General features: G+C 41.4%; 52 protein-coding genes and 11 pseudogenes. 36 read left to right on the plus strand and 27 right to left on the minus strand.

Annotation, left to right across the window (positions count from 1 at the left end):
- From AAC853_RS00085 to AAC853_RS00140, 12 genes and pseudogenes are all read left to right on the plus strand, one after another.
- The coding region (locus AAC853_RS00085; RefSeq protein WP_340613231.1) for a SagB/ThcOx family dehydrogenase at positions 1-814 on the plus strand (814 nt) is incomplete at its 5' end.
- Between the two features lie 10 nt (positions 815-824).
- Positions 825-1919 carry a SagB/ThcOx family dehydrogenase gene (locus AAC853_RS00090; RefSeq protein ID WP_340613232.1) on the plus strand — a complete coding sequence of 365 codons (1095 nt, stop codon included), beginning with the start codon at positions 825-827 and terminating at the stop codon, positions 1917-1919.
- Positions 1900-2673 (plus strand): SagB/ThcOx family dehydrogenase, encoded by a 774-nt coding sequence (locus AAC853_RS00095; RefSeq protein WP_340613233.1) that lies wholly within the window; start codon positions 1900-1902, stop codon positions 2671-2673. The genes AAC853_RS00090 and AAC853_RS00095 overlap by 20 nt, the downstream gene beginning before the upstream one ends.
- Positions 2674-2676: 3 nt before the next feature.
- On the plus strand, positions 2677-3867 hold the full coding sequence (locus AAC853_RS00100; RefSeq protein ID WP_340613234.1) for a YcaO-like family protein: 1191 nt from the start codon (positions 2677-2679) through the stop codon (positions 3865-3867).
- Complete coding sequence (locus AAC853_RS00105) at positions 3846-4859, plus strand: nitroreductase family protein (protein WP_340613235.1); 1014 nt, start codon at positions 3846-3848, stop codon at positions 4857-4859. The genes AAC853_RS00100 and AAC853_RS00105 overlap by 22 nt, the downstream gene beginning before the upstream one ends.
- Positions 4843-6126 (plus strand): hypothetical protein, encoded by a 1284-nt coding sequence (locus AAC853_RS00110; protein ID WP_340613236.1) that lies wholly within the window; start codon positions 4843-4845, stop codon positions 6124-6126. The genes AAC853_RS00105 and AAC853_RS00110 overlap by 17 nt, the downstream gene beginning before the upstream one ends.
- Positions 6127-6215: 89 nt before the next feature.
- Positions 6216-6572: a GNAT family N-acetyltransferase gene (locus AAC853_RS00115; RefSeq protein ID WP_340613237.1), complete on the plus strand. Its 357-nt coding sequence runs from the start codon at positions 6216-6218 to the stop codon at positions 6570-6572.
- Between the two features lie 460 nt (positions 6573-7032).
- Positions 7033-7990, plus strand: a pseudogene (locus AAC853_RS00120) (IS110 family RNA-guided transposase).
- A 450-nt stretch (positions 7991-8440) separates the two neighbouring features.
- Positions 8441-8776 (plus strand): TrfB-related DNA-binding protein, encoded by a 336-nt coding sequence (locus AAC853_RS00125; protein WP_340613239.1) that lies wholly within the window; start codon positions 8441-8443, stop codon positions 8774-8776.
- Positions 8777-9030: 254 nt separating this feature from the next.
- Positions 9031-9342: an antirestriction protein gene (locus tag AAC853_RS00130; RefSeq protein WP_340613240.1), complete on the plus strand. Its 312-nt coding sequence runs from the start codon at positions 9031-9033 to the stop codon at positions 9340-9342.
- A gap of 595 nt (positions 9343-9937) precedes the next feature.
- Entirely contained in the window at positions 9938-10273 is a 336-nt protein-coding gene (locus tag AAC853_RS00135; RefSeq protein WP_340613242.1) for a Tn3 family transposase, read from the plus strand.
- A 57-nt stretch (positions 10274-10330) separates the two neighbouring features.
- Positions 10331-10507: pseudogene (locus tag AAC853_RS00140) on the plus strand (ISKra4 family transposase); the annotation flags it as partial.
- A 667-nt stretch (positions 10508-11174) separates the two neighbouring features.
- Here the strand turns inward: AAC853_RS00140 and AAC853_RS00145 are convergent.
- The gene (locus AAC853_RS00145) at positions 11175-11456 is read right to left on the minus strand and encodes a hypothetical protein (protein WP_340613244.1); all 282 of its coding nucleotides are present in this window, start codon (positions 11454-11456) and stop codon (positions 11175-11177) included.
- Between the two features lie 1167 nt (positions 11457-12623).
- On the opposite strand from AAC853_RS00145, the gene AAC853_RS00150 reads away from it, so the two are divergent.
- Positions 12624-13487 (plus strand): GNAT family N-acetyltransferase, encoded by an 864-nt coding sequence (locus tag AAC853_RS00150; RefSeq protein ID WP_340613245.1) that lies wholly within the window; start codon positions 12624-12626, stop codon positions 13485-13487.
- A 4-nt stretch (positions 13488-13491) separates the two neighbouring features.
- Here the strand turns inward: AAC853_RS00150 and AAC853_RS00155 are convergent, their stop codons facing one another.
- Positions 13492-14532 carry an IS630 family transposase gene (locus AAC853_RS00155; RefSeq protein ID WP_340613247.1) on the minus strand — a complete coding sequence of 347 codons (1041 nt, stop codon included), beginning with the start codon at positions 14530-14532 and terminating at the stop codon, positions 13492-13494.
- A 29-nt stretch (positions 14533-14561) separates the two neighbouring features.
- Between AAC853_RS00155 and AAC853_RS00160 the strand changes: the two genes are divergently transcribed.
- A complete protein-coding gene (locus AAC853_RS00160) occupies positions 14562-14789 on the plus strand; it encodes a hypothetical protein (protein ID WP_340613249.1) in 228 nt (75 codons plus the stop codon).
- Between the two features lie 2 nt (positions 14790-14791).
- Complete coding sequence (locus AAC853_RS00165) at positions 14792-16216, plus strand: FAD-binding oxidoreductase (protein WP_340613250.1); 1425 nt, start codon at positions 14792-14794, stop codon at positions 16214-16216.
- Positions 16217-16382: 166 nt separating this feature from the next.
- On the opposite strand, the gene AAC853_RS00170 is transcribed toward AAC853_RS00165, so the two are convergent.
- Both AAC853_RS00170 and AAC853_RS00175 read right to left on the minus strand, forming a co-directional pair.
- On the minus strand, positions 16383-17282 hold the full coding sequence (locus AAC853_RS00170) for an IS982 family transposase (RefSeq protein WP_340613252.1): 900 nt from the start codon (positions 17280-17282) through the stop codon (positions 16383-16385).
- A gap of 61 nt (positions 17283-17343) precedes the next feature.
- Positions 17344-17982 (minus strand): recombinase family protein, encoded by a 639-nt coding sequence (locus tag AAC853_RS00175; protein WP_340613253.1) that lies wholly within the window; start codon positions 17980-17982, stop codon positions 17344-17346.
- Between the two features lie 220 nt (positions 17983-18202).
- On the opposite strand from AAC853_RS00175, the gene AAC853_RS00180 reads away from it, so the two are divergent.
- The 3 genes from AAC853_RS00180 to AAC853_RS00190 all read left to right on the plus strand — a co-directional run bounded on the left by AAC853_RS00180 (position 18203) and on the right by AAC853_RS00190 (position 20382).
- The gene (locus AAC853_RS00180; protein ID WP_340613254.1) at positions 18203-18622 is read left to right on the plus strand and encodes an MGMT family protein; all 420 of its coding nucleotides are present in this window, start codon (positions 18203-18205) and stop codon (positions 18620-18622) included.
- Positions 18623-18799: 177 nt separating this feature from the next.
- Positions 18800-19804: an IS110 family RNA-guided transposase gene (locus tag AAC853_RS00185; protein WP_340613256.1), complete on the plus strand. Its 1005-nt coding sequence runs from the start codon at positions 18800-18802 to the stop codon at positions 19802-19804.
- Positions 19805-20133: 329 nt separating this feature from the next.
- Positions 20134-20382, plus strand: a complete 249-nt coding sequence (locus AAC853_RS00190) for an integrase core domain-containing protein (RefSeq protein WP_422824158.1) — start codon at positions 20134-20136, stop codon at positions 20380-20382.
- 216 nt (positions 20383-20598) lie between these two features.
- On the opposite strand, the gene AAC853_RS00195 is transcribed toward AAC853_RS00190, so the two are convergent.
- The 3 genes from AAC853_RS00195 to AAC853_RS00205 form a co-directional block, all read right to left on the minus strand.
- Entirely contained in the window at positions 20599-20931 is a 333-nt protein-coding gene (locus tag AAC853_RS00195) for a helix-turn-helix domain-containing protein (protein ID WP_340613258.1), read from the minus strand.
- Entirely contained in the window at positions 20924-21310 is a 387-nt protein-coding gene (locus tag AAC853_RS00200) for a type II toxin-antitoxin system RelE/ParE family toxin (RefSeq protein ID WP_340613259.1), read from the minus strand. The genes AAC853_RS00195 and AAC853_RS00200 overlap by 8 nt, the downstream gene beginning before the upstream one ends.
- 171 nt (positions 21311-21481) lie before the next feature.
- Positions 21482-22111, minus strand: coding sequence for a recombinase family protein (locus AAC853_RS00205; protein ID WP_340613260.1), 630 nt, complete (start codon positions 22109-22111; stop codon positions 21482-21484).
- Positions 22112-22271: 160 nt separating this feature from the next.
- Here AAC853_RS00205 and AAC853_RS00210 point away from each other — a divergent pair, with 160 nt between their 5' ends.
- Both AAC853_RS00210 and AAC853_RS00215 read left to right on the plus strand, forming a co-directional pair.
- Positions 22272-23396 (plus strand): DUF4158 domain-containing protein, encoded by a 1125-nt coding sequence (locus tag AAC853_RS00210; RefSeq protein ID WP_340613261.1) that lies wholly within the window; start codon positions 22272-22274, stop codon positions 23394-23396.
- Positions 23397-23531: 135 nt separating this feature from the next.
- Entirely contained in the window at positions 23532-25328 is a 1797-nt protein-coding gene (locus AAC853_RS00215) for a Tn3 family transposase (RefSeq protein ID WP_340613263.1), read from the plus strand.
- A 274-nt stretch (positions 25329-25602) separates the two neighbouring features.
- On the opposite strand, the gene nadS is transcribed toward AAC853_RS00215, so the two are convergent.
- On the minus strand, positions 25603-25887 hold the full coding sequence (nadS, locus tag AAC853_RS00220) for a NadS family protein (protein WP_338885666.1): 285 nt from the start codon (positions 25885-25887) through the stop codon (positions 25603-25605).
- A gap of 1 nt (position 25888) precedes the next feature.
- Positions 25889-26221 carry a type II toxin-antitoxin system RelE/ParE family toxin gene (locus AAC853_RS00225; RefSeq protein WP_338885667.1) on the minus strand — a complete coding sequence of 111 codons (333 nt, stop codon included), beginning with the start codon at positions 26219-26221 and terminating at the stop codon, positions 25889-25891.
- A 151-nt stretch (positions 26222-26372) separates the two neighbouring features.
- On the opposite strand from AAC853_RS00225, the gene AAC853_RS00230 reads away from it, so the two are divergent.
- Positions 26373-26603, plus strand: coding sequence for a HigA family addiction module antitoxin (locus AAC853_RS00230; protein ID WP_340613265.1), 231 nt, complete (start codon positions 26373-26375; stop codon positions 26601-26603).
- Positions 26604-26790: 187 nt separating this feature from the next.
- On the opposite strand, the gene AAC853_RS00235 is transcribed toward AAC853_RS00230, so the two are convergent.
- The gene (locus AAC853_RS00235) at positions 26791-27111 is read right to left on the minus strand and encodes a DNA-dependent RNA polymerase auxiliary subunit epsilon family protein (protein WP_340613266.1); all 321 of its coding nucleotides are present in this window, start codon (positions 27109-27111) and stop codon (positions 26791-26793) included.
- A 271-nt stretch (positions 27112-27382) separates the two neighbouring features.
- On the opposite strand from AAC853_RS00235, the gene AAC853_RS00240 reads away from it, so the two are divergent.
- Together AAC853_RS00240 and AAC853_RS00245 are read left to right on the plus strand one after the other, a co-directional pair.
- Positions 27383-27589, plus strand: coding sequence for an MbtH family protein (locus tag AAC853_RS00240; protein WP_340613268.1), 207 nt, complete (start codon positions 27383-27385; stop codon positions 27587-27589).
- A gap of 144 nt (positions 27590-27733) precedes the next feature.
- Entirely contained in the window at positions 27734-28111 is a 378-nt protein-coding gene (locus tag AAC853_RS00245; RefSeq protein ID WP_340613269.1) for a penicillin acylase family protein, read from the plus strand.
- Between the two features lie 3 nt (positions 28112-28114).
- Here the strand turns inward: AAC853_RS00245 and AAC853_RS00250 are convergent, their stop codons facing one another.
- On the minus strand, positions 28115-28579 hold the full coding sequence (locus AAC853_RS00250; protein WP_340613271.1) for an IS3 family transposase: 465 nt from the start codon (positions 28577-28579) through the stop codon (positions 28115-28117).
- Positions 28580-28593: 14 nt separating this feature from the next.
- A pseudogene (locus AAC853_RS00255) lies at positions 28594-29271 on the minus strand (IS982 family transposase); the annotation flags it as partial.
- Positions 29272-29328: 57 nt separating this feature from the next.
- Between AAC853_RS00255 and AAC853_RS17945 the strand changes: the two are divergent.
- The 3 genes from AAC853_RS17945 to AAC853_RS00270 all read left to right on the plus strand — a co-directional run bounded on the left by AAC853_RS17945 (position 29329) and on the right by AAC853_RS00270 (position 30762).
- Positions 29329-29655 carry a hypothetical protein gene (locus AAC853_RS17945; RefSeq protein ID WP_340613275.1) on the plus strand — a complete coding sequence of 109 codons (327 nt, stop codon included), beginning with the start codon at positions 29329-29331 and terminating at the stop codon, positions 29653-29655.
- Between the two features lie 27 nt (positions 29656-29682).
- Positions 29683-30297, plus strand: coding sequence for a recombinase family protein (locus tag AAC853_RS00265; protein ID WP_340613409.1), 615 nt, complete (start codon positions 29683-29685; stop codon positions 30295-30297).
- Between the two features lie 120 nt (positions 30298-30417).
- Positions 30418-30762 (plus strand): ArsR/SmtB family transcription factor, encoded by a 345-nt coding sequence (locus AAC853_RS00270; RefSeq protein ID WP_338885734.1) that lies wholly within the window; start codon positions 30418-30420, stop codon positions 30760-30762.
- Positions 30763-30934: 172 nt separating this feature from the next.
- Here the strand turns inward: AAC853_RS00270 and AAC853_RS00275 are convergent, their stop codons facing one another.
- From AAC853_RS00275 to AAC853_RS00295, 5 genes are all read right to left on the minus strand, one after another.
- Positions 30935-32359, minus strand: coding sequence for an MFS transporter (locus AAC853_RS00275; protein ID WP_340613277.1), 1425 nt, complete (start codon positions 32357-32359; stop codon positions 30935-30937).
- A 205-nt stretch (positions 32360-32564) separates the two neighbouring features.
- Positions 32565-35615, minus strand: coding sequence for a Tn3 family transposase (locus tag AAC853_RS00280; RefSeq protein ID WP_340613278.1), 3051 nt, complete (start codon positions 35613-35615; stop codon positions 32565-32567).
- Positions 35616-35646: 31 nt separating this feature from the next.
- Positions 35647-35961 (minus strand): type II toxin-antitoxin system RelE/ParE family toxin, encoded by a 315-nt coding sequence (locus AAC853_RS00285; protein WP_340613280.1) that lies wholly within the window; start codon positions 35959-35961, stop codon positions 35647-35649.
- A gap of 5 nt (positions 35962-35966) precedes the next feature.
- Positions 35967-36245, minus strand: a complete 279-nt coding sequence (locus tag AAC853_RS00290; protein WP_338885858.1) for an arylsulfatase regulator — start codon at positions 36243-36245, stop codon at positions 35967-35969.
- A gap of 25 nt (positions 36246-36270) precedes the next feature.
- Complete coding sequence (locus AAC853_RS00295; protein ID WP_338885859.1) at positions 36271-36531, minus strand: type II toxin-antitoxin system Phd/YefM family antitoxin; 261 nt, start codon at positions 36529-36531, stop codon at positions 36271-36273.
- 170 nt (positions 36532-36701) lie between these two features.
- On the opposite strand from AAC853_RS00295, the gene AAC853_RS00300 reads away from it, so the two are divergent.
- The 3 genes and pseudogenes from AAC853_RS00300 to AAC853_RS00310 form a co-directional block, all read left to right on the plus strand.
- Positions 36702-37271 carry a recombinase family protein gene (locus tag AAC853_RS00300; RefSeq protein ID WP_340613282.1) on the plus strand — a complete coding sequence of 190 codons (570 nt, stop codon included), beginning with the start codon at positions 36702-36704 and terminating at the stop codon, positions 37269-37271.
- Positions 37261-37836: pseudogene (locus AAC853_RS00305) on the plus strand (recombinase family protein). Before AAC853_RS00300 ends, AAC853_RS00305 begins: the two are co-directional and overlap by 11 nt.
- Positions 37820-38367 (plus strand): annotated as a pseudogene (locus AAC853_RS00310) (transposase family protein); the annotation flags it as partial. The pseudogenes AAC853_RS00305 and AAC853_RS00310, both read left to right, overlap by 17 nt.
- Positions 38368-38629: 262 nt before the next feature.
- Here AAC853_RS00310 and AAC853_RS00315 read toward each other — a convergent pair.
- The 4 genes and pseudogenes from AAC853_RS00315 to AAC853_RS17675 all read right to left on the minus strand — a co-directional run bounded on the left by AAC853_RS00315 (position 38630) and on the right by AAC853_RS17675 (position 43609).
- Positions 38630-39127 (minus strand): GNAT family N-acetyltransferase, encoded by a 498-nt coding sequence (locus AAC853_RS00315; protein ID WP_340613283.1) that lies wholly within the window; start codon positions 39125-39127, stop codon positions 38630-38632.
- The gene (locus AAC853_RS00320) at positions 39118-39390 is read right to left on the minus strand and encodes a type II toxin-antitoxin system TacA family antitoxin (RefSeq protein ID WP_338885787.1); all 273 of its coding nucleotides are present in this window, start codon (positions 39388-39390) and stop codon (positions 39118-39120) included. The genes AAC853_RS00315 and AAC853_RS00320 overlap by 10 nt, the downstream gene beginning before the upstream one ends.
- Before the next feature lie 162 nt (positions 39391-39552).
- Positions 39553-42454: pseudogene (locus AAC853_RS00330) on the minus strand (Tn3 family transposase); the annotation flags it as partial.
- 126 nt (positions 42455-42580) lie between these two features.
- Positions 42581-43609: pseudogene (locus AAC853_RS17675) on the minus strand (ISAs1 family transposase).
- A 63-nt stretch (positions 43610-43672) separates the two neighbouring features.
- Here AAC853_RS17675 and AAC853_RS00345 point away from each other — a divergent pair.
- The 5 genes and pseudogenes from AAC853_RS00345 to AAC853_RS00365 all read left to right on the plus strand — a co-directional run.
- A pseudogene (locus AAC853_RS00345) lies at positions 43673-43828 on the plus strand (IS982 family transposase); the annotation flags it as partial.
- A gap of 35 nt (positions 43829-43863) precedes the next feature.
- Positions 43864-44127, plus strand: a pseudogene (locus AAC853_RS00350) (group II intron reverse transcriptase/maturase); the annotation flags it as partial.
- 282 nt (positions 44128-44409) lie between these two features.
- A complete protein-coding gene (locus AAC853_RS00355) occupies positions 44410-44706 on the plus strand; it encodes a type II toxin-antitoxin system RelE/ParE family toxin (protein ID WP_340613285.1) in 297 nt (98 codons plus the stop codon).
- A 60-nt stretch (positions 44707-44766) separates the two neighbouring features.
- Positions 44767-45072 carry a HigA family addiction module antitoxin gene (locus AAC853_RS00360; RefSeq protein ID WP_340613286.1) on the plus strand — a complete coding sequence of 102 codons (306 nt, stop codon included), beginning with the start codon at positions 44767-44769 and terminating at the stop codon, positions 45070-45072.
- Between the two features lie 140 nt (positions 45073-45212).
- Positions 45213-45819, plus strand: a pseudogene (locus tag AAC853_RS00365) (IS1 family transposase).
- 5 nt (positions 45820-45824) lie between these two features.
- Here the strand turns inward: AAC853_RS00365 and AAC853_RS00370 are convergent.
- Positions 45825-46498, minus strand: a pseudogene (locus AAC853_RS00370) (IS5 family transposase); the annotation flags it as partial.
- Between the two features lie 209 nt (positions 46499-46707).
- Here AAC853_RS00370 and AAC853_RS00375 point away from each other — a divergent pair.
- Positions 46708-47694 (plus strand): methyltransferase, encoded by a 987-nt coding sequence (locus tag AAC853_RS00375; RefSeq protein WP_338885728.1) that lies wholly within the window; start codon positions 46708-46710, stop codon positions 47692-47694.
- 82 nt (positions 47695-47776) lie between these two features.
- Here the strand turns inward: AAC853_RS00375 and AAC853_RS00380 are convergent, their stop codons facing one another.
- A complete protein-coding gene (locus tag AAC853_RS00380) occupies positions 47777-50869 on the minus strand; it encodes a MexW/MexI family multidrug efflux RND transporter permease subunit (RefSeq protein ID WP_340613287.1) in 3093 nt (1030 codons plus the stop codon).
- A 13-nt stretch (positions 50870-50882) separates the two neighbouring features.
- Positions 50883-52007, minus strand: a complete 1125-nt coding sequence (locus tag AAC853_RS00385) for an efflux RND transporter periplasmic adaptor subunit (RefSeq protein WP_340613288.1) — start codon at positions 52005-52007, stop codon at positions 50883-50885.
- A 408-nt stretch (positions 52008-52415) separates the two neighbouring features.
- Between AAC853_RS00385 and AAC853_RS00390 the strand changes: the two genes are divergently transcribed.
- Complete coding sequence (locus tag AAC853_RS00390; RefSeq protein WP_340613290.1) at positions 52416-53546, plus strand: thioester reductase domain-containing protein; 1131 nt, start codon at positions 52416-52418, stop codon at positions 53544-53546.
- A gap of 98 nt (positions 53547-53644) precedes the next feature.
- Here AAC853_RS00390 and AAC853_RS00395 read toward each other — a convergent pair whose 3' ends face one another.
- From AAC853_RS00395 to AAC853_RS00405, 3 genes are all read right to left on the minus strand, one after another.
- On the minus strand, positions 53645-54535 hold the full coding sequence (locus AAC853_RS00395; RefSeq protein WP_340613292.1) for a GNAT family N-acetyltransferase: 891 nt from the start codon (positions 54533-54535) through the stop codon (positions 53645-53647).
- A 38-nt stretch (positions 54536-54573) separates the two neighbouring features.
- Positions 54574-56058, minus strand: a complete 1485-nt coding sequence (locus tag AAC853_RS00400; RefSeq protein ID WP_340613294.1) for a class I adenylate-forming enzyme family protein — start codon at positions 56056-56058, stop codon at positions 54574-54576.
- A 535-nt stretch (positions 56059-56593) separates the two neighbouring features.
- Entirely contained in the window at positions 56594-57598 is a 1005-nt protein-coding gene (locus AAC853_RS00405; protein WP_340613296.1) for an IS110 family RNA-guided transposase, read from the minus strand.
- Between the last annotated feature and the right edge of the window lie 73 nt (positions 57599-57671).

Here is a 57671-nt window from a genome sequence, read left to right on the forward strand (position 1 = left end):
AAAGATTAGGGAAATTTGGAGAGAACACGGGTGGGATGAAGCGATGCAATATCATTTCTATACAACTAGATTGATTAGGATGAATTACCTTGCAGATCCAAAAGGACTCGAAGATAAAGCCGAAATGCGCGAATATTTGGAAAAAGAATCGCCACCATCTAATTATAAGCTCTATGAAAATTTACCATTCATCAAATTGCCTGAACTTAATGAGATAAATGTAAAAAAAACAATCGGATTAAATGAAATTTTTTTAGCAAAAGTTTCAAAAGGTAATAGAACAGGACAATTCTGTATTGATGAGTTAGCTTATCTGCTGAAATTAAGCGTCGGTCAAACTGCAACAAGACGTCTACCTCTCACCGGAGCACATGTGGCAAAAACCTCACCTTCTGGAGGTAGTCGGCATCCAACCGAGGCTTATATTGTAATCTTAGACTGCCAAAATATAGCCAAAGGTCTTTACCATTATAGCGTCAAGCACCATGGATTATCTTTGCTCATTCCGGGGGATCACAGCGAACTACTATTCGAAAAAGTACTAGGCCACCGATCTCGGCTTAGCTTCGAACCTATCCTGGCTTTTCTCTTTAGTACAATGTTTGAACGAAGCATGTTCCGTTATCGAGAAGGTCGCTCGTATCGTGTTATGCAACATGACCTTGGCCATGTCATGCAAACATTAGCATACCTGGCTTCATCACTTGAACGTCGTTCTTTTCGTGGGTACTCACTTTCAGAAAAGGAAGTTGAAGCTTTCTTGGGAATTGATGGACTAAATGAAGCTGCCTCCTCATTTGCATTCATTGGTTAGGGTGAAATATATGACAAATGTAATAGAAATGCCGAATGAACTTAAGCTAAATCCATTTTTCCGTATTCGATTTGGTAAAAAAATTCACATAGATCTCCTTTTGCAGGGAGAAACATATGTCATGCCAGATGTAAGAATATTAAGTGCTTTAGCCAGTATTTCTAATACTCAATCAATTTCTGCTATCAGAGAAACATTCGCGAATATTCTTGAAGTTGATGTAGATACTGCATTGGATGTCATTTCAAATCTCTATGAATCTAATATTCTTCAAGATGCATCAATAGCCAACCCTCAAGAAAAAGCAGTTGCGCACTGGATCGATCGTGGTTGGCTGGAAGCACTTGTGATGCACTTATGCACACGAAACTTGCCTTATTTAGATAGAGAATCGGAAGATCCAATAAAACAACAACGTGAAATGCTGTTTGATTTAATCAAAAAAGAACCTATACCGGATTTTTGGAAAATTTACAGTGATAAGAAATATATTGTACTTCCTTCTCCCAATGTTCTTCCTGAAGAACCCATGGAGCAATTACTTCTACGACGGCGATCTAACCAACCCTGGAAAAAAAAACAAATTGATCAAAATGAGTTAAGCACAATCCTGCATTTCGCCAATATTGAAACGCGTAGATTAAGGAAAGAAGCAGAACAGTATCTCGAAAATCAGCCTGAAAGGCTGTTTAATTCATCATTCTCAGCATTAGAAAGCTATTTCTTCGCATTCAATGTATCTGGTTTAGAGCCAGGTATCTATCACTATGACCCATTAGATCATCGCGTAGTACTCATACGTCATGGCGATCTATGTGACGAATTAATCCAAATGTGTATTGGACAAGAACGTATACGGGGTTGTGCTTGTGCTTTTGTGATATCTGCAATTTGGTTGCGCTATATGTATAGGTATCGTCACCCTAGAGCATATCGAACTCTAATGATAAATACAGCTGAATTAGCTCAAAAATATATACTCCTTGGAACGGCTTTTCATTTCAGTACTTTTTTGACTCCAGCTTTTGAGGATGACTATGCTAACCGTATCATGGGTATGAATGGCTATGAGGAGGCACCTCTATATGTCGTCGCAATCGGTTGATAGGAATGATATTTCTGATGATCGCTTTCCAAAACATTCGAAGGCAAGCTTGGCTTTTCACTTTATATCAAGTTTCGGTCATTTGTATGAACCATCTTCTCCATTCGAGGACTTAATTTTTGAATCGGAAAGAAACAATGTAAAAACAGATTATTCACCATATGATGCTCGATTATCTGATTTTTCAAAGATTTTGCGTTCTCGACAGTCCGCACGCAAATTTGGTCAAATACCACTCACACTTCATGACTTGTTAGATATTTTATGGTGTGCTAATGGTATTATACACGATAGCCCTGTAGGGCTATGTCGTACTGCTCCCTCTGCTGGGGGGTTATTTCCTGTTTCATCTTTAGTACTTTGTCGGGAAGTAGAGGATTTGCCGATGGCAGCTTTTACTTACGATCCACTCACCACTCAGCTAATTGAAAATAAAGAAATAAGCTTGCCATCCGATTTTTCTCTACTTTTTCGTACACGCCATATTGATTATTCATCTGCATCAGCAATTATCATGTGGGTAGGAAAATTGTTGAAAATTTGTCCCAAATATGGTGATCGTGGCTACCGCTACATGCTGTTAGAAACAGGACATATAGCCCAAAATGCTTGCTTAGCCGCGACTAAGATAAATGTCCCACACATTGTTATTGGTGGCTTTGACGATGAATTCTGTGCTTCAACATTACGTCTTGATTTTCCATGGGAGTGTGTGATCTATGCCATGGTTTTAGGCAAGAAAATAGAAGGATAATCGATGTCTAATGATAATAAAACCTGTGCCTTTTTATCAGAATGGTTTGATAATCCATTATGTCAACTTCCCACAGTTTACCGTGAATATGGATATTCTTGGCCTGATGGAACCTTGCCCAGTGATTATGCTAGGATGTGGTTAAAATCAAATATCTCAAATACAGTGTTACTACATATAGCTATAGCTATATTGAATGTCTCCTGTTTTGATGGCACTACGCGTTTATTGGTTGGCAGAGGTATAGATCTCAACCCTGATTATGCTCTTTTAAAAGCTCGTGCAGAGGCGATAGAACGGGTAAGCGCTTTTTGTCGACCTGCTGAAGAAATTCATTTTGCATCATCAAGAGAATTAAAAGGACATATACATTCTTCAGTAACTAATCTTTTAGAGCTTCGCCATGAAACTGATAATCCACGTTGGTGGATAACATGCAAAAATAAAATAGATGATAGCCAAAGTTTTTTACCCCTCGAATATGTACAGATCGAATCTTTGGCTACTGTCAAAGAACCTTTGGTTTTCCCCGACTCTACTGGAATGGCCGTACATTCTTTATATGAAAATGCAGTACAGAACGGATTCCATGAAGCTTTGGAACGAGCTATTTTGAAGGATATTTGGCGAAGCGGTTTACCTTCTGTACATATGGCAAATGTTGATATTATAGGAAATGAACTGGCTTCATACATTGAGCAGATAGGCGGTTCTATCTGGCTTTCTCACATCAATCTAGAAAACGCTTTCAATTTTTATCTGGTATTATTTTTGGGAGATGGTATCAACAGCCCTGCTTTAATCACAGGTTGTGGTGTTGATACTTCTGACCAGCAAGCAAGATTGCATGCTATTAACGAATTGTATGGACAACTTGTACATTCCTTTGAAATATGGCCAAAATTAGTCTACGAAGATAAATACAAGATATCTTCAGGCTTTGAAGCTAATATGATGAAGGAAGTTGCTCAAGAAACACTTAAGCAGCTAAAATTTCATGATGCGGACAAGAATGATGTTGGTTCATTTATTTCTCCTAATGCAATTAAGCAAAATATAAGTGATTGTTTGATTATAGATCGCTCAACGCCATTGTCTGAGTTATTCGGGTTTCAGTCAGTACAATGCTTCCTGCCTGCCAATCTTCCTTTTTGTTGGAATGGGAGAATAAAATGCCTTCACCCTTTCTCATAAATAACCATATTAAAATTAGTAAGTTTTTCACTATGATTATTGCATCTGGTGAATGGTATACTTGTAATCCAGCCCAATTAAGGAAAGCTAAGATATCGGAGCCAAATGATGAAATCTTTCGGCTTATAAATAAACTATGCCAGACTGATAATTTAATAAACTTAGAATCAATTAGGGTTGATCTCAATTGGAATGAAGAGTTATGGTGGCCTATTATTGACCAATTAGAACAACTTGGGTTATTTGACCTTTCTGATAGAGAATCAGTTTGGACAGATACGTTTTCCTTTCCATTATCTGAAACTGATGTTGCTGGTTATATTTGTGGTAAATCTATTCTTTACCATGCAAACTACTCAGAACCAGATGTATATAATCAAGACCGATATCAAATGGAAAGATATTTAAATATATCGCCTCCACCATCCACTTATTTAATGAACTCTCATATTAAAACAGGACGCCTTCCTCATCCTGCATTTTATCCATCAGGTTATAAACCGATAACAAAATTTGAGAAGCTTGGTTTTTTGCTTTTTTGGACATTTGGGAAACTTCGATTAGCACGTTTTCTCGATGTTTTAGATGTAGTTCTTAAAGCTGTACCGTCAAAGGGATGCCGTCATCCTTTCAGGATAAACGTAACTATTAGCAATAATAATTACGTTGAGATTTATGAATATAATATGCGCTATCATTCATTAATTTTAGTTTCTTCGGAACCATGTGATGGTCAAAATTTCTTTGCCTTCATTCGGGTCAAATGGAATTTTGAACAATATCAATGGCGTTATCGTCACTCCTGGGCCTGGAAAGACCTTTTTTTAGACTTAGGTCATCTTAATGAGCAAGCTCGCTTTGTTGCACAAACATTGGAATTAAACTTATCTATTGATTACTTAATCGATGCTCAAGATCCTCACCTTCTTATTGACGAGACGGCTATTACTTGGTGTTTATCGTTGGAGACACAAAATGAAAAATTTAACTAATGCAATTATTGAATTACCTGTAGGATTAGATTTAAATTTTTCTCTTCCTTGGCATGAACTTTGTCTTGCAGTCCGTGAAGGCGATTATGTTAACATAGCAAATTTGTTTCAGGCTGTTCTGTCTTCCCCAATATTACAGGCTCAAACTGCACTTAATCGATGTATCCTCAATGGACTGAACAGTGGTTTTTGGGATGACGCCGTTGCCGAATTCGGGCAACTTCGAGATACTCAATGTTTTGTATTTTTGGGATTAATGAGAGCAATGGAAGGTAAACCTGCTGAACAGGGTTTGTTAGCAGCATGTCGTACATCTAAAATTGGATATTTAGTTGATATTATTGAAAATAATCTTGATATACTTGGTAATCGTATTTTTGGAACCTCGCTCGATTTTCATGGGCGTCATATTGAGTTTTATGATATTGGATTAATCGAAGGAGCGTTTAGGCGTGGTCTTGGGCAATATATAGCTCTATTTAGCCCGTTTTATTTTTCCGGTTGGAGAGATTCTACACGACAAATTAACTATCGTCGCTCAATTCTTTTTCATAATATTATCAAAATTCGATTTAATCATCTAACTGCTCCATTACTTAACGAGCATTTCATGGTTAATGGTGCCTCGAGTATTTTAGTCAATATTTCCGAAGAAAAATTAGACCAAGCCTTTGTTTTGTGGTTGACTCTTCATGAATTATTACATGGTTCTGGACCGATCCCCTTATTTGGTGCAGCAGTAAAAAAAATACCCTTGGGTTTGGTCTATGCAGGTATTGAGGAATTTCGTGTTGATATGTCTGTCTGGCTCTTACTGGAATCATGTAAGGATTTATTTGGTGAATTAGTACCTATCACTCAAGAATTAATTTTAGCTGAACGCCTACTTCGTTCTTTTCGAAGTGGATATTGGAAAAATTCATCATCTGGCGGAATTTTAGCCAGTTCTGATGCTGAGAATGGTCTTTTTTGGTTCAGTTGTCTTATCCAGAGTAACGTCGCTGAGATTGATAACATTTCTATCAACGTTGATACTAATAAAATTAGCAGTGTTTTATTCAAAATTCTTGATGAAATTTATAACTCAGAAAATAATGCTGCACAAACAGATGGTGGGCAAGAAATTTTATTAAAATTTGCAAAATGTCTTCGCACGCGTTATTTCCATTTCATGGAAAATAAGTTCGGCTATACTAAACATCAGTCTTATTTTAATAGTATCCTATCCCCGTACCCAACTCATTTAAACTTTAACACTATGTTTTAATTTTTATAACAATTTTATTCTCACAGATAATACCAGAGTGTTTTATTATTATGATATTTAAAATCAGAAAAGCATGTGTATATGATGCAATGAAAATTGCATTATTACATGTTAAATCATGGCAAGCCGCTTATAAACATATTATTCCAGAAAAGAAACTTGGGAATCTGTCTGTCCATAAGAAAGTAAAATCTTGGTATAAAAGATTAAATCGTTCTGACACTGGTTTTCCTAAAACTCTTATTGCTGAATATGGTGATGAAATATTTGGATTTTGTTCATTTGGTGTTTCAAGAGATGCCCCTAATACTGGATCAATTTTTGCCATTTATTTTTGTCAGAAGTATTGGGGAATGGGTTATTCCCAAAAATTAATATATACTGTTCTTCAGAGAATTGAAATTATCAGGTTTCAAATTTGTTACGCTATGGGTTATAGAAGATAATTTTAGAGCTTTAAAATTCTATGAAAAAATTGGCTTCCTCCCCTCTGGGAAATATAAAAATGTTAATATTCTTGGTTGCGAAATTCGTGAGATATGTTTAATTAAAAAAATATAACTTAGTGAACCTATAAAAATTCTTAATACAAAAAATAAGATCAATTTTGTACCCACCAATAAATGATCTTATTGTGTATGACTTTTTCTTGCTTTTTCAGGGGAAAAATAAACTCATCGCTTTTTGGGGATTTGGGTGAGTAGACCCGTTCAGTCACCTGAGTGAGCCCCTTGTATCTTAAAAGTAGGTTAAAATAAATACGATTAGATTTGGCGCAGTGTACGCAGTCTGAGTTGCCCTGGGGTTTTAAGCCCGTTTTAAAGCTATTGGCGCATACACTGAGCCACTCATCTGAAACCCGAACAGTTGTCTGTTATCCATAACGCATTTGCAAGGCAGGGTAATATGAGTCAGCCAAGTCCACTTTGTGTAGGCATTGATGTTTCCAAAGCTTCATTGGAGATCGCCGCCAGTACAACAATAAGCGCGTTCACTATCAGTAATGATCCTGATGGCTTTGACGTCATTGTGTCTACGCTGAAGGAACATACAATTTCACTGATCCTGATGGAAGCAACCGGAGGACTGGAAGCGGCTGTGGCTTATGCACTGCAAGCTGAAGGTCTTGATGTCGTGATCATCAATCCCAGACAAGCGCGTGATTTTGCCCGTGCGATGGGGTATCTGGCAAAGACTGACCGTATTGATGCCAAAGTTCTGGCTCAGATAGCGGAGGTGATAGATCGTCACCCCGAACGTGAACGGTTTATTCGAGCACTACCGGATGCTGAACGTCAGGTTCTTTCTGCTATGGTGGTGCGTAGACGCCAGTTGATTACCATGCTGGTTGCTGAGCGTAATCGTCTGCATCCATCTCATCCACAGAGTCGAAAAAGTATTAACGTGATTATTGAAGCATTGGAAAGAGAGTTGTCGCGCATTGATAACGATATGAATAACCATATCAAAACGCACTTTAAATCTATCTCAGAAAGACTTTGTAGCGTCAAAGGGATAGGCACGACGACCACCGCAGCATTGTTAGTAGAAGTCCCCGAACTGGGCAAACTCACGCGTCGCGAAATCAGCGCCCTTGTGGGTGTAGCCCCTGTTAACCGTGATTCAGGGACAATGCGAGGCCGACGAACCATCTCTGGTGGTCGGGCTGGAGTGCGTACCGCACTCTATATGGCCGCCCTTGTGGCAACTCAGTTTAATCCGGTGATCAAGGCGTTTTACAATCGGTTGCTCGCCTAAAAAAGTAGCGCTGGTTGCCTGTATGCGTAAGCTATTGACTATCCTGAACGCCATGACCAAAAAGAATGAGGAATGGAATGAATCGTATCACGACATTACCTCATAAAAAAATTGTCTAAGACAGTTGCTTTAAATCATGAAAAAGCTGTAAAAGATTTGTATATACAATAAGTTATCCACGTTAAATTATCCCCCTAACTACGTTAAATTACCCCCCCCTAAACCTGTAAGGTTATCCTTTATGTTTTGCCTATAATTATCCATCTATAAGTTGTGGATAAAAGATGTAGGTGCTAAATTTTAGTACAAATGATATTCCGCTTCCTCGACCAAACAGACTCGCCGCATAGCGGCTCACTAATTTGGTCTTGCGGCGAGCGGTGACAATTATTAATCACACTCTTTAACTGATTATTTTTCAGAGACTCGTCACTGTTGTGACTGGCCTCTCCGCCTTAAGGTATTTATTTGTAAATATAATGTTTACTTTTATTGATTGATGATGGTTGGTATCTTATCATTGTGATAAATTAGTTTATTTCACCAGGATAAGATAATGACTCAGAAACGCAGAATGACACAGGATGAATGGAACCGACTTCTACCAGCAATGCAGACGCTTACCCATCTCTCTACAGAGATCGGTCATTCCGTATTAGTCAAAGGTGAAAGCCAAAAAGATGTTGCTGATCGCGTTGGTCGTACTAAGCAGAACGTTAACAGTACAGTAAAACGCATATGGGAATTGTATCAAAACATCACATTAGACACAGAAGATGGCGGAAACCTCCGTTTAGTTAACGTATGGCTTCCTGAAAAAATGGCTAACTTTATACTGGATGAAGCGGCTAAATACAGTATCAATCAGCCTAAAATAAACATATCAGAATAGTCTAAAAGTAAGTGGATAGTAAGTATATTATTTACTAATATTGACTTTTGCGGGTTTTACGTATACTGTTCCTATCGGTTGGCAATTCTTCTGTCCCGATTAATAGCCGGAATCGGCAATTATAATATAAGGAGTACTCAAAATGAGTTATATTGTTAAAACCCGTATCCTCAATGTAGAGCAGAAATTACGCTTCCTACCCTACTGTTTTTGATGTTTTCTTTCCCCTAGCAGAAAAGCATGTGACCAACTTCATGTGTCAATATGCTAAAGGATATGATGGTGGAGAATGGAAATATGTGATCATGCCTAATGGTGCATGTGCATTCATCGCACCGAAAGGTTATCACCTTTCCTTGGACAACTATTTTGATGAATCGGTATCAGCAGAAGAAGTTGGGATTATTGTTGCATTGTATTCGTTCAGTCACTATTGCTGCATCGCTTTTGATAAGGGCTGGAGCCGTGCCAATGAGCTGATAGCTCAGAGGTATCATACGCTGCGGAATTATGTTAAGACGCTTCCGCTGGATGCTCAGGACCGGATTTTTCGGGCAATAGATTAACGGTATGGTGGGCTATAGCCCGCCTTTTTGTTTTGCGTGTAACTTATCACGCATGAATAAAGGAAGTTTTGTGTTCAACTATAGAGTTGAAGATGCGGTTAAATATGGACGTCAGGTCTACCACCACTTTCGAAAAAAGGGAAAGAGAGCGTAAAAAAGTGTGGGGCATGGATTTGGTGAGAGCTGGATAAAATAGTTTAACAACTCAGGTTACGGGGAATTGTGGCGATTGGGTGATTCTCACCGCTATCTGATAAATACGATTAATTGCTTAATTATAGTGAGCTAAAAAAGTGCCCCACACTTTTTTACGCTCTCCTACTGTGATATTGATACCGATCTGGTTGACGATACGCTGGTTGATCACGTTGAAAAGATCGCGGCGGAGTTTGGTTATTCCCGCCTTCCTGTTTACTGTGACCAGCGTCTTGATGAAGCGCTACAGGAGCTGGATGAAGCCTGGGAGAGGACGACTCACAATATTCGTGAAAATAACAATCCCGGCTTTAACGTTCGTGAAACCAAAACCGGACAACAACACTGGAGTCTGCACTATGACAGCGTTGAAAAGCTGGACGATGCTTTTTTCAAAAACTTGCCCAAAGTTGAAATTGCTAACATTGTCATGTTCATCGGTGAGCTGACTGACCTGTGGCGTGGATTTACCCACCTGAAAGACCGTTATACTAAGCGGAAAAAACCGTTACCGTTGGCAATTAATGCCTGTTTGTTGTCGGAAGCCTTTGGATTTGGTGCATTGAAAATGGCCGATATGTCGGATATGGAACTCAACCCGCTGCGCGCAGTACGGGAAGATTTTATTCGGGTGGATACGCTTTGTGCAGCCAATGAAATCGTCAGCAATCATATCCATTCACTGGCGATCTTCAAACAGTGGAATCTCATGGATAACAAACTATTGGCGGGATGACTGAGCAGGGTTTTCTCTCAAAGTTTACCGATCTGGGGGTTCTTCCACAGGACCCGTAAACGGATGGTGAAAAAGCAGCAGATGCAATGGAGTCAGCAAGGTGTGCATTATTTAATCCAAACACGCACAGCCGTACTGAATGATGATTTGAAAACCCAATTTGAGCATTGGTATCCGGGCATAAAATTAAATGACGAAACGGAACGTTGTTGGACAGAATCGGTTGCCGCATAAATGCCCCACAGATTTTTATGCTTTCTCGTTACAGGGGTCCGCCAAGACTCGCGTAAAAACTGGGGAGTTTACCCGAAATGTCGTTAATGCGACAGAACCGAAAATGACATAAGGTTAATTATGTCATTTTTTTGATAAGTTTTTTGTCATTATTATCAATCTTATTTTTAATGTAAATGCTTAAAAATGCCATAAATGTAAAAACAATACTGCTAAGAACAACTGTATGTATTCCTAAATGTGACAACAACCCACCCTCCTGTTACAGCGCCAATTGTTATGCCTAAGTTAGAAAAAGAAATATATAGACTGTTGGCGAATTCTGGAGCTTCACTGGCTTCCTGCATCAACCATGTCTGACTGATAACAAGTCCAGCAGAATGTAGAGCTCCCCAAAAAATACTTAACACAAATATAGCTATTGGTGAGAATCCCGAAATACCAGATAAAGACATATAGAAGGGTCAATAAAACAGGGTATGCATGGGTTGTTTTGACAACGCTTTTTTGTAAAAAATTACTAAAGACAAAGTTTCCCAAGAACCCACTCACACCAAATAAAATTAAAATTGCGCTAATAAGATTATTATTGAGGTGTGTAATTTTAGAAAGGTAATCTGCAATATAACTGAAGTTTGTGAAACACTCCTGAGAAAATCAGTGCCTTTTATGTAAAAATCATAGGCACCAGTGTCCCCTTTTCTTTAACACTGCTAATTGGCTCAAAAAATAACTTTTTTGTAGAAGGAAAAGAAGGAACAAAAAATATAATACCTATGAAAGCTAATACGCAGGACACTGCCCCAAAGTAAAATGCAGAACTTAATGACAAATGCTCTGCGATGAGAGAGCTCATTGGTACACCTAAAACCAATCCCACAGCAACACCTGCAAAAACTTTTGCTACCGCTCCTGGGCTTTTTTCTTTTAGGTACTGAGTTGGCAGCAACTACAAGTGGAGCTGCAAAGATACAGCATGCACCAGTGCTGGAAGTATTATTAAAAAAAAAGCATCACATTAAAATTATTTGTAGTTAGTATAAAGATGTGGAATGACAAATATGAAGAGAATAATAAGGAGAATATTTTTTTCTATATTCGATAACATTAAAGTAACAAATGGACCTGTTATGGCTACAATAATAGCATAGATACTCTACAAGAAAACCAACTTGAGTAGGGGTAACATGAAGTTGTGATTCTAACTGTGGAAGTAACCCAATTACGGCCACTTCGGTAGTAATAACACTAAAAACTGCAATAGATAAAACAAGTAAGAGCATGAACTTGTTATTTTGCATATAACCTCCTGCTAGATTTAATTTTTTCAAGTGTGAATTTAGATAATTAGATTTGTCCATTAAAATACAGAATGCTCCTTGAATAATCTACTTAATGTTTTATAGCATCTCATGTTTTGGATTGGAAAGTTAAATTATATTATTCTCAGATAATTTATTAATGATGTATTCTCTATGGAATTACTGTCTGATCAAAGTTTACACTAGCATTCAAGTGGAATACTATCTTCTAATCAGGGAGAAATAAATACACTTTTCAAAACAGAAGTCAACTAATTGAAATTATTATTTATTTTTTGTAATTCTTTTAAATCACTTTGAAAAGTGATTTATCACATTTTGTGACATAGTTATTTTGGTTAAATAAATAACAAAGTGAACTCCTGCTCTGCATGTTTAACAAACAAAATTCATAATTTTAAATATACAAAAAATACGAAAAGTATAAAACCTATGCTTAGGTATAGTATTTTTTTGGTTTTATTAAAAGTATGATCTATACCAATCAGGGTGAGAACACGTAAGATTGTTTTTTGAACAGCTCGCTTAAATGAATAACTATTTAGCACATAAATAAAGTTAGGGTGATCGTTTTTGGCTTGCAATTGGATTGCATTACATACAAATTGAGTTCAAGAAACGTTCACGCTCTCACCCTGCATACCAATGAATCTCTAAGATGCCTGTTATATCTCCCCGCGGAGCGGGAGATATAAGGCTTCACGTTGTCTTGCTGGTTGCAACTTGAAGTTTATAGAGTATATGTATTCATCAAGTGGGTAGTTTAGTGTAGCTCTAAAATGAAATGGTGATCTATGTATAATAATGACATGAAAGAAGAAATAATAAAATCATGTAATAATTCAATTGACTTTTGGAAATTTTTAAAAAAAATCAAGACATACGACCCCAAAAAAAAAGAAGATAATTTAAAAATTAATATAGGTTATTGCATATCCACATTTAATTTTGATGATGAAGTATCCTCTTTGCTGCATCATTATTTTAACTATGTAAATAGAGAGTCGGTAAATACTCCTTATAAACAGATGGAAAAATTTTTTCATGGAGTTGCTCAATTAAATAAAGTAATACAAACGCGTATAAATCTTAATGATATTTATTTAATCTCGGATGCAATAAGTATAGGATTTATTTATTGCGGCGTAGCTAAGTTAATTAATTCTGATGGGGAGTTTGTTGATACTGTAATATTATACCTAACGAAGGAAACGATAAATAATGTAAGAAAAAATAAATTAAAACTACTCCCTGAAGCAGGGTTATCGGATGATGTTCTAACTTTACGGGTTACATCAGTTGAGGATAGCTACGGACTATATTATGAACAAAAAAACTCAATAACTCGTCATTGGTCCATTTTCCCCGAATTTAGTTTCAACTCAATCTATGAAGAGGCAAAACTAGCGGCATTGAAATGGCTTACAGATGAGAAAATGAGTATTTCAATAATCGAAAATAAATCTAACGAGTTAGTTGGGCGTATAAATCTTAGGCCAGTTATCCCACCTAAAGTAGCAGATGTAGGATATGGAATTTTTCCTAAGTTCAGAGGAAAAGGCTATGCAATACGTGCTTTGAATTTGTTTAGTAATTGGGTTTTTTCATCTGCTGATTATGCTCGTATAGAGTTAGGTATTAAAAAAGGTAATAAATAAACTTTCATAATAACGATACACTCATTTTTTTCATTCCCGGTTGTTGCCCGAATGAAAATGCAATCATAAATTCTTCAACGCACGCTAAGAGTTGCCACATATACTGACAGCAATGATTTCGGGTGACGGTTTCATGCAAGGATTGCCACAAGCGTTCAATCTTATTTAGCCATGGCGAATAGACCGGTAAAAATAACAGGTTAAATTGAGGATTTTGTTTTAGCCATTCCCTGACCTTATGGCTTTTGTGAATACCATAATTATCCAAAATCAACGTGATACTTTTGGCTTGACGATACTGACGATTAATTTTCTCTAACATATTGATAAATAAATCAGCGTTTTTCTTTATACCACCGACATAAGTCACTTGACCTGTTCGGGCATCAAGGCAGCCTGCAAGGTAGTGCTTTTGGTTTTTCCCCGGTGTCATCACGCGTTTTTGTTGTCCTTTTAGACACCAGTCTGCCCCGATTTTAGGATTCAGATCGATATCGACTTCATCTTCATAAAAAACAAGATGTTGCTCTGATGCGTTGGCTAAGGCTTCGGTGATTTTTGCCATTTTTTCGTCATACTCCGGATCAGGCTTTTTGACAGTAGGCGCCGCTCTTCGCCAGACAATACCCACCTGACAAAAGTAACGATAAAGCGTACTTTTCGACAGTGATACCCCTAATAATTCATTGATTATCTGAGTGATAAGTTCAATACTCCAGCGTGAACGCAAACAGTCAAAATCCTGCGGGGAGTGTGATAATAAGAACGACAACAAGCTAAAAATCGGGGCTAAATTCCATCGAGTAGGCCTTCCTCTCGGTAAGCTTTTTAATCCTTCCAGCCCATATAACGTTAACCAATTTATCCAACGATGGACGGAAGAACGTGAACAATGAAGGGTTCTGGCGATGTAAGAAACGGTCTGACCTTCATGTAACATCAAGAGTGCCATGAGTCGGCGGGCGTAATCTTTATCTCGGGTTTTATGAATAAATTTTTTCATCTGACGTCGTTCATTTCGGGGTATTGGTGCTATGATTCGCATCACTCAGTCCATTTTGGGATTTTTTTGATTTGGCGATTAATCAGATCGCAAAAATTGGACTGAGTTCCCTTCAAGTGATCTACTATTTTGAAAGCTTATTTATTGCTTCAGAACGTGTTGCTATCGGTGCTGGATATGAGTTCGAAAGTATTTGCAAAGGGCGTTTGATTAATAATGATGGTACATTCAGCGATCAGTTAAGTTACGTGAAATTGAATCCTAACATCATCCGTAATACTATTAATGTTAAGGAATAATAATGAGAGATCAGTTTTTAGAGAAAATTTCAAATAAGATTGGTAAGGACTGTGTTAATCCTTATGAATTTTTATCTGATAACGTCAGTGGATATAAAAAACGTCGAATTAATGGAATTATAACGCCTAAGAAAATTCATGATATCATAGAAATAATTTCTTTAGCAAAAGACTTTAAAAACGTCAAACTTCATCCTGTAAGCATAGGATATAATTGGGGACTTGGTTCTAAAGAGAATGTCACTGATGGTTCTTATTTATTAGAGTTAAAAAAGTTAAATGATATTCGAAAAATTAATTTAGAAGATGGATGGGCCATAATTGAACCTGGTGTAACCCAAGGTGAGTTATCAAAAAATATTATAGATTCAAACAGATTTATCAATATTACAGCCTCTTCAGCTCATTCAAGTTTTCTTGGAAATTCTATGGATAGAGGAGTAGGAATACGCCACCAGAGAACTGAAGACTTGGTAGGACTTGAAATATTACTTCCTAGCGGCAAACTTATCCGTGTTGGGTGGTGGCCCACAGATAAGAAAACACCGATATATTCACACGGTGTTGGTCCTTCTTTGGTTCAATTCTTTACTCAATCACATTTTGGAATAGTGACCGCTGGAGTAATCAAATTACATCAGAGAATGGAATTTACACGAACGCTTCGTTTTACTTTCCAACGATCTAATTTGGAGAAAGCAATTTCAGAATTACAAAGATGGGTTGCTAATGGAATCAATAGTGGCGTATTAAAAATATATGATACAACTGCCAACAGAACATATGGTGGTAAAAACAATACTTATACTGTACATATGTGTATTGATGGTATTAAGGAACATGTTGAATTAACTTCTGATTTTATTATCAAAGAATGTGAACGTAGAGGAATTTTCAGTGATGTGATTTTTTCAGATAATGATAAGACTAAAAAAGATGTAATCGCTAGATTAGTTGAAGCAGCCCATGTGGGTGACACTTCGTATAATGATGAATTATTATCTCAAACTTTGGGTGGCCATCATGATATGATAGATGGTCAGTCAAAAGGTTGGATTTTCTTCTTACCCTTAATTCCATTTACTCCAGAAGCTTTAAGTAAAGCTTATGAACTTATTGATGAAATATACGATGAGACAGGCATTCAGTGTGGAGCTACAATTAATTCACTAAGTGAAAGTATAATTGATCTTGTAGTTTCCATTTGTTTTGATAAAAACTCAAATGAGCAAAGTAGTGCATTTCTCGCATTAGATCTGTTGCATCAAAAGTTTAATGAACATGGGTTTGTACCTTATCGTTTAGATGTCGATCACTCTCATTGGGCGAAAATAATCACCCCAAATGAGAGTGAAGCGGATTTCATCAAAGACATTAAGTCATATTTAGATCGCAATAATTTGATTAGTAATCATAGATATCTATAGGTAAAATAAATGAATGATATGATATTTAGAAAAATATTATCTAACACTAAAACATTTTCGCAAACATTATTTGGACGATCTCAAGAGATAGAAAATAAAAGAAGATTACCAGATGACATAGTTGAGGGGCTTCGCAATATTGGTATTTTTAACGCGATGCTCGACTTTAACACCCTATAACGTTGGCTTGTTGAAGCCAGTCGCGTTGATTTTTACCTTGTTTAACATTGGCAAAAATACCCAACGTGTGAGAAAGCAGTTTTCTGGCAATTCGATTACTCAAATGCCACAAATCCCATGCCCAGCACTTCTCGATAGCAAATTGTCCGGCGAGTTGACCAATCACGGTTTCAATTAAACGGCGTTTGGCGTTAATGATCCTTCTCGTTTTTCTGGGGAGGGGATCATCCATATTGGCTCGCACCGGGGTAATCATTTCAATACCCTCCACCCTCATTTCCTGCTTAAATTCAACGCCTAAATACCCTTTATCACCCAGCAAACAGCCTTTTATCGAGCCGAGCACATCCCAGATTGCTTCACGCTCACTGACACTGGCGGGCGTCAGTGTAAACCCGGTTACCACGCCGGTTTCGTCTATCACGAGATGTCCTTTGAAGCCGTAGTAAATTTCGTTTTTGGCGGCGCAGTACCCATAATCGGCTTGTCCTTTGAAGTTGGCACAGCCTTTTGCTCTTTTGAATCCACAGACGGGCAATGGAAATCCGTCGATAATATGTACCGGCCTGTCGAGCGCGCCCAATAACCTCGCCAGTTTTTCTTGCAGTTGTTGTTTAACAACCCAAAGATTCGAAATCTGTTTAGCGAAATTGGCGCGTGAACCCAGCCCCGGAAACCATTCGCGCCAGTGGCCATTAAAGTACGTCCAAATGCCTTTATCTGTTGAAAACCCTAAAAATTCACCCACCACTTCCATCGTGATAGCTTCTGCATCGCTCAGTTTAGGCGGATATCCCCGGCTTCTGAATCGCATACCTTGCTGTAACTGCGTTAAATTGTCATCTACCCAACAAAACACCCAAATGATAAAATCTTGCTGTGACATAGCCTTTTGTTCCTTTATTTCTCTATTTTTGACGACTTAAAGTTATAAAGGAGCGGCTATGTCATTTCAACTCATCATAAAAGTCGAGCATCGCGTTAACTATACGTATAACCGTTCGTTCTGAGACACCACACAATCTCGCGGTATCTCGGATGCTTTGCCTGTTTTTAACCCGAAGTTCAATGATTTTCTCATGCAGCTGGTTATCTGCTTGGCGTCCCCGGAATTTACCAGCGGCTTTGGCTTTCAATATTCCCTCTTCCTGACGCCGCCGACGATCCTGATAGTCTTTACGTGCAATGGCTGCCAACATATCAAGCATCATTCCGTTAATCGCTTTAAGCATGGCCAGAGTGAACTCATCACCCGCATTTTCTGCAAGCGCCATATGGCTCGTCGGTAGATCAAGACTGACAATCACGAGGTGTTTTTCCTGAATAAGTTGTTTAAGTTTCTGCCAGCCCGCTTCATCCAGACGTGAAAGGCGGTCAACCTGCTCAATAAGAATAATGTCACCCGGTGCAGCATCATCAAGCAATCGTAAAAGTTCTGGCCGTTGCAGTGACGCGCCGGATACATTTTCGTGATACCAACTGGCTAACCGAAAGCCTTTCTCTTCAACAAAGGCTTTCATTCTATTTTTTGCCCGGAGAGCATCCTGTTCTTTTGTTGATGCACGTAGATAGCCGTGAATGTACATTTTTAACCCAATTATGACATTTAAATAATGATCATAATGTACATGACAGATAGGTAATGATCCAAAAGAGAAATGGCAGAATTTTAGGCTATGACATTTGGGTATACATAAATGTCATGCCAATGTTTACACATTGCATTTTTGAGCAATCCATGCCATTGTGAACCACACGCTCTTTATTGAACTGATTGCGCAGAAATGAACAATGCGGAGGATTTTAATGCAAAGTAAGCCAACGATTAAAAAATTTGAACGCGGAGATCGCCTTTATGTACAAGCACAACAAATCTGGCTGATTCTTGTGGCGTTCGTTGAGCATAATAAATCTAATGGTTTATCTACCATTACTTATGGCGAGTTAGCTAAACAAATGGGACATAGCTCAAGGCAAGCAGGAAGGGCATTAGGTCGTCAATTAGGCATTATTGGAAATTTGTGCTTGTTGAATGATTTACCACCATTAAATTCAATAGTTGTTAACCAACAAACTAAAGCTCCAGGTAGTGAATTCGTTATATCTCCTTTGGGAAGTGTTGATATCGACCAACAGGCAGTTTTTCAAACAAATTGGTTTGAGTTCAGAGTTCCTACAACAGGGACTTTTCGCACCGTCTGGGAGAATGTTGATGAATGGGTGTAATCAAGGAATTTAGTGGGGTTGCACACCGGAAACGCCGAAATGCACATAATGAGTTTTAGTATTGATGCGGAACTGTGCAATAAATAGGCTTAGCGTAGGATATTTAATGAGATGGTCACTCCCTCCTTCAAAGTAAGGAGTATGCTAGAAACAAGCCTCATTTAGTGGAGAACCATCATGGAAAATATCGCGCTCATTGGTATCGATCTCGGTAAAAACTCTTTTCACATCCACTGCCAAGATCGGCACGGAAAGTTTGTTTTCCGTAAAAAATTTACTCGACAAAAACTCTTTGAGTTTCTGGCAACATGTCCTGCAACTACTGTCGTCATGGAAGCCTGTGGCGGTGCTCACTTTATGGCACGTAAGTTTACAGAGTTGGGGCATACACCAAAGCTTATATCGCCACAATTTGTTCGACCTTTCGTCAAAACTAATAAAAATGACTTTGTTGATGCTGAAGCAATCTGTGAAGCAGCATCACGCCCCTCAATGCGGTTTGTTCAGCCCAGAACGGAATCTCAGCAGGCTATGCGGGCGCTGCATCGAGTTCGGGAATCTTTGGTGCAAGATAAAGTAAAAACGACTAATCAGATGCATGCTTTCTTGCTGGAGTTTGGCATCAGCGTTCCGAAAGGCGCGGCAGTTATCAATCGGCTCAGCGCTATTCTCGATGATCATTGCTTACCTTTATACCTTAATCAGTTATTACTGAAATTACAGCAACACTACCACTATTTAATGGATCAGATAAAAGAACTGGAAACTCAGTTGAAACAGTTTTTAAGTGAGGATGAAGCGGGACAGCGGTTACTGACAATTCCCTGTGTGGGGACGATTACTGCAAGCACCATCTCCACAGAACTTGGAGATGGAAAACAATACGCTAGTAGTCGTGATTTTGCCGCGGCAACAGGGTTGGTGCCACGGCAATACAGTACTGGTGGGCGAACAACATTACTGGGGATCAGCAAACGAGGTAATAAAAAGATCCGAACATTATTGGTTCAATGTGCCAGAGTTTTTATACAAAGGCTTGAACACCAATCGGGTAGATTGGCTGATTGGGTCAGGGGGCTTCTGTGTCGAAAAAGTAATTTTGTGGTGACCTGTGCTCTGGCAAACAAGCTGGCCAGAATAGCTTGGGCATTGACAACGCGGCAACAGGCCTTTATCGCGTAATATTTACCTTGATTAACAAGTTTAAGTAGTTACTTATCAGGTTTTGCGAATACTAATTATTGATGATACGAACGGCCAATCGGCCTGTTGAAGAACCTGTAAAACGGAATGGCTCAGTGGAAGCCGTATATTTTTCTGAGGTTCATCAGGCGCGGAACTCATCGAGGCGCAGGTTCCTTGCCTATAGTGACGCCGGATAGATTCAAGCAAGCCAACATATTTTTCAATTTCAGTATTGCAAAAATGGGAGTGACCATAGATTCCGTTTTCCAAGCGGACCCCAATACAGTAGCAAAAAGTTCCGCCGCTTACTTTGGCGAAACCAGATTATCCAAAGCATGAGCCGCAGGGGCTGCTGTTATGATAATTCGCCGATGGAACGAGTATTCCGGAGTCTGAAAAGCGAATGGGTGCCAGCGGAAGGCTATCTGGATATCCATGATGCAATACGGGATATCACTCAATATTTGGGCGGGTATTATAATTACATTCGCCCCCATAGTTTTAATGGAGGAATTTCCCCTGCTGAATATGAAAGACAGTGGGAAGAGGCCAGAAATGTGTCCGGTAGTTCTTGACCACTACAAACTCAGGCAGCTTCGATGAAAGACGTCATGGAAAGGACGGGAATATCCAGAGCGACCTACTTTAGACTGAAAAAAATGGTTTGATTTTGTGCAGTGAACTTATCGAGGGAATGGGCACAAAACCCGAATTAACCCACTAAAGATGAAATTCCCGCCGATATAGAGAGCATAAAGAAGTGTGGGGCATTTATGCTTTCATTCAATTTCCTAACTATCCAGTAAAACTTCCGGTCCGCGTCGTTCAAGAATACGGAGCATTCTAAGAGCTGGGCCACTTGGTTTTTTTTCTTCTCGTTCCCATTTAGAAATGCTTTCTTTTGACATTCCTAATGCTAGAGCTAACACAGCTTGTGACATACCGAATTGTACACGAAGTTGTTTTATCTCAGCCCCTGTCATCATAGTAACAGCTTTAATTTTATCGTTGATTTTTCGAGCAGTTACGGCTTTTTTTAGATCGTTAACCAGGCTTTTTGGTGCAGCATCGATTGCGTGTAATTCTTTAGCTAATTCAAGCATATTGTTTAATTTATTACTCACAGATGATTTCCTCCAAGATACTATAGGATATTAACTCATTGATCTTCTTATCAGTGTAGCTAAGGAAAAGTTTGGAAAGCTGTTTATATGCTTCCAATTCATCATCCTCAATTTCTTTTGTTCCTCTAGAGCTAACGGTATTCTTTGTCCAGCCATCAGCAAAAAATAGATGGTGATTAACCTTAAAGAAGATGATAACTCTTACGCCACCACTTTTGCCTTTTCCATCAACCGCTATTCGCTTTTTAATCACTCCCCCACCCAGATCAGCTTCAAACTTCCCGTTCTTAACTTCTTCTGCAGCATTTAATAACTTTTGATCGGAAATGTTAATTTTCTTTGTGCTTTTTTTAAACGACGATATTTTATAGAACGCCACAAATGCCTCCGAGTGGTAATGAGTACTATAGTAACAGGTACTGATTTTAATGCAATAATTAAGCGTGAAGTGTTTTTACTTTTTTGTGGATCTTGGGGGTTTGTGCCCAATTCAGCGAAAAGTTCCACGAATGAGAATAAATTAATTAATTTCAATATATTACAATGAAATTCATTCTATAAATTTTATCTCTTTCGATACTTTCGATATTGTGTGTCTAGAACAACCGAGCAAATCGACAATATAGTTATAGCTTTTGTGTTCCCTGAGAAGACCTTCGATTTTCTGGTGCAGTTTCTTGTCTATCGGTCTGCCTTTATACTTACCTTCCTGCTTGGCTTTCTTTACCCCCTGAGCCTGACGCCGCAGTCTGTCTTCGTAATCTTTCCGAGCAACTGCCGCAAGCATATCAAGCATCATATTGTTTAACGCAGTCAGCATACGTTCAGTGAATTCGTCTGTCTTCGCCATAAATTGGTGGCTGGTTGGGAGATCCAAAGAAACGACCTTCAGTCCCTTATGGTTAATCATATATTTCAGTTTTTCCCAGTCAGTCGTATTCAAACGACTGAGCCGATCAACTTGTTCAACCAAGATCACATCGCCCGGCATAGCAACATCAAGTAAACGAAATAATTCTGGGCGACGGAGTTGGGCACCGGATTCATTTTCTTCGAACCAGCAAGCAACCTGAGTTCCCAATCCATTTGCAAACTCAATCAGCTCATTTTTTGCCCTTGAAGCATCCTGTTCATCGGTTGATGCCCTCAAGTATCCGTAAATCCGCACAGGGGTTTTCATCAGTTCACTATACATGGTGTCATTATTTTGGTGCGTTATACATTGTTTTGAGTTATTTTCTGCACCACATTTCGCCAGTGTATTAAGAGTACACCCTATCAGCACTCGTCGTGAACGTTTTTGACAACCTTTTTTGGTAAAAAATCTATCAAGGAAAAATATGCAGCCGCCGCGCCCAAGCCGGATACAAATTCTTAAAACCGATGAAATTGATGAGCTGTATCGCCGCCCAGAATTCAGTCAGACAGAACGTGAAGAATATTTTGCCCTGAATGACACACTTCTTGAACACATCCGCGTAATGGAGAAATTCGAAAACCGTATTTATTTCATTCTCTTTATTGGGTATTTCCGGGCTAAGCCCGTTATTCCCAAATTCCATTTGAAGGACGTCAGACTGGATGTTCAGTATATTTGCCAGACCTACTTTTCAGGCGCAAAACCACGGTACACTGAGTTGGTCAAATCAACCCGATCCCGGCTAATCAATCAGGTTCTGGCCTTGCTTAGTTTTGAGCAGCTGACACCCGCCATGACTGACAATCTGGTCTTACGTCTCCAGGATGTCGCAACCATCTATACTGATCCCCGATATATGTTCGATGAATGCATCGCATTCTTTAGTCAGCAGCGTATTGCCCTTCCGGCATACAGCACTATCCAGACGCTTGTTACCCGGACGCTCAGTGCCGAAAGAAAGCGAACCGAAGCCATTCTGTCCCGACAAATGTCGGAAAATACGGTTCACACCCTACAGAGCATCCTAGCAGACAAAGGACTGCTTAACAGCCTGTCCGGATATAAGGGATCAGCCCGCAGCTTTTCGCCCTCAGAGCTGGAGCGTGAGCTGAATACGCACAGAACCATAAAAAATATTTACCCTGAATTAAAATCGCTGCTTGAGGCTCTTCGATTATCCCGTGGAAACATGCTCTATTATGCCTCCGTTGTAACGCACCGTTCAGTTTATAAAATCAGGCGAATGCCCAAGTGGCAGGGGCTGCTCTATCTGAGTTGTTATCTCTTTTTTCGATATCGGGAAAACAATGACAAGCTGGTGACTGCATTTTGCCATCTTGTAACAAAACATCATGAATCCGCAAAAACGTTTGCCCAGCAAAAAGTCGCTGAAGAACTGGAAGTGGTCAGAAATAAGCTTAAGTATGCCGGCAACGTTCTGAGCTTATTTGTTGATAATACACTCAGTGACGGTATTCCGTTTGGTGAAATTCGCAAGCAGGCATTTTCACTGATTGGTGAAACTGATATGAGAAAAATCAGCTAGCATCTTTGTAAGGAGAATTTTGATCTGGTTGACTATCAATGGCAATACACCGACAAACACGCCCGCAGAACATCAAACTCTCTGCGCAAGCTGTTCAGGGCTATCGATATTGAGTGTTCCCCTGACCAGCCTCTGATGGCAGAGCAAATAACCACGGCAAAAGCTGATCTGGACAAACACAAACGAATCATGTGTGTGACGCAGGAATTCATCCGTCCACGCGACCTGCGTTATCTTCTTGATGGCGATGACGTCCATCTCCAGCGGTTTGAGTTCTATTTGTATCACCGGATTGATCATATGATCAATAGCGGCAGGATCTATGTGAGTGAGAGTGAAAAGAATAAACGTCTGGAAGATGACCTTATTCCGGTGGATGTCTGGATGGCGGAAAAAGCAGAGCTGATTGAAAAAACAGGTCTTAATCGTCTTAGTGCCCCCATTACCCAGACGCTGATGCAGTTGGAAATGAGGTTAAATACCTTGCTTGATCGGGTAACAGCTAACATTAATGCTGATGCCAATGATTTCGTAAAATGCCAGCCCCGCTCTAACCGTCTGACATGGAGTCTGGCGAACCGTTGCTGGAAAGCCGGTATTGACAACCCGGTTTACAGCCAGCTCAAGCACAAAGGGATTATTGAAATTATGGGTTATGTCAATCACAAAACAGGTTATCTCAACGCCCTTGAAAACATGACAACCTATAAGAAAGAGTCAGAGGCACGGGAAGGCGATTTGATTGCCTGTATCTTCGGCAACGGAGCAAACTACGGCCTACATCGAATAGCCGCCGTTTCCGATCGCAGCGTAGGGGCACTCCGGGCTGTCAATGATAGTTATATTCGACCGGAAACGACCCACGCTGCCAATGATATTATTTCCAATGCGATCGCCCGCTTACCCATATTCAAGTATTACACCATCAATGAAGCAGCGCCTTTTGGTAGTATCGATGGACAAAAACACGGTTGCCGGATAAACACATTCAAGGCTCGCTTTTCTGCCAAATATTTCCGCAAAGGTAAAGGAGTATCAGCATTGTCGCTGGTCGTCAATCATGTTCCGGTCAATACTACCGTGAACGCCCCAAATGAGTTTGAGGGGCATTTTGCTTTTGATCTGCTCTATAACAACAGCAGTGATATCCAGCCGCTCTCGGTTTCGACGGATAATCATGGGATCAATAATGTCAATTTTGCCTTGCTGGATATTTTCGGTTACCAGTTTGCCCCTCGTTATGCCAAGTTCAAAAAAATCTTTGAAGAATTGTTCGATATCACCTTGCTGGGTGAAAAACTCCATATTTCTTTGAAAAAACCGATAAAGTACAAGTTAATCATGGATGAATGGGAACGTATCCAGCATATTGTTTGTTCATTGAGTCGCAAGGCAACCAATCAGAGTACCGTGGTCAGAAAGCTGTCAAATGGCAAGAGAACTCACTCGACGTTATCTGCCCTACGTGAGTATGACAGGTTAGTTAAATGTATCTATTTGCTTGAATACATGGACAATCAGACACTGAGACAGTTTGTGCAACAGGCATTGAATCGGGGAGAAGCCTATCATCAGCTCAGAAGAGCCATCGCGTCTGTCAATGGAAATCAGTTTCGAGGCGGAAATGATTATCAGGTTGAACAATGGAACGATTGCGCCCGTCTGATTGCCAATTGCATTATCTACTACAATTCAGCCTTGTTATCCGGACTGGTAGAACGATTTGAAAAACAAGGTAACAGTGAGGCAATTGAAATACTGGCCAATCTCTCCCCAGTGGCCTGGAGCCATATCCAGTTGGCAGGGAACTACATCTTCGCAGAACAAAGCGACACATTCAGTCTTGACAGTCTGCTAGAAAATGTAGACCCGCTGCTCGAATCAAAGATGGATGATAGTAATGAGTATGATGTTTACGAGGAAGCAGGCTGATCATTTTCATTTAACATTTTGAAATAATTAAATAATTTTAACATCATGGAACTTTTCGCTGAATTGGGCGCAAACCCCCATTAAAGCACAACAGTCTTCTCCTATCCGGTGTTATTTTAATGCCAATCTCCCTGTTAATGATTACTCAAAAAACCTCCTCCTCCTCTTGTTGTGATTTCATAGGCGTCATGCCCGAGCTGGTGGAGGGGCGGCCAGAAAAATGATATTCCGTTCCGCCTGCAACGTAAACAGCATTAACTGGCGTCATATCACGCTAATGTGTTGCCAGCGCCTTATAGAAATTAGGATCTTCCTGTATAACAGCTAACACTTTTGCGGCCAGTCCGGTAGGGTTACGGCGCTTTTGCTCCCAGCTTTTGATGGTATCGAGGCTGGTGCCTAACGCTTCCGCCATCTCTGCCTGTGAAATGTTGAGCTGAGCACGGATCGCCTTCACGTCGGCAACGTCGTACCGAGTAACGCGGGTAGCGGCTTTGTTGCCCTGTTTAATTTCAACGGCTTCTTCTAGGGATGCTTTCAATTCGTCAAAAAAAGTCATATCACACCTCGTCTTTTAGTAATTTTGTGAGTTTTTTCATTTCCGCTTTTTCGGCATCTGTTAAACGATCTTTTTTATTTTTAGGATAAGCCATCACCAGATAGATAATTTCTTCGGTTGCCAGAAAATAAATCACTCTGGCGCTGCCGCTTTTTCCCTGTGAGCCTATAGCCATTCTTATTTTACGCAATCCCCCTGTGCCACGTATTAGATCGCCCTTTTCCGGCGATTCGATCAGCTCTCGCTGAAGTTCTTTAAGCTCTTCATCAGTGGCAATATCTTTGATCTGTCGGGTAAACAAACTGGTTTCAATGAACTCTATTGCATGACTCACGGGTAAATCTCCTTTTCCTCAGAGTACATAGTACGCCTTTTGTGTCGAAATTACCAGCATGATTTATGATTTTTCCATCAGCATGGTGTTGTGTGATACTTCTCATTTCTAGAATTAGAAGCATCAAGAGTTAGTTAAGGAAATCATTTAAATGGCTAGACATATGCGACCCCATATAGGGCATTACATCTCTGAGGAGATGGCACATTTAAATATGAGTCTAAGAGAACTTGCGCAGGCACTGGATGCCTCCCCCTCAACGATTGAGCGTATAGTGGAAGGTCGCGCAGCGGTCACGCCAGCAATGGCGGTGCGTTTGGCTAATGTGATAGGCAGTACGCCGGAAATGTGGCTGAGGCTTCAGAAAGCGCCCAATAAGTAAGGGATTTTATCCATTCCACCAGCCTGAGTAACCATCAACAGATGGCACTGCTCAGAAAAGAAAAGCCGGTGTATCAACATCGGCCCTCTCAGCGCACAAATCCAACCAAAACAGGGTGTTTTGATGAATTATGACATCAGAATATCAGTAAAAAGGCACTTTGCACCAGTAATATACTTAATCTTCATCAGATTTTGTTGATAGACTGAATCGTTTCTATTGCATTTTTGAAGTCTTCAATAGCTTTTTCATATTCCCTTGTTTTTGTTGTTAGCTTGGTAATAAATTCGTCTTCGAATGCATTTTCATGTTTGTACAGAATCAAGACTTTCTCTGCGAAACCATCATCTTCGATGTAAAAGTAACAGGGCGGCACATCAAAAATTTCGGCAAGTTGGCAGGCAACATTGTATGGGGGGTTAATAGGGGTGCGCTTGGAATTCGGAAAACATCCTACGTTAAGCGCATTTTTTAACCAATTTAGGTGCATAAGGGATTGATTTGACATCAGTGGCTATTGCTTTTAAGTTATCGCTCTTTCGGTATCGCATTTAGGTTATCCGATTAGACAAAATCCTCTGAAAACGCCGTATAGCGCTAGAGTTACACCTTATTGCCATAGGTAAGTTTGTTCAAAAAACAGGCTTACCGTACAGTAATTTTCTATATCCAAACTGACCCCTTAAACGGAACTCTGATTATTTATTTACATTTTATACAACACATTATACATTCATTTAGAAAAATTAACCTTTTCAACGATGATTAAGGATGAATAGATGGACGATCAACTCACCTTTAAAGTTGTAAAAAATCACGAAGAACAATATTCAATCTGGCCAGCACACCTGTCTTTACCCGCAATGTGGGAAGAAGTAGGCATGGTTGATACAAAAGAGAACTGCCTAGCATACATTGAACGTGTCTGGACCGATATGCGCCCGTTAAGCCTGCGCAAACATATGGAAGAAGCGTCAGGCCGCTGAATTTTCGGTGCGCCACCGCCTCTAGCGATCGGATGCTGAAACATCTGTAGTGGGTTTCGTTCCGGCTCGACGATGCCACAACTGCCTTTTCTCACCTCAAGGAATCGCTGCCGTTTCAAAACAGGCACACTTGATAGGGTTAACATGAAGATAACTAACAGCCTTTTTAGCCGTTTCCCTATCAGCGCCAGATTTATCTGCGTGGTGATTTTTCCTTTACTGATTGTTTTACTCGCGGTGTATCTCTACCTGAGTAAAAGTGTGCCGGCGGAAGAGGGAGAAAAGAAGGTCTACGGCCTGCAAAAAGAGGTCACCATTAAGCGCGACCGCTATGGTATTCCCGCCATTCATGCCGCGACAGATGAGGACGCTTTTTTTGCTCTCGGTTACGTTCATGCTCAGGATCGCCTGTGGCAGATGGAAATCAACCGGCGGCTGGCTAGTGGAAGATTAAGTGAAATAATTGGCGAGAAGGCGATTGGCCTAGATAAGTATGCCAGGATCCTTGGATTGCGTCTGTAGTGGTCAAGAAGTTTCGGACACATTTCTCGCCTCTTCCCACTGTCTTTCATATTCAGCAGGAGAAATTCCTCCATTAAAACGGTGAGGTCGGATGTCATTGTAATACCGGCCAAAATAGTGGGTGATATCCCGCATTGCCTCATGAATGTCCCGATAGCCCTCTGGTGGAACCCATTCACTTTTCAAACTCCGGAATACCCGTTCCATCGGGGAATTATCATAGCAGTTGCCCTTGCGACTCATGCTTTGGATAATTTTATGCTGCCAGAGTAAGCGACGAAACTTTTTACTCCTGTATTGGCTGCCTTGGTCTGAATGAAAAACCAGCCGCCCTTCGATATGACGCGTTTCCAATGCATTATTCAATGCCCGGCAGATCAGCTCCGCATCCGGCGAAGAAGCGATGGCCATCCCCACCACCCGGCGGGAAAATAAGTCGGTTACCACCGCCAGATAACTCCAGCCCACTTTGGTGCGAATATACGTGATGGGATGGGGTCATCCATACTGGCACGCACTGCGGTAATCATTTCAATACCCTCTTCCTTCATTTCTTGTTTAAATTCAACGCCTAAATACCCTTTATCACCCAGCAAATAGCCTTTTATCGAGCCGATCACATCCCAGCTTGCTTCACGCTCACTGACATTGGCGGGCGTCAGCGTAAACCCGGTTACCACGCCGATTTCGTCTATCATCAGATGCCCTTTGAAGCCGTAGTAAGTTTCGTTTTTGGCGGCGCAGTACCCATAATCAGCTTGTCCTTTAAAGTTGGCACTACCTTTTGCTCTTTTGAATCCACAGACGGGCAGCGGAAATCCGTCGATAATATGTACCGGCCTGTCGAGCGCGCCCAATAGCCTCGCCAGCTTTTCTTGCAGTTGTTGTTTAACAACCCAAAGATTCGAAATCTGTTTAGCTAAATTGGCGCGTGAACCCAGTCCCGGAAACCCCTCGTGCCAGTGGTCATTAAAGTACGTCCAAATGCCTTTATCTGTTGAAAATCCTAAAAATTCACCCATCACTTCTATCGTGATGGCTTCTGCATCGCTTAGTTTAAGCGGATATCCCCGGCTTCTAAATCGCATACCTTGCTGTAACTGCGTTAAATTGTCATCTACCCAACAAAACACCCAAATGATAAAATCTTGCTGTGACATAGCCTTTGTTCCTTTATCTCTCTCAGTTTGGCGACTTAAAGTTATAAAGGACTGGCTATGTCATTTCAACTCATCATAAAAGTCGAGCATCGCGTTATATTACTCATATGGAAATTGCCTCTTATGCTGAGTTGTCCGTTACATGGTTGTTGGCTGGAATTCTATCAGGGGCTTTCAGGGCATTTTTTCGGCTGGGCAAATACAGATATGTTGCCACGTACAGCCAGCAATATTATTGCGGTGATGGCAATGAACCTAATCGAATCAGAGATATTGAATTCCTATGGTAAACAGGCAAACTTGTTCTTACCCGAACCGCAAAGCGATTTTACCAACGGCCTGCCAACAGGCAGTCCGCGTTTTGCCGTTCATTCTGTCACGTAATCGACTGTATAAGTGACAGATAATGATATGTTAATTGGTTACATGAGGGTATCAAAAGCAGATGGCTCTCAAGCTACAGACCTACAACGTGATGCACTGACTGCTGCTGGTATTAATCCTACTTATCTTTATGAAGACCAGGCATCCGGCAAACGCGAAGATCGTCCCGGACTGGAAAACTGCCTGAAAGCACTGCGATCAGGCGATACGCTGGTCGTGTGGAAACTTGACCGACTCGGGCGCGATTTGCGTCACTTAATCAATACAGTACACGATCTAAACGGTCGCGGTATTGGTCTCAAGGTATTGACTGGACACGGTGCGGCTATTGATACCACAACAGCCGCCGGCAAACTGGTTTTTGGTATTTTCGCAGCGTTGGCTGAGTTTGAACGTGAACTGATCTCAGAGCGTACTCTGGCTGGTTTAGCATCAGCACGGGCACGTGGCAGGAAAGGTGGACGACCATTCAAGATGGCTACGGCGAAATTGCGTTTGGCTATGGCCGCTATGGGACAACCGGAAACTAAGGTGAACGAACTCTGCAAGGAGCTTAATATTACCTGGCAGATATTGTACCGACACGTGTCGCCGAAGGGGGAATTACGCCCTGATGGGTTGAAACTGCTTTCACGCCCATGACGGTAGAATCTTCAATAACCCCATAGGTTACACACTGACTAAGGGTTATTGTGTACTTTGCAAACCATTTGTTTGATAATTCGTGTACCTTCGAATTAAATCAGGGAAAAACAGCAAAAAATGAAACACCATCCGGAGCGTAACCAAATACGGCTTGAACATGTACTTACTGCATTAGGCAACCCAATGCGAATGACAGTTGTTCGTGTCCTCGCCGACGGAAAAGAGCATACCTGTGGCTCCATACTTCAAGGTGTATCCAAATCTACGCTAACCCATCATTGGCGGGTCCTTCGTGATAGTGGTGTGATTTGGCAAAAACCTTCTGGCAGAGAAAATTTGTTATCTCTTCGCACAGAGGATCTCAATATCCGTTTCCCTGGACTGCTTGACTCCTTTATTACAGCTACACAAGAAGATGAACTGACGGGGTTGACTATTAAGCAGTACAATCCTGATGCCTGATAGGACAAGTGATTTTTTCTGCCGCTATACTTGCTTGGCTACATAGGGTTGTTTCGCAGTCGGTTTCAATTTACCACTGATTTAAATCATTCCATACTATTACAATCCCGCTATTCTAGCGCAGCATAACCTCTCCGGCCATTATTGACCGGAGAAAGGATTATTTTTCTATTCATTCAGAAATGGGAATAATCCGTGCTTTTCTTCCCGGTAAGGTACATGCCATGAGTAACGCGAGTACCATACCGACCGCAGCATACAGGAATGCATATCCTGTACTGACTGCCAGCAAGACGATTTCACTTTCTGGTGCATCATTCTGTGCCACACCTGTAGCCAATGCAATGAGAACAGCAAGACCGATGGCATTCCCAACATTAAGTGTTGTTGATGCCATACCTGAGGCGATTCCTTGTTCACTATGATCAACACCTGTTGCAGCAGCAATCCACATGGCTGTCCAGACAATTCCCTGGCCCAAACCTGAAATAACCAAACCAACCAAAATAGATTTATAAGAAGCCGAGACTGATGCGCCGGGCAGCATTAATAATGTTCCCACAATACCAATAATACAGCCGGTAATAATGGCATTTCTCGTTCCGATAGAATTCGCAAAGCGTGCACCAGCCTGAGTACCTATAAAAATGCATGCGGAGGGAATAATAAACGCAAGGCCGGTCTCAAGTGCGTTGTAATACATCACGTTCTGGAACAGGACTGTTTCGAAATAGGGTAAAGCGCCAAATGTCCCCATATAAATGAAAGTGACGGTAACGCCAGCAACCAGATTTTTATTGCGGAAAAGACGTAACGGCATCAACGGATCACGGGATTTTGACTCGATGATGATGAACATGATGAAACTGACCAGAGCCAGGAGTAACGCAGATTTAATAACAGGCGCACCCCAACCATATTCAGGCCCCTGCACAAGCGAAAAAACCAGAAGCGTGGACGCAGCAGTGACCGTTAATGCTCCGGGGAGATCAAAATTGCGCTTCTCATGCCTGGTTGGATCAGCAGGAATAACGATGAAAGCGGCAATGATAGCGATACCGGCCAGCAGAACATTCACATAAAATACGGATGACCAGCCCAAATAATTTGTCAGAAGACCGCCGGCCAGTGAACCGAGTGTTAACCCACTCGCGCCAGCCCCTCCCCATGCAGCCAATGCCCGGTTTCGCTCAGGACCTTCACGGAACAATCGGTTGATGAGTGAAAGAGTGGCAGGGAAAAGAAAAGCCCCGCCTATTCCCTGTACAGATCTGGCGGTAATAATGACCTCTGGACGCCAGGCCAGTCCTCCAATTAGGGAAGAAATAGCATAGAGCCATAAAGCACCAATAAACATGCGCCGCTGGCCGAGTAAGTCTGCTGCCCGGCCACCAAAAAGCATGAAGCCCCCACAAAAAACGGTATAAGCACTGACAACCCACTGAAGCGTCTGGCCAGAAAAACCCAACCCTTTTCCTATTTCAGGAAGGGCAACAAAAACAATATTGATATCTAAAGAAATTATTAGTTGAGCAAATGCCAGTAAGGCCAAACTTACCCCAAGCCGATACTGATGATCACCTTGAAACCTAGACATAAAACCTCTTATAGTTTAATTGTTCGAGTACATACGTACTATAAAACTATAGGCATTTTATATAGCTCGTTGCAAGATTTATTTATGGTCGTTTCAGAAAACAGCAACACCATCATTTTCTGTGCTGGCTCAGCATTGACCTTCATTCATTATCGGGTCCATCAGAAGAACCCCCAGATCTGTAAACTTTGAGAGAAAACCCTGATCAGTCATCCCGCCAAAAATGTTGTTTCAGGTGAGACTCCAATATCCTCGCCATCGCTTCTACATCGATTTTTCCGTTATTTCTCTTAAAGTTGTATCGCCCCGTGAACAACGTGTGTGTCCAGGCAATCGGCGAAATCCGCGTAAACTCATCAATAATTTCTTGAGAAACACCGTTGGCCAGCATCTTCTGGTAGACCGCATTCAGGATCATACTGTTGTAGGCAATGATGCAGTTGGCAACCAATCTGGCTGCATGAGCACTGACCCGGTTTTCAACGATTTTTTTACCCTTGAAGATACCGTTGTACGTTTTTCGGATGTTACTTTGAAGCTGATGATAGGCTTCTGTCCGGTTTCGGGCGCTTCGGATCGCTTTTCTGAGTGCCATATCATCTATCAGATTGAGAACATGAGTGCTCTTGAAGAGGGCATTATATTCAAACAACGCCGCTTTTAATCTGGCGTAACGGGCGTGAGAGTTCAGTTTTCGGATGATATTGCTCTGGGTATTTTCCTGCATGATCAGTGAAAGCAATACACGCAGAACGCCTCGCCGCTGAGAGCGGATACGTTCGATATTAATCACCCCTTTAGGTTTGAGAATACCAGTATCATAATCCAGAGGTTTCGCTGAATAAATAGCGTCAGCTGCGTGACGCACCTTCTTGATACTGGGAACATAATCTACGTCGATAGAATCCAGAGTGACGAAATTCAGCTTGTTCAGTGAGTGGTTATCCCCTGTCACCATATGAATATCGATATCCGTTTTATTGTTGTAAATCATGTCGTACAATGAATGACCTTCGTACTCATTCAGACCAATATTTTTCGCATTAACCGCCACGTAATTGGCGAGCAGTGTGTAGAGCGAGATGCCACGGCCTTTACCCAGATGCTTTCTGGAATAACGGGATTGTATCGTACTGTCTGTCGTTGCAAATTTTTGCCCGTCTGCATCAGCCAATAGTTTGTTATCCATGAGATTCCACTGTTTGAAGATCGCCAGTGAATGGATATGATTGCTGACGATTTCATTGGCTGCACAAAGCGTATCCACCCGAATAAAATCTTCCCGTACTGCGCGAAGTGGGTTGAGTTCCATATCCGACATATCCGCCATTTTCAATGCACCAAATCCAAAGGCTTCCGACAACAAACAGGCATTAATTGCCAACGGTAACGGTTTTTTCCGCTTAGTATAACGGTCTTTCAGGTGGGTAAATCCACGCCATAGGTCAGTCAGCTCACCGATGAACATGACAATGTTAGCAATTTCAGCTTTGGGCAAGTTTTTGAAAAAAGCATCGTCCAGCTTTTCAACGCTGTCATAGTGCAGACTCCAGTGTTGTTGTCCGGTTTTGGTTTCACGAACGTTAAAGCCGGGATTGTTATTTTCACGAATATTGTGAGTCGTCCTCTCCCAGGCTTCATCCAGCTCCTGTAGCGCTTCATCAAGACGCTGGTCACAGTAAACAGGAAGGCGGGAATAACCAAACTCCGCCGCGATCTTTTCAACGTGATCAACCAGCGTATCGTCAACCAGATCGGTATCAATATCACAGTACGAGACACTGTCATTGCAATACAGACGGCCTCGTTCAATCTCATGGAGCATCTTTAAATAGACAAAAAACTCAAATAAATACGGATCGATTCGAGTGTCCGAGGGTTTCCGCTTCAGGTAGGCATTCATACTTTTGGGAATGGTGAATCCCAGCTCATCGCAGATTTTTAAGGCGGCTGGACTTTTTCCACTGGCGTAATGTGTTTTCAATACATGGATCAGTTCGCCTATTTGACTGTCTTTCTTATAATATTCCAATTTTACCCGGGTAAATATCGGACGCAGATACAACGAGAGCAAGCGGGATGACTGACCATAGTATTCCCACAACGCCGCTTTCTTATCAAAAGATTTGCCTTCCAAAAAGTCTGCCATAACGGAAAATTGTGTTTTGGGCAACATACTGAATGCCACTTCATTCAGTTCGGTCTGGCTCATGTTTGGGTTCCGTTCTGGAAACCATTTCAGAAACTTTGCCAGTCCGGGAAAATCCGTGACGACTTTGGCACTGTGATCCATGTGGGCTATCGACGCATAAATTTTACCGGCATCCATGATCGCCCGTGTGTGATAACAAAAGCTGATAATCAGATTATCCATGATTTGCTGATAACGGTGATAGACGAAACACAAGGCCTGTAGCCACTGTTGGGTTTTGCTAAGTCTGCGCAACCGGGAGGCAGCATATTGTTCGGCCATTTCCGCATAGTAACGGATAGCATTTTTTGACAACGCCAGAGAAGGCAGAAAATCCCGAGTAAACTGATAGAGATCTTCAATACGCAATGCCTTATCTACTTCCATTCTGACAGCGGTGTACTGAAAATCCTTTTGGTCGGCACGGATAATATTAAGGGCAGTGATACCGTCATCCCGCTGTACCAAAGCGTCCAGTTGCTCAGTGATTACGGCAGGCAACAAGGAAACTGCCGCATTCAGGCGATTTTCCTCCGCAATAAAGGCGTGGCTGAAAATATCCTGTAGAATTCGGTAGGACGGGAGCATCAATTTTTGATGCTCAAAATACGTCAGCAGTTGACGAAACGCACTGTGCCCTTTGGGATAGTAACGCAACAAATAGGCGAGATGAGATTCTATTTCAGTTGTATATTGCGGAGACCAGTTTCGGTAACCAAAGAGCGAGAGTATGGCCTGCCGCTGACTGCGCCTGTATTTGCGGGAGAGTGAGCCTGTGAACCGGGCCGCATCAGTATCGCTATAATACGTAGCCGCAATATACTGAACATCCTGGATGACCTTATCAAGTGATAAGTTGAAAAACTGTTGTTTCGCCTTGAAATAACCCAGTTGCAGGATGAAATGGATACGAGTCTGGGTATTGCGAAACTGTTCGAGAACAGCCCGTTCTGCCGGGCTTAAGGAAAAATACAGGTTTTGTTCGTGATCATTGAATTCGGGACAGGCATAGAGTTCTTCGATTTCGGTATTGGATAATAAGTGAATACGCTTGATATTTTCCATTGCGAGTCCCGGATTCAATGAGGCCAGACAATCAAATCATTTCGCGTCCGTCCAGATGATTTGCAGGCACCATCCGTTTGTGCAGCACACCAAATATCACCGGTTTCCGTTCGTGGATGAGGTAATAAATGACATGACTGACATAAGGAAAACTCAATACGCCCGATCCGACTTCCGGCCTGCTTCTTCCCAGTGCAGGGGTAGAAGCCAGCAAACGAAAGGTTTGTTGAAGTCCGGACAGGTATTTTTCCGATTGCATCTTACCCCATTGCTGTACAGTAAAACGAAGGATTTCAATCAGATCGGCCTGAGCATCAGGCGTTAAGCGGTAGTTTGATATAGTCATTAAGGCTAATGATCCCTTGGAACGTCGATAATACCCTCAGCAATACCCTGAGCCAACATTTCCATGAGTTTGGCGAATTGGAAAAAACCGGTGTATTGCGGGCAAATATCATCCAGCCGGGCAGTGGATGCACTGTCTATCACCTGTTTGAATGTATCCATATAGTCGTAACAGGTTTTCAGTAATTGCGCATCATCGGTTTCTGTCAGGGGAAAACGGGGAGCATATTCGTGTATACGTTTCACCCGTTGTAATTGTTCTGCACTCAGTCCGGCTACAGACATTTTTTTCTCCTCAATAGGTGAAGTTCTAATCGTACTGACCTGATATCAGTTCATTAAAAAAGGTTTCGCCATCGAGGGTGTTACCGGATTCAATATCAACTCTGGCCTGCTCAGCTCTTGACTGCAATAATTTTAACCGGAGTGTTTCAATACTTTCGTATTCATCCATTGAGATAACCACCGCAACGGGTTTTCCGTTTTTATTGATTTGGATTGGGGCACGTTGTGCTTTGAGTAGCATGTCACCAAACTGGGTTTTGGCTTCATTGGCAGAAAGAGCATCCATAATAGTCCTCTCATTGAATCATGGCATGATTCAAACAATATAAACGAATCGAACGATATGATCAAATTTAAGACTATCAAAAAGTATACTTTTTGACAACCACTGCAAATGACTCTCAAAAGTCCTATCATAAGTACTCAATCAAATGGTCTAAAGGATAATGATAGGTTATGGCAAAAATTGGTTATGCGCGGGTCAGCTCAACAGCTCAAAGTTTAGACATTCAGCTGGAAAAATTAAGACAAGCGGAGTGTGAACGTCTTTATCAGGAAAAACGCAGTGGTCGGACAGTACACCGCCCGCAATACCAAGCCTGTATGGATTACTTGCGTGAAGGTGATACGCTGATCGTCACAAAATTAGACCGGCTTGCACGTTCAGTGGATCATTTATCACAAATTTCTAGTCGCTTTCAGCAAGAAAATATTGATTTGGTCGTTCTGGATCAAAATATTGATACCCGAACGTCAACAGGGCGTCTTATGTTCAATATGCTGGCCACCATCGCGGAGTTTGAAAATGACTTACGCAGTGAACGCCAGGCGGAAGGGATCGCCAAAGCGAAAGAGAATGGTGTCAGATTCGGGCGCCCCGCTAAGTTAACCGAAGATATACGAAATGATATTTATCTCAAGCGTCAGTCCGGCACTACGATTGGTCAGTTAGCCAAGGAGTTCAAGCTAGGCGAAGCAACCATCTACCGTGTTTTGAACACATTTAAGCACGTGGATAACTCGTAGCTCTCACAAAGTTTACAGATCTGGGGGTTCTTCCACAGGACCCGAAGATCTCACACTACAGACACAAATGCTTCGTGCCGCCGGTTGTGAAATTATCCAATCTGAAAAAGCCAGTGGTACCCAACGGAACGGGTGAGATGAACTACAACTGTTGCTGGACTTTTTGCGACCGGGCGATACTCTGATTGTAACGCGGATAGATCGGCTGGCACGCAGCATTAAAGATTTGCAGGATATTGTTCATGCTTTGAATCAACGGGGAATTACCCTGAAAGCAACAGAACAACCTGTTGATACACGCACCGCAGCCGGAAAAGCCTTTTTCGATATGTTGGGCGTATTCGCCGAATTTGAAACCAACCTGCGCCGTGAGCGTCAACTGGAAGGGATTGCAGCAGCAAAAGCGCGTGGCGTGTACCGGGGTCGGAAATCGTCTATTGATCCCGCTGAAGTGTACCGTTTGTATGTGGTTGAAAAAATGGGGGCAACGGCAATTGCCCGTCAACTCGGTATTGGCCGGGCCTCAATCTATCGTGTGTTAGATAACTATGGGCAGCCAGCGTAAATCCATTCCCACTGACTCCCTGTTGCAATTACGGCAACGGCTAGATCGCCTGCCGCCCAAAAGCCCGGAACGAACAACACAGATTGCAGCAGTGGCCCAATTGTACGATGTTTCCGTTACTACTGTTTATCGGGCTCTCCAGTGTGTTCTAAAACCCCGCACAATTCACCGGCGTGATCACGGTATCCCCCGTGTTCTACCTCCGTCTGAGTTAGAACATTATTGTGAGCTGATCGCTGCTTTGAAATTGCGTACGATCAACAAATCCGGCCGGCACTTATATCAACAGGACGAGCCATTCAGTTGCTCGAAGAGCACGGTGTGGAAACATCTCAAGGATTAGTGAAGACGCCTAAAGGATTGCTGCGAAAACCCACTGTTAATCGCTGGCTTTCTCTGTACCATCTCGACCAGCCTCGCTTGTTAAGGGAGCAGCCTGCCGTCAGGTTTCAGGCGGAATACAGCAATGATTGCTGGCAATTTGATATATCACCGTCAGACCTCAAACATATTGATCGGCCGGACTGGCTTCAACAAACCAATGTTATAGGGTGTTAAAGTTGAGCATCGCGTTACTTTATTTTTAACCTGTACTTTTGCCAGATGGGGCGACAATTCGTGATCCGCAATACGGATCATGCGTTCATAAAGTTTTTTATCGCCCCAGCACAAAGAACGATAGCTCGCCGTTCAGGGGCGGGGCGAAGATGAAAAATTTCGAACCATTCATACACTGGTATCTGGACTACGCGCTGAGTCTGTGTAATCTGGAAAAAATGAAAAATGTGGTATTTTACAGTTTCGCTTTTACTGTGCCTAATGGAAGCATCAGTGTGTATGGTTCTAACGGTGACTGGGCAAAACCAAGACGGGTGTAGAACGATCGGACACTTTCATCAATGGCGTGGACGATTATTGCTGAAATACCCACTTGTTCTGCCGTACTGGCGACGCGCTTCCAGGCATCTTGAAGAAGTAATGCGCCGAGTTTCTTCCCCTGATACTCCACATCGACAGCTAGGCGGCCGAGAAGTACCACCGGAATAGGATCTGGCATATTGCGTTTAAGCGATGAGGTCGATTCAATATGATTAATTGATCCCGCGCTGAGACAATAATAACCAATAACGTCTTTTGTACCTTCCTTGCAAATAACAAATGTGCGGCTCGCGCCAAGTTTATTATTTTTTAAAGCTCGGCGCGAAAGCCATTCGTTTAATGTTTCATGCTGGCAATAAAAATCATGGATATTATGTTCAGCCGTTAATATTTCAGGCGCGCTTATTCCCATGGTGCTTTATATCCCATGAGTTTTTTAAAGCCTGCATTATCAGAAAGCGGTTGCTCCAACATTTGCATGAATGCATCATATTTTTCGTCATTAACGAAAAAATGACGCTGATCAAGTATGGCTTCTTCAGCTGCACGGCAAGCTGCATCCAAGATGAAATCAGTGCGGGTCTTTGAGTGCAAGTTTGCGGCATGATCAATCAGTTCCCGCTGGAAGGCTTTCGCCCGGATGTTAATTGGTGTTTCTTTAGGTTGTGCTCTCATCATTCACCTGTATATAAAATGGCCAGAAAGTTATTATAGCAAACGTATAGCGAATAGCTATACGTTTTAACTATGGCTATTCGCATACAGGTAATTTGTCATGTTTGTTAGACGTTCCGACGATGTTCTTGGGGTTGTAAGCCGGAATCCAAGAAAATTCTGTCAGCCGAAATTCAGCCCTGCTATAAGTACATCAAGGTCAATAATTTTCCCGTTCTGGAAGGTATAATGCCCATTCAGCAAAATATGCTGCCAGGCAACGGGGGACATTTGGGTTATCAATGCCTGTGTCTTGATGCTGTCTGATACCTTCGGTTTATTCAATAATCGGGATAAAATCGCGGAGTTATAGTAAATGATGGCGTTAGCAACTAATCGTCCACACTGATTACTGATTTCCGTTTCAATGTCGGTTCGTCCGGTGAGCTCCTTTTTTTGCCGCCGACCTGTGCGATGGCTGAACGGAGCTGATGATAAGATTCAATCCGGTTCTGTGAACGGTGTACATTTCGTTCTAACTGTGGATCCCGCAGGTAACGCAATGTGTAGAGGCTGCGTACCAACCGATCATACTCAAAGATAGCGCGCCGCGTTGGATTGGGTGCCGTATAAGTACACAGCTTACGAATAAGCAGACCTTGGGTCATTTCTTTCAACCCCAACGTGGCAACAATCCGGTCAATATTGGCTTTTTCGCGGATAATAAGTTGCCGATCAATCTGGCCGACGGGTTGAATCAGACATTTTTTGTACATTTCCGGATTATCAGCACAATATATTAAGGAGGTGTTCAAATATATATACTAATTATCTATTTTAAAAAATAATTTATTTATATTCAGTGTGTTATTTAACTTAATACAACCTGAGTATTAGTAAAAGCACACCGCATTAATAACATCTGGAGTTGCGCATTCAGGCTGGTGAAACGAGGTTCAAAACGCAGGCCGAACCAGTGAAGGATCGCGAAGTTAGCCTTATTAACACTGTGCATATCACCGGTGATAGCACTTGGCTCGATATTCGAGGTGTTGCGATACCAGATATCAAAGACATGGTAAGCCTCATATTCGTTTGTGCCTATCAGATAACCGTTGAGAGGGACATGGTTACACAACAGGGTGTAAGCGACCACACCTTTGCCCCGTCCAAAATATTTGCGTGAGTGGCGCGCTTTCACCGTCGGATGATCAACTCCGAATTTCTGTCCGTCGACCGCACCGTACAACACGTCAAGATCAAATGAATAATGCGGAAAGATCGGTAGTGTGGCAATCGCATTACTGATACAGTCATTGGCCGCCTGTAATGTCGCCTGGCGCAGATACTGCTGGTACGTATTTTCCAGAATGTGATAGGGAATATCACTGGTTCGAGCCATCACCTGATTACCATGGTTCATAGCTTGTGCAATGATGACTGCCATCAAACTGTCCGTTTCGGCCTGTTTTTTCGCATAACGTGGCTGTAAAGGTTTCATCACCGACAGAAAATGGCACTGTTCATTCACAAAGCTGAGTACATCGGCAATATCGCAGAACGGCAGCCGGGCATAAAATGTTTGCTCCTGAGGCTTTCGATTATCTGCCTTGGATTTGCGCCAATGTAATTTCTGTGTGTCCTTCTCATATTCCAGATGTTTAAGTTGGCCTCGTTTCAGTTCGCGATTGAAAATCTGCCATTGTTGATGTAATTCCGATGACAGGGTATCCAGCAAAACATCAATAGGTTGCTTCAGAAAAGGGATCGCTATTTGCGCCAGAACATCGTGTTTTTCTTCATCTGAAACCAGCTCGTCGGAAAGATGGCGGTGTTGCAGGCTGTCATCCAGGTAAAATTCGCCTGACTGAAACCGTTTTCTTATCTGGCGGTATAGCCAGAACTCATAGCGGTCGGCATGCAAATGATTTGGATTGCCATTTTCGTCAAATATCAGCAAATACGGGCGCAGTCGTTTTGGTCAGGTTTCCGGCGGACATTCAGCCAGCGGACGCTGTGAAAAACGCTGTTTTTTGCTGAAGATATCTTTAGCCCAGATGAGCGCTTTAAGCCATGGACTGGCAGGATTAATACAGGCAAAATCCAGCCCAGTATACAGCGGACGCAAATGGCGGCGAACACGCACAGCCAATTTGTCTACTGATTGCCAGTGCAGTGCCAGTTTTTTCAGTGGCTTATTGCGCATACGCCGTGCCGTATTTTGCACCGTGTCTTTTGGCATAATTGCCCAGGCTTGCTGACGTACTTCACCAAACGGTGTCAGATCAGATACCCGATCATCGACGTACAATGATAGCAGACGACCCACCGGTGAAACCTCCTGATGACGTTTGTCTTGTTCATCGGCGAAAGTCTTTTTTGCGATAGCCCGGCTTTCATCCTCCAGTTGCTTCATATGAAAGGCCATCGCATCAACCAGGTTGTCAGTAAACTGCCGATAACGCCACCAGGCATAACAAAGCAAATAGAGTCGGGTTTGATCGGTTTTCAGATTACGCAAATCGTAAATGGTGTAAAAATTCACCAAAATTGCGTAATACAGTAGGTTCTGCTGTGAAATACCCCAGCCTCTGGGTTGTAACACTTTAAAAATTTCATACAGGGGTTTCAGCGTAGCACGCTTTTCACGCTCTCGTGCCATCTGACGCCAGCCAAAATCTTGAGCATCTTGCCTGAGTACGGCCAGTTGAGACAACGTATCATCACGTACCAGCAGTTTATCCAGTAAGGCGGCAGCCGTTTCATCCAAAACCTCGGCCAGAATATTTCCTAGACGCTGGCGTTCAGCGGAAAGCGCCTGGCTGACCAGATCCTGTAGTGTGGTGTAACCGGGGCGGACAATTTTATTTTGATTAAGCCAGATGACCAATTCGGCGGCAACAAATCCTGGGGCAGCATCTCGCCGAACGATATGAGCCGCTTGTTGTGCGAGCTGAGGCAAAAATTCCCCAGACCAGGACTGATAGCTGAATAATCGGGTAATTTGCTCACGTTGAGTGTAACGTTCATGTTTAGTAATCAATTCACTCCTGAAAGATTCATCTTGGAAATAGTGGTTTATCACCAGGGGTTACGCATGAAATTTTGGTAGGCTAGAATTGATTAAATAACAGCGCTTCCATATAGCTATTATCCCACCCGGCTGATTTCTTTCGAGCACTCAAACTCAGTTTACTGTTGGTATCTCGTTTCACGATATTGAACGCCATTTTACGTAATTGGGCAAATATTCTTGTGGCGATCCGCTCTCTCATTCGTGAATCATCTTCTCGAAAAGTGACATCCAGAACCCAGTGTAAACTATTTTCGATAGCCCAATGCTTCCGTATGGCACTTAATTGAAAGGCGGGAGAATCATGGCAACTGCTTAGATAATAACGAAAATCAGAGGTCACTTTGTCAGAATAACGTTCTTGTCGTATCGTTTCCGTGACCAGAAGAGCCTGAATATCTGGCCAGGAACCTAAGTGTTTTGTTTCTGATGTCAGTGGCAGAACCCATCCACGTCGTCTGACGGTACGCCCATGGCTATCATCGAATTCATCATGATCAGGTTCAAGGTAAGGCTGTTGGATTATCTGTTGTTGCTGAAAATAGTTAACCGCTTCCGAAAAGGTTTTTCCCTGATTGCCTTTAAGGGGCAAAATATAATCGGCTTCACTCTCGCGTAGTTGCCGAGCAATTGTGCGTTGGCAGCCCATTGCATCAATCGTCACGAGATGCCCTTTCAATGAAAGCATCGATAATAATATGGGGATGCCTTAATTTCGTTTGATTTTCCGTCTACGGCACACTGACATAAGCTGAGTCCTTTCTCAACTGAGAATGCACTCACTACATGTAATGGGCTTTGTTCAATTTTCTTATCAAACGAATGGCGTAAACTTTTACCATCAATCGCAATGATCGCCCGCTTTTCTGAAGAAATATCATGGGAAACCCACTGATAAAAATGATATTCAAAGAGGTTCGGATTTAATAAACTGAAACAGCGTCGAAAAGTATCATGTGACGGAATACCGCCTTTGAGCGGGAGAAATGAACGCAGTCAATCCTTTTTTAGCTAACCGTATTGTTCAATATCAGTCCAGGCGTTAGCGCCGGCAATGACAGCGCATACCGCGATCACTAAGATATCAATAAAGCTGTGTTTGACCTTTCCCTGACAACGTGGATCTGGAAAATCAGAAAAGATATCCACTAATTCCTTCATCAGCATTCCTCTAAAAATGAAGGCATTATCCACTAAATATTTTCATGCGTAACCCCTGGCGGACCCCCTAAACGACGTTTAATTGAAACTGTGATTAGTCAACTTGCCGGATCATTTGCTATTGAGAAGTGCTGGGTGCGGAATTTGTGGTACTTAAGTAATCGAATCACTAGAAAATTACTTTCTCACACGTTGGATATTTTCGGTCATGTTCCCAATAGTTAGATCGGTTAAACAAGGTAGTCTTCACGCTCAATGAACAATTGAAGGGACTCAGAGACTTTCTCCGCAAGAACCTGAATACTGTCATCAGGGTAGTCAGAGGCTGGATAAATTATCACAGTATTTCTGACAATCAGAGAAGAATTGAGCAATTTATCTACTAAAGCAAGTGGATCATTTATCGATGGTTCAACCGGAAAGGAGGGTGTCGCCGGTTAACATGGGAAAAACTAAATCTAATCCTGAAAATGCTGAATTATCCATCTCGATGGAAAATACATTCAATGTTTAATTCTCGCTGAATATGTGTGGGGACACAGGTCTGTCGGGAGCCGGATGCGGTAGTTCCGCACGTCCGGTTCTGAGGAGGGGGCTGTCTGGGTAACCGGACAGCTCTACTCACCCAACTCTCCTGAATGAACCCTTTTTGCATCTATATGAAACTATTTTTGTTCCTATTTGTAACGAAATTTGTTGCATTTCGTCATGGTATGATATATTATTCGTTCCATAATGCAACGAATTTCGTTACATTAAATTGTGGTGTGAGATACATTTTTCAATGAAAAATGAAGGGTTGAGGGATGATCAAGAGCTTTAAGGAAGGTCCGTCGGGTTCTTTGGCACAGTTCTATTTAGATGGTAAGCGGAGCAAAGCGATACCGGTGACAATAGAATCATCGCTGAAACGTAAGCTCGACATTATTGAATCAGCCACAACAGAGCGTTCTTTGTTCTCTCCACAGGGGAATAATTATGAACGCTTATCTGGTTCGCTAGAGGGATGGTCGAGTATTAGGGTCAATATTCAATGGCGGATTATTTTTCAATGGCGGGATGGAGCGGCATACGATATTTACCTTGATCCTCATAAATATTAAATAAACAATCCTGCTGTAAGCAGCAGGGAATTTAACCTAAAGAAATTAACAGAGGGCGTTATGGATACCATTTTAAGAGAACCGACGACTGTGGGTGAAATGCTCTCAGAGGAGTTTTTAAAACCACTGAATATTACTCAAGCAAAATTAGGCGAGGCTCTTAATCTTTCCCGTCCGCGTATTACTGAAATTATTAGTGGAAAACGCCGGATCAGCATTGAAGAGGCTGTTATGTTGGCGGCATTGTTTGAAACTGACTCTGATTTCTGGATTAACGTACAAGTCGGCCATGATCGCTGGGAAGCGCGACAGCTGATGGCTCAGAAAACTAGTATCAAACCTATCAGCGCATTATTGGCGAGATGATTTTGATCTTGTTTAAAATTTTCTATAATCGCCACATTATTTAATACTCCCCCGCAACTAAAGCGGGGGAGAAGTCAAAGGTCATGTGCCCAATGATTAGATGCTGTGATAAACTTTCCGTTTTTTATTATGGGTGAAAGATGGCTAAAGTTGATGTGGTTTGTCGTTACTGTCACAAGACGGAAGAGGTAAAAGGACATGGAAAAGGACGTACTGGACATCCTCGTTATCACTGTTATGCCTGCCGTAAAACGTTTCAACTGACTTATACCTATCAAGCCTGTAATCCCGGCATGAAAGAGCAGTATTGGTATGGAAATCAATAACGCTGGTGTCAGGGATACTGCTCGCGTTCTGAAGGCCGGTATTAACACAGTCATTCGCACACTAAAAAACTCACGCCAAGAAACATAACCACGCGACCGCTGGTAGGGAGTGACATGCAGATTATTGTTGAAATAGACGAACAATGGTCGTTTGTCGGTAACAAGAAAAATCAGCGTTGGCTCTTTTGTCTCCTTTCAACATCCAGCTCTACGGTACGGATGATTACATCGTTTACGATTATCTTCCTGAAAAAAACATTTCATAGGAAAGAAATTTACTCAACGTATCGAGAGAACCAATCTCACCCTACGTATTCGCATCAAGGGACTGAGTCGAAAAACGATAGGCCATTCTAAATCCGAAGAAATACGCGATAAAGTGATAGGCACGTTCATTGAGCGTGAATACTACCTTGTTTAACCGATCTAACTATTGGGAACATGACCGCATAAAATACAACAACTAGCCCACATAGGTAGCCAGATGATGATAAATGCCATACTAACAGGCTGACGTCTTATTGCATCTTGTTGCTATTACAAGAGAATATTTAATTCTGGCAAACGCATTTTCCACTAAATGGCGATAACGATATAAACATTTATAAATCCACTTAGTCGATTTTCGGCTGTGTTTCCTATAAGAGATAACAGGTGTCGCGCCTTTCTGCTTAATATGTTCCCTAAGAGACTGATTGTCGCATCTTTTATCTATGATCACAAAATCTGAAAGTGGCAAATTATCGATTAAACTTTATTCATGGACACTGTCATTCACTTGTTCTCCTGACAATTTAAAATTAACAGATAAATCATAGCTATCGACAATTAAATAGATTTTTGTCGAATGTCCACCATAACTTTTACCAATCACTTCATCATTGTTTGATGCGGCTTCTGCACTATGTTGGTGAGCACGAACAATACTGCCATCAATAAACAACCATCCCTTATCAGAAAACGAACATAACCAATTGAAAATAATCTGTAAAATACTTTTTTGTGACCAGGCAGACACTGTTCCATTTGCCAAATTCTGGGGGTAAGCCGCGCCAGGGGATGTTTGCTCGCATTTGATAAAGAATGCCTTCCAGCGTCAAACAACATAGTTCACAGCATGATGATAAGGGTTAGTTGTTTTTGATGAAGGTATTATACCAAATTATCATGCTGTCTAATAATCCCTCGCAAAATGTTAACAACCACTAGGCCGAAATTGAATTTCTTAATATTAGTGAATTCAAAAAATAAAATTATTGGTAAAAATATTTCTCAACTCTATTTAAAATTTGAATAAGGAAAATAAATAATGTTATTTGAACTAACGGTAGCTTATCGTAAATCGGCAGCACTATTTGCTTTTGTAGAAAGCAAAGCACCTTTATACTTAAATAACCAAGCAGGAAGGACAGTGAAAGAACTATCCCAATTATGCAATATTCCACAAGATAAAATCGAACGTCTATGTAACTATATGCAATCCCTCAAAGTGCTAGAAAAAAAAGAGAATAAGTTTTACCTGACTGAACCATGCTTATCACTCAGTAATCCAAACAGTTTTAAAACAACGCATATAAAATTCGAGCTAAATCCAGCAGTCTGGAATGCTTGGTCACAATACAGCTCATCTTTAACTGACACAAACAGCAAATCTGCTTTTGAACTTTATCATCATGAACCCCTTTATAGTTATCTCAATCACGAGGAAAACCATTCCCACAAAATGGACTTTGATAATTTGATGGCAAAAATGTCTGAGGTAATGAGTAAGCATATTATTAACTTTATCTCTTTAAATAATATTTCTTCAATCATTGACATAGGCGGAGGATTAGGCTCTTTGGCAAAGAATATAAAAATGCACTACCCTGATATTCAATGCCATGTCATGGATCAATATGATTTCACTAGAAATGAGTCAGAAGGAATTACATTTATCAATGGAGATTTCTTTTCCACTATTCCATCTGGATATGACGCCTATTGTTTAAAAAACGTTTTGCATAATTGGCCGGATAATCGTGCAATTAATATTCTGAAAAATTGCCATGATGCAATGAATGAAAATTCCGTTTTATATGTTATTGAGATGGTTAAAGAACCCAATATTCCAAATGCTGCATCATTTGATTTATATATGGATATCATGCTGTCAGGTAAAGCACGATATCAGTCAGAATTTCAATCGATCGCAGAACAAGCTGGCCTGATGATCACCAATATACAAGACTTGGAACTTTCTCTAACCGGCAGTAGGGAGTGTATTATTGAAATGAAGAAACAGCCCAAATTATAAATAAGATCAAGATATATGAATATCTCCCCGCAGAGCGGGGAGATACTTGCAACTTAGAGACGGTAGAGATATTGAAAGCAGGTTAATGTGTTGAGTTCAGTATGTCATCTGCTTTATTCAATTGCTGTTTTCTCAGTGTTACTGCCGCTGCCGTGTGATTTTTTGCCAAGAACATGTATACCGTTGGCAACACAAACAATGTGAAAAACGTTCCCACCAACATTCCGGTGACGATCACAAGCCCAATACCAAAACGACTGTTGGCACCGGCGCCACTTGCAAATAGCAATGGGATCAAACCAATCACCATCGCTGCCGTTGTCATCAATACCGGACGAAGGCGAATTTTCGCCGCTTGTACGATGGCAGAACGTTTATCCAAGCCCTCACTTTCCTGCAATTTATTGGCAAACTCCACCATCAGGATACCGTGTTTACTGATAAGTCCGATTAACGTCACTAGACCAATCTGGGTATAAATATTCAGGGTGATATAACCCATCGCCAACGGTATCAAGGCACCACAAATTGAAAGTGGTACGGTGATAAGGATAATCAACGGGTCAACCAGGCTTTCATATTGCGCTGCTAATACCAGATAGATGATCACCAATGCGGCCATAAACGTCAGAGCCAATGCGTTCCCTTCCTGCTTATATTGGCGGGAGTCTGACTGCCAGTCATGGTTGTAACCTGCCGGCAGATCATCCGCAATACCCTCAAGAAAATCCACGGCTTGCCCTAATGTGACCCCAGGGGCGGGAATAGCCTGAAAAATAGCAGCGTTCTGTTGGTTAAATTGGGTCAGCTTGTTGGGTTCGACTCTTGTCGAAACGGAAACAACAGTCGAAAGCGGGATCATTTTTTGGTTCTCCGTCCTGACATAATGGTGAGACAACGCTTCCGGCGTTAATCGCTGACGACTGATGCTTTGCGGAATAACATCATAAGAGCGGCCTTGCATACTAAATCGGTTGATATAATTTTCTCCGACCAACACTGCGAGAGATTCACCAATATCTTGCATTCTTATCCCCAGACTATTGGCTTTGGCACGATCAATCTGCACCTGTACTACAGGATTGTTGTAATCCAGATCGCTGTCCACAACAACAAACAGCCCACTTTCACGCGCACGTTGTTTGATCTCTTCCATAGTTCGATATAGCGCCGGGTAGTCTTCGATACTGCGAAGTACCATCTGAATCGGCAAGCCTCCCGTAGAACCTGGCAATGGAGGGAGCTGGAAGATAAAGACACTGCTTCCTTCCACATCATTGACCTCACTTTGCAATTGCGCCTGAATCTCTGCCGCTGAGCGCTTACGTTCATCCCATGCCGATAAATTCACTCCACCAAAACTGGCCGAAGGCCCATCAGTACCATTGACAATCCATGTTTCGACCGCCTCCGGGATTTCGCTGAAGATGCCGCTCAGTTTATGAGCAAAAAGCTCTGCATAATCCAAATTAGCATATTGCGGGGATTTGATGGCGGCCAGCACCACGGCTTGGTCTTCCGAGGGAGCCAACTCCTGCCTGGCATGTTGATACAGCAAAGGCAAACTGATCACAACTAGTAAGACAAACCCACCCATAACCCAACGGTAACGCAATGAAACATTGAGTACAACAGAATAATAATGCGCCAATTTTTCGAAAAAAACCTCAGCCGCCCGAGCAATTCGCCCTTCATTCTGTTGAGACTGAAGTAAAAAAGAACTCATCACTGGGGATAACGTTAACGCCACCACACCAGACACGATAACGGAACCGGCTAATGTCAGCGCAAACTCTTTAAACAGTGCTCCCGTCAGCCCTGACATTAAGCCAATCGGTGCATAAACAGCAGCCAGTGTAATCGTCATCGCAATGACCGGTCCTGCCACTTCCCTTGCACCGATTAACGCGGCAATAACTGGTGGTTTCCCTTCTTCAATATGGCGATGAATATTTTCAACAACGACAATGGCATCATCCACCACCAGACCGATAGCTAACACCATTGCCAATAGCGTCAATAAATTAATGCTAAAACCAAAGGCCAGCATGAGTCCTGCTGCGCCCAACATCGATAAAGGAATAGCGACAATTGGGATCAGTACACTACGTAATGAACCTAAACAGAAAAAAATCACGGTAATTACAATGATTAGTGCTTCCAACAAGGTATGTACGACTTCTTTAATTGAAGCATTAATAAAACGAGCAGTATCAAATGACAACCCTACTTCCACACCGGGTGGAAGAGTTTTCCGGATATCAGGAAACAGCTTGTTGATGCCATCAACAATCACAAGCGGGTTTCCAGTTGGGGTGGAAAATAGCGCCAGATACACCGCCATTTTATCATTGTATATACCGCTGCTGTCTGTTGTGGCAGAACCTAACTCCACAGTGGCAACATCTTTCAGACGGACTAATGAATTGCCATCATTGCGAATAACGAGATCACGAAAATCCTCGATACTAGTCAGATCAGTATTCACATGGATATTTGAAATAACATACTCCCCTTTGACTTTACCCGGTGCCGCCTGATAGTTATTCTGTCTGACAGCGGCGGCAACATCGGCAGCCGTCAATCCACGCCCAGCCAGCTTATCCACATCTAGCCACAGACGCATGGAGAGTTTCTGTCCGCCAAAAATTTCGATTTTTGAAACTCCGTCAATCGATGAATACATGGGTTCAACCACGCGGGAGAGGTAATCGGTCAGTGCAGATGCCGACAGCGTATCAGTGGAAAATCCGACGTAAGCCACGGCCGTGGATTCTCCCGATGACAGTTCAATAACAGGGTCATAAGCCTCTTTCGGTAATTTGTATCTGACCTGATTGACCTTTGCCATCACTTGAGCCAAGGCTTGGGTTGAATTGCGGTTCAATTCCATACGAACAGTAACAACACTTCTGCCCTGTACCGAAGACGAAGAGAGATAATCCACCCCTTCAACAGAAGAAACGGCTTGTGCAATCGGTTGGGTGACAAACCCTTGCATCAGATCGGCGGATGCTCCCGGATAGGTCGTTGTGATGGTGATGGTTGAGCTTTCCAGTTGTGGATACTGCCGGATGTTAAGTTTGCTCAGGGCAAACACGCCCAATAACAGAATCAATGTGCTCACCACCAATGAGAGTACCGGGCGGCGAACGAAAAGATCGGTAAAAGTCATTTTTCCGCCTCCATCAAGAACCCGTAGCCGCTAATTCCGCTGTCTTCAGCGTATCGGCGGCAATGGCAACAACTGCTGTTCCATCCGTTAATTTCATTTGTCCTGATGTGACAACCTGTTCCCCCTGGGACAACCCTTTTTTGATTTCAACCAGGCCATCCCAACGCTGCCCAACGTCAACCGAAACCCGTTTTACGGTCATTCCTTGCGGAGTGACCGGTTTGTCTTCCTGATTTGTCTCCTGAGTGACAAAAACGGTAGCGCCATAAGCGGTATAGGTGACGGCAGTTTCCGGGATGACTAGCACTGGCTGATTATTTTTGCGTATAACCTGAAAGCTGGCATACATGCCTGCTTTCAGTTTTCCATCAGCATTATTCAAGTGTGCCTGTACCTGCACTGTACGGGAATTGCCAATTAATGGATCTATCGCATTGACGGTGGCAGGGAAATTTTGGTTCGGATACGCATCAACCTGTAGGTTGACGGACTGCCCGACATGCAATTCCGGGCTTGTCTGTTCATTCAGAGAAAAATTGAGTTTCAGGTTTTTGGCATCCACCAGATTAGCAATCGCATCGCCGGCATTCAGGTATTGCCCCTCGTGTATCTGTCTTATTCCCATCACACCTGAAAAAGGTGCTAGGATGACTTTCTGGGCAATAACGGCTTCTTTCTGGCGAATAGATGCCAGTGCCATGTCGCGTTGTGCTAGCGTATTGTCTAGTTCAGCGGCGGCAACCATTTTGCTGGCAAATAATTTTTGGGTGCGTTGATATAACCGTTCCGCATTTTTCCATTGCGCCTGTAGGCGGGCAAGATCCGCCCGTTCAACCGTATCGTTGATTTGCACTAATAATTGCCCTTTTTCTACATATTGACCCGATTCAAATTCAATTCTGACGACTCTGCCACTGGTTTCTGCCGCCAGATGGACTTGCCGTTCGGCTTCAAGTTCTCCAATACCATGTAATGATTTCGCTAAAGTGATTTCTTTTACTTCTGCTAGAGCCACTTTTACCGGAGGGTAGTCGATATTTCCTGAATTATTCCGGGTAGAACCCTGCAGGACGTAAACGAAGAACCCGATTAGCGCTAATAAAACCATTCCCAGACCAACAACGATTGCCTTATTCATCATCTCTCTCAATTCTTAGTCATATACCAATTCAACTTCGAGATGCGTGCTATCACTCCCCGCGTCGTCTTGCACGCTACATCTTGAAAAGTGATGGGTATACACATGATAATAACGACCTCAAATCACCCAACCCTCAATAATAAATTATTATATTGAATGTTGAGTTAAGTCAATGGCATTTGATCTTAGCATTAGCTGAAATAATTTTATGAATTAATTATCTATTCTATTATAGCTATAGCCATAAGGCATTCATTATTTGTTTTGCGGCTTTTTTTATGCACTTTTTGTCAAAAAACATGCATTGACACAAAATTAAATTAAATTAAAAATTTTACATTTATATATAATAAATTGTCATTGCAAAATAATTTCAATTATAAATATTTTATATAGGTAATTAATATGATAAAAATAAAATATAATGTTTTATTAACGGGTGCAACGGGTTTTGTTGGTGTACATCTTTTGGATGTTTTTTTGCAGAAAAAAGAAATTGGAACAATTTTTTTATTATGCAGAGCGGTTGATGATAAAAATAAATTATCTCGCATAGAAGAAGCCTATAAAAAATTTTCTGTAGAAGGTGTTCACCACCTAAAATCTGCAAAAAACATTAAAGTTATTGAAGGTGATATTACTTTACCCCAGTGTGGAATTAATCATTCAGATTTTCAAGAATTATGCAATGAAGTAGATGTTATTTATCACATAGCAGCACGAGTGAATCATGTGCAGCCCTATGACGCACTGAAAGCACCTAATGTTGATAGTGTCAATGACATGATTAATATGGCTAACACAGGCAAAAAGAAAGTGATAAATTATGCTTCTACGCTTTCAGCTGCCTCTAAAATGGATGAATACGGGAATATTTTGGAGGATTTTCCCGGAAACACTATGCTTAATTCTGAAATGGGATACTTAATTTCCAAATGGGAAGCTGAACGCCTGTTGGAAAATTTCGTAAAAAAAGGGGGTAAAGCGAATATATTTCGCTTGGGTTATATTTCAGGGCACAGTAAAACGGGAGAGGCACCATTTGCTAATAATCAATTTATGCTTTTCATGAAGAGTTGTATTCAGTTAGGTTGTGCCCCTATTTTTCCGGGCCTTATGAATTTTACCCCTATTGATTATACCGTATCTATTATGGCATTAACTAAATATACCATTGAAACTGGTAATGTTCTTAATTTATTTAACTACGAAGGACTAATAAATTGGAATGATATTATTACTTGGTTAAATAGCCGTGGATTTAATATAGAATTAATGGAATATTATCAATGGCAAAAAAAATTACTCGCCAGTGATAAAAATAATGCACTCTACCGTTTTTTTCCACTCTATGGCGTAGAAGATTCCTATGAGAAATTATTAATTCTCTGGCAGGAAATAGATAAATTCCACCATAAAAAAACAAAAGAAGCGACGGAAATGATTGATATGACATTGCCAAAATTACGTTATGATTTACTTGATACTTATTTGGTTTATTTGCAAAAGAAAGGTTTTTTACCTATACCAATTTGATTTAGCGAAGCGTGTTTTCCCTTCCTGCTTCGAGGAGAAGAATTATCTCTCCTCGTATTATTGATGGCAACTTGAAAAATGACGGCTAGCTTACAAAATTACCCTAAGTCTAAATTAGCAATACCATATATGTCATTGGGTATATTCAATTTAAAATTACCTTTGTGCATATAAACGACATGAAATTTTTCAAATAATTCTCTTTTTCTTAAAAAAGAAAAAAATGATCCATGTACATATTCAGGTAAAAAAATGGAGACTTTTGTATTTTCCGGTAGGTTTGAAGTCAAAGCGTTAAATAACTCCTCTGCGTCAGTTGGCGTTCTTGCGACTAATGGCCCAATACGGAAACCATCGGGCAAAGGCCGGATCACACCATAACCCAAAATGTCCCCATTAACCATTTTTAAATATGAGGTATGTCCAGAGGAAAATAACCAACTATTTAGAAATTTTTGCCGTAATGTCGGAAAAAACAGGCCATCATATTTTATAATAGTGTCAATATGATGAGGTTTAACGATAGATATTTCTTTTATATTTTCTGATGCTATTTTTTTTAGTTCTCCCGTATAATGAATGATATTATAAGTAGGCTTTAACCCTGATTTTTCATAATTAGAGACCATGTGAGGCATTGCGTTTGAACCTATATCTCGATTACCTGCATGGGATCTCGCAACCTTACATACCGCTTTTCCATATCCTTTTCCCCTAAACTCACTATTAACTAAATAGTTTCCCCATATTGCATACTGTTCAGAATGGTTGATGAGAGAAACAGCAGCAACAGCCTGATTACCAATCCACCCAATGAAAAGTCCGTCATTATCCACTGAATACATACAGTCTGCATCATGGTAACCAATATTCCAACCTTCTCTATTTCCCCACTGAACGACACACTCCCAATCCTGGAGTGTGGCTTTTTTAACTTTAAAATCATTTAGTTTATTTATAAAGATTGTTTTTTTCTCTGATGAGTTCATTATTTAGTATTCCTTTAATAACTATTTTCAACTATAACTTAATTATTTAAGAAACGATCAATAAACGTTAAAAGCTCAGTGTGATTTATTTTTCCTGCTGCTGTTTTAGGTAATTTATCTATGGTAATAATATGTTTCGGTATTTCATAAGGTAATAATTCTTTATGGCACAATCTAACTAACTCATTGACTTTTGAGTATTGATTTGAATTTGTCTCTATAACAGCGACAGGGATAGTATTAAGCCTAACATCTGGAACGCCTGCTACCGCGGCCTCGTTAACCCAAGGATGAGTTTCCAGTAAATTCTTTATTTTCTCAGGCTGTATTTTAAATCCACCTCGTATAATTATGTTATCGGCTCGCCCTAATATCCAAAGAAACCTATCATCATCAATCTTCGCTAAATCACTGGTTCGGCTCCATCGGCACTTATTCTCTGACAATTTTCCTTCCTGGCAAATTTCTAAAAAACCGGCTTGTCCAATGGGAAGTTCGTGACCAAATTCGTTGGTAATCCGAAGGTTGATACCGGGATATGCTTTACCTGCACTACCTGATTTTAAGCTCCACCATTCCCTATGTAATTCGTAATTCCAGCCAGCAACAGCACCTGCAAATTCAGTTGCGCCATAAGACATTAATACTCGTATTCCGTAAAGAAGCAGAATCTGATCAATTAATTTAGTAGGGCAATAGGTTGAGCCAGAGGTAATTATCCTTAATGAATTAATCTTAGCCGGATCAATATTGGCGCTTTGTAAATCATGTAAAGCGGCAGGTACAAGAAATGTTGCTCGTATTTTATGGCGCTCAATGGCTTCAACCCAAGGTTCTAATTCAAATTTTGGCATTAATACTATTTTTCTTCCGGTATACAGAGCACTTAATATTCCCCATAAACCAGAGATGTGAAAAATTGGCATTGACACTAATGAGACTGAATCAATTAACAATTGGTTGTTCTTGGGTGTTTGCCCACTTGCTATAAGAGAGTTTTCTATTTTTTGATAGCTTAATTTTATTTGTTTGGGGATTCCAGTTGTGCCTGACGTTAACATTTCAATGGCAATATCAGAAGTACTCACATAATTTGTGTGTAATTGTCTTCCAATAGAATAAATTTCTCCGCTATGATTTAATTCAAAAATTACAGTGTTTATCATTATTTCATTAAGTAACATTTTATCTTTAAATAAGATCGTTCCACCTACAATCACTCTTAAATTTAATTGTTTGATATCTTCCAATAATTTTTGTATCGGTTTTAATGGGTTTAATACAACTATTGTCTGTTTGTTTTCCAAAAGTTTCAAAAGAATTGCAATATGTTCAGGACGATTTTCCAGAATAACACCAACTCTTTCAAATTTTGTCACTCCTGTTTTCTGTAATAACTCATCAAGCCTATTTGCAATGGTGCGTATTTTTTTCCATGTCCACCAAGATTGAAGATATTCAATTGCATTAGCATCGTCCGGTGTTTCATAGAGTAATCGCTTAAAATGTTCACGAATTCCCATAAATGTTCCTTACATTTATTAATAGGTTTATAAGATAATTTATACTAAAATAATTTCAAATTACCGCCTGTAAAACCGATATGTCCTCATGCGGATATACCATTCATTTTAACGTTAGGTTTATTTATGTAGTCATTAACAAAAATTCAATTTAAAAATTGAATGATAGTGATGTGATATACTTAAAGTCAATCATTGTGGAGTCTATGATGACCATTTTAAATGTTACTCACTCGAGTATCCTAGTGGCAGTTTACCTCTTCGAGAGCATAAAAATCTATGGTTCCCCTCTTTTTTGCAACACTAATTTTTGATGAATTTTTGGCTTGCTTAAATCTATCCGGCGTCACTGTAGGCAAGGAGCCTGCGCCTCGATGAGTTCCGCGCCTGATGAACCTTAAAACCGTGTCGGCTTGAAAGAGCCATTTTTTATGTTAGGTTTCTCATCAGGCCGGTAGGCCGTTCATGTCATCAATAATCAGTCTTCGCAAAACCAGTGGGGTAACATTTAAATAGGTTCACAATGACGCCAGCTTTAGGCGACAAATACCGTGTGTTGTGTCGTAATGGCCCACGCTATCCGGGCGAGTTTATTAGCCAATGCACAGGCCACGATATTAGAGTGCTTTCGTTCAAGCTGCTGCTTAACCCAGTCAGCCAGTTTTCCCTGCCGGTGCTCAATCTGTTGCATGAATGACCGGGCGCAGAGTACCAACAGTTGCCGGAGCGTCTTATTACCCCGTTTACTAATACCCAATAAGGTCGTCCTTCCCCCGGTGCTGTACTGGCGGGGAACCAAACCCGTCGAGGCCGCAAAATCCCGGCTGCGAGAATATTGTTTTCCATCGCCCAGTTGTGAGGAAAGCACACTCGCCGTGATGGGGCCAATGCCGGGGATCGTCATCAGCCGTTGTCCGATATCATCCTGAGCAACCTCCTGTGACAGGGCAGTTTCAATCTCGGTGATTTGCTCAACCAGATAGTGATAATGTGCCTGTAACCGCAGTAATACCTGCACCAAATAAGGGGGAAGTTCATGTTCAGCCAGCACAGCAGAGAGCCGTTTTATCACGGCAATCCCCTTGGGCATGTTGATACCAAATTCAAGCAGGAAAGCCTGCATCTGGTTGGTGGTTTTGACTTTATCCCGGACCAGTGATTCCCGGACACGATGCAACGCTCGCATGGCTTGTTGGGCTTCCGTTCTGGGCTGAACAAAACGCATTGAAGGTCGTGAGGCCGCTTCACAGATGGCTTCCGCGTCAATAAAATCATTCTTGTTACTTTTGACAAAAGGACGGACAAACTGCGGTGAAATCAGCTTAGCCTCATGCCCCAAATCAGCAATCCGTCTTGCCATGAAATGCGCGCCAGCACAGGCTTCCATCACAACCGTTGCCGGAGAGCAATCGGCTAAGAATTCCATCAATTTAGTTCGGGTGAATTTTTTACGTAGCAGGGCTTTTCCCGATTGCTCCTGACAATGGACATGAAAAGAATGCTTGCCGAGATCGATGCCAATCAGTGCGATAGTGTTCATGATGGTAGCCTCTTATCAAAGATAATCACTCTGCTAATATACTGCCGTTAGGGTGAGGGGAACCATCTCATTA

It is taken from the genome of Xenorhabdus thailandensis, from assembly GCF_037996785.1.
Lineage (GTDB): Bacteria > Pseudomonadota > Gammaproteobacteria > Enterobacterales > Enterobacteriaceae > Xenorhabdus > Xenorhabdus griffiniae.

Excerpts from the sequence above, each read along its gene's own strand:
- AAC853_RS00090 (WP_340613232.1), top strand. The coding sequence starts at position 825 with ATGACAAATGTAATAGAAATGCCGAATGAACTTAAGCTAAATCCATTT.
- AAC853_RS00095 (WP_340613233.1), top strand. The coding sequence starts at position 1,900 with ATGTCGTCGCAATCGGTTGATAGGAATGATATTTCTGATGATCGCTTT.
- AAC853_RS00100 (WP_340613234.1), top strand. The coding sequence starts at position 2,677 with ATGTCTAATGATAATAAAACCTGTGCCTTTTTATCAGAATGGTTTGAT.
- AAC853_RS00105 (WP_340613235.1), top strand. The coding sequence starts at position 3,846 with ATGCCTTCACCCTTTCTCATAAATAACCATATTAAAATTAGTAAGTTT.
- AAC853_RS00110 (WP_340613236.1), top strand. The coding sequence starts at position 4,843 with ATGAAAAATTTAACTAATGCAATTATTGAATTACCTGTAGGATTAGAT.
- AAC853_RS00115 (WP_340613237.1), top strand. The coding sequence starts at position 6,216 with ATGAAAATTGCATTATTACATGTTAAATCATGGCAAGCCGCTTATAAA.
- AAC853_RS00125 (WP_340613239.1), top strand. The coding sequence starts at position 8,441 with ATGACTCAGAAACGCAGAATGACACAGGATGAATGGAACCGACTTCTA.
- AAC853_RS00130 (WP_340613240.1), top strand. The coding sequence starts at position 9,031 with ATGTGTCAATATGCTAAAGGATATGATGGTGGAGAATGGAAATATGTG.
- AAC853_RS00150 (WP_340613245.1), top strand. The coding sequence starts at position 12,624 with ATGTATAATAATGACATGAAAGAAGAAATAATAAAATCATGTAATAAT.
- AAC853_RS00155 (WP_340613247.1), bottom strand. The coding sequence starts at position 14,532 with ATGCGAATCATAGCACCAATACCCCGAAATGAACGACGTCAGATGAAA.
- AAC853_RS00165 (WP_340613250.1), top strand. The coding sequence starts at position 14,792 with ATGAGAGATCAGTTTTTAGAGAAAATTTCAAATAAGATTGGTAAGGAC.
- AAC853_RS00170 (WP_340613252.1), bottom strand. The coding sequence starts at position 17,282 with ATGTCACAGCAAGATTTTATCATTTGGGTGTTTTGTTGGGTAGATGAC.
- AAC853_RS00175 (WP_340613253.1), bottom strand. The coding sequence starts at position 17,982 with ATGTACATTCACGGCTATCTACGTGCATCAACAAAAGAACAGGATGCT.
- AAC853_RS00180 (WP_340613254.1), top strand. The coding sequence starts at position 18,203 with ATGCAAAGTAAGCCAACGATTAAAAAATTTGAACGCGGAGATCGCCTT.
- AAC853_RS00185 (WP_340613256.1), top strand. The coding sequence starts at position 18,800 with ATGGAAAATATCGCGCTCATTGGTATCGATCTCGGTAAAAACTCTTTT.
- AAC853_RS00205 (WP_340613260.1), bottom strand. The coding sequence starts at position 22,111 with ATGAAAACCCCTGTGCGGATTTACGGATACTTGAGGGCATCAACCGAT.
- AAC853_RS00210 (WP_340613261.1), top strand. The coding sequence starts at position 22,272 with ATGCAGCCGCCGCGCCCAAGCCGGATACAAATTCTTAAAACCGATGAA.
- AAC853_RS00215 (WP_340613263.1), top strand. The coding sequence starts at position 23,532 with ATGGCAGAGCAAATAACCACGGCAAAAGCTGATCTGGACAAACACAAA.
- nadS (WP_338885666.1), bottom strand. The coding sequence starts at position 25,887 with ATGACTTTTTTTGACGAATTGAAAGCATCCCTAGAAGAAGCCGTTGAA.
- AAC853_RS00230 (WP_340613265.1), top strand. The coding sequence starts at position 26,373 with ATGGCTAGACATATGCGACCCCATATAGGGCATTACATCTCTGAGGAG.
- AAC853_RS00235 (WP_340613266.1), bottom strand. The coding sequence starts at position 27,111 with ATGTCAAATCAATCCCTTATGCACCTAAATTGGTTAAAAAATGCGCTT.
- AAC853_RS00240 (WP_340613268.1), top strand. The coding sequence starts at position 27,383 with ATGGACGATCAACTCACCTTTAAAGTTGTAAAAAATCACGAAGAACAA.
- AAC853_RS00245 (WP_340613269.1), top strand. The coding sequence starts at position 27,734 with ATGAAGATAACTAACAGCCTTTTTAGCCGTTTCCCTATCAGCGCCAGA.
- AAC853_RS17945 (WP_340613275.1), top strand. The coding sequence starts at position 29,329 with ATGTCATTTCAACTCATCATAAAAGTCGAGCATCGCGTTATATTACTC.
- AAC853_RS00265 (WP_340613409.1), top strand. The coding sequence starts at position 29,683 with ATGTTAATTGGTTACATGAGGGTATCAAAAGCAGATGGCTCTCAAGCT.
- AAC853_RS00270 (WP_338885734.1), top strand. The coding sequence starts at position 30,418 with ATGAAACACCATCCGGAGCGTAACCAAATACGGCTTGAACATGTACTT.
- AAC853_RS00275 (WP_340613277.1), bottom strand. The coding sequence starts at position 32,359 with ATGTCTAGGTTTCAAGGTGATCATCAGTATCGGCTTGGGGTAAGTTTG.
- AAC853_RS00280 (WP_340613278.1), bottom strand. The coding sequence starts at position 35,615 with ATGGAAAATATCAAGCGTATTCACTTATTATCCAATACCGAAATCGAA.
- AAC853_RS00285 (WP_340613280.1), bottom strand. The coding sequence starts at position 35,961 with ATGACTATATCAAACTACCGCTTAACGCCTGATGCTCAGGCCGATCTG.
- AAC853_RS00290 (WP_338885858.1), bottom strand. The coding sequence starts at position 36,245 with ATGTCTGTAGCCGGACTGAGTGCAGAACAATTACAACGGGTGAAACGT.
- AAC853_RS00295 (WP_338885859.1), bottom strand. The coding sequence starts at position 36,531 with ATGGATGCTCTTTCTGCCAATGAAGCCAAAACCCAGTTTGGTGACATG.
- AAC853_RS00300 (WP_340613282.1), top strand. The coding sequence starts at position 36,702 with ATGGCAAAAATTGGTTATGCGCGGGTCAGCTCAACAGCTCAAAGTTTA.
- AAC853_RS00315 (WP_340613283.1), bottom strand. The coding sequence starts at position 39,127 with ATGGGAATAAGCGCGCCTGAAATATTAACGGCTGAACATAATATCCAT.
- AAC853_RS00320 (WP_338885787.1), bottom strand. The coding sequence starts at position 39,390 with ATGAGAGCACAACCTAAAGAAACACCAATTAACATCCGGGCGAAAGCC.
- AAC853_RS00355 (WP_340613285.1), top strand. The coding sequence starts at position 44,410 with ATGATCAAGAGCTTTAAGGAAGGTCCGTCGGGTTCTTTGGCACAGTTC.
- AAC853_RS00360 (WP_340613286.1), top strand. The coding sequence starts at position 44,767 with ATGGATACCATTTTAAGAGAACCGACGACTGTGGGTGAAATGCTCTCA.
- AAC853_RS00375 (WP_338885728.1), top strand. The coding sequence starts at position 46,708 with ATGTTATTTGAACTAACGGTAGCTTATCGTAAATCGGCAGCACTATTT.
- AAC853_RS00380 (WP_340613287.1), bottom strand. The coding sequence starts at position 50,869 with ATGACTTTTACCGATCTTTTCGTTCGCCGCCCGGTACTCTCATTGGTG.
- AAC853_RS00385 (WP_340613288.1), bottom strand. The coding sequence starts at position 52,007 with ATGAATAAGGCAATCGTTGTTGGTCTGGGAATGGTTTTATTAGCGCTA.
- AAC853_RS00390 (WP_340613290.1), top strand. The coding sequence starts at position 52,416 with ATGATAAAAATAAAATATAATGTTTTATTAACGGGTGCAACGGGTTTT.
- AAC853_RS00395 (WP_340613292.1), bottom strand. The coding sequence starts at position 54,535 with ATGAACTCATCAGAGAAAAAAACAATCTTTATAAATAAACTAAATGAT.
- AAC853_RS00400 (WP_340613294.1), bottom strand. The coding sequence starts at position 56,058 with ATGGGAATTCGTGAACATTTTAAGCGATTACTCTATGAAACACCGGAC.
- AAC853_RS00405 (WP_340613296.1), bottom strand. The coding sequence starts at position 57,598 with ATGAACACTATCGCACTGATTGGCATCGATCTCGGCAAGCATTCTTTT.